The sequence below is a fragment of the Frankia umida genome (assembly GCF_023242945.1).
GTDB classification, from domain to species: domain Bacteria; phylum Actinomycetota; class Actinomycetes; order Frankiales; family Frankiaceae; genus Frankia; species Frankia umida.
Map to the genome: position 1 here is coordinate 1 of NZ_JALKFT010000035.1, position 52278 is coordinate 52278.

General features: G+C 71.4%; 45 protein-coding genes, 1 tRNA gene and 1 pseudogene. 18 read left to right on the top strand and 29 right to left on the bottom strand.

Annotated elements, in window-relative coordinates; genetic code table 11:
* The 4 genes and pseudogenes from MXD59_RS22325 to MXD59_RS22340 form a co-directional block, all read left to right on the top strand.
* A pseudogene (locus MXD59_RS22325) lies at positions 1-335 on the top strand (hypothetical protein); the annotation flags it as partial.
* Between the two features lie 61 nt (positions 336-396).
* Positions 397-1071 carry an SCO family protein gene (locus MXD59_RS22330; protein ID WP_248826568.1) on the top strand — a complete coding sequence of 225 codons (675 nt, stop codon included), beginning with the start codon at positions 397-399 and terminating at the stop codon, positions 1069-1071.
* A 217-nt stretch (positions 1072-1288) separates the two neighbouring features.
* Positions 1289-3127 carry a glycosyltransferase family 2 protein gene (locus MXD59_RS22335; protein ID WP_248826569.1) on the top strand — a complete coding sequence of 613 codons (1839 nt, stop codon included), beginning with the start codon at positions 1289-1291 and terminating at the stop codon, positions 3125-3127.
* Entirely contained in the window at positions 3124-5055 is a 1932-nt protein-coding gene (locus MXD59_RS22340; RefSeq protein WP_248826570.1) for an ArnT family glycosyltransferase, read from the top strand. Before MXD59_RS22335 ends, MXD59_RS22340 begins: the two co-directional genes overlap by 4 nt.
* Positions 5056-5160: 105 nt before the next feature.
* Here MXD59_RS22340 and MXD59_RS22345 read toward each other — a convergent pair whose 3' ends face one another.
* The 6 genes from MXD59_RS22345 to MXD59_RS22370 form a co-directional block, all read right to left on the bottom strand.
* The gene (locus MXD59_RS22345) at positions 5161-5790 is read right to left on the bottom strand and encodes an FHA domain-containing protein (RefSeq protein WP_248826600.1); all 630 of its coding nucleotides are present in this window, start codon (positions 5788-5790) and stop codon (positions 5161-5163) included.
* Positions 5791-5833: 43 nt separating this feature from the next.
* The gene (locus MXD59_RS22350; RefSeq protein WP_248812277.1) at positions 5834-6292 is read right to left on the bottom strand and encodes a Rieske (2Fe-2S) protein; all 459 of its coding nucleotides are present in this window, start codon (positions 6290-6292) and stop codon (positions 5834-5836) included.
* 63 nt (positions 6293-6355) lie between these two features.
* On the bottom strand, positions 6356-6928 hold the full coding sequence (locus MXD59_RS22355) for a DUF6529 family protein (RefSeq protein ID WP_248826571.1): 573 nt from the start codon (positions 6926-6928) through the stop codon (positions 6356-6358).
* Between the two features lie 272 nt (positions 6929-7200).
* Complete coding sequence (gene pepN / locus MXD59_RS22360) at positions 7201-9822, bottom strand: aminopeptidase N (protein ID WP_248826572.1); 2622 nt, start codon at positions 9820-9822, stop codon at positions 7201-7203.
* Between the two features lie 33 nt (positions 9823-9855).
* The gene (locus tag MXD59_RS22365) at positions 9856-10269 is read right to left on the bottom strand and encodes a hypothetical protein (RefSeq protein ID WP_163549821.1); all 414 of its coding nucleotides are present in this window, start codon (positions 10267-10269) and stop codon (positions 9856-9858) included.
* Positions 10262-10627, bottom strand: coding sequence for a hypothetical protein (locus MXD59_RS22370; RefSeq protein WP_248826573.1), 366 nt, complete (start codon positions 10625-10627; stop codon positions 10262-10264). The genes MXD59_RS22365 and MXD59_RS22370 overlap by 8 nt, the downstream gene beginning before the upstream one ends.
* Before the next feature lie 174 nt (positions 10628-10801).
* Here MXD59_RS22370 and MXD59_RS22375 point away from each other — a divergent pair, with 174 nt between their 5' ends.
* The gene (locus tag MXD59_RS22375; RefSeq protein ID WP_248826574.1) at positions 10802-11629 is read left to right on the top strand and encodes an ABC transporter permease; all 828 of its coding nucleotides are present in this window, start codon (positions 10802-10804) and stop codon (positions 11627-11629) included.
* Here MXD59_RS22375 and MXD59_RS22380 read toward each other — a convergent pair.
* From MXD59_RS22380 to MXD59_RS22405, 6 genes are all read right to left on the bottom strand, one after another.
* Complete coding sequence (locus MXD59_RS22380; RefSeq protein WP_163549823.1) at positions 11569-12009, bottom strand: nitroreductase family deazaflavin-dependent oxidoreductase; 441 nt, start codon at positions 12007-12009, stop codon at positions 11569-11571. The two genes, MXD59_RS22375 and MXD59_RS22380, sit on opposite strands and share 61 nt — an antisense overlap.
* Before the next feature lie 75 nt (positions 12010-12084).
* Positions 12085-12429: a TFIIB-type zinc ribbon-containing protein gene (locus tag MXD59_RS22385; RefSeq protein ID WP_248826575.1), complete on the bottom strand. Its 345-nt coding sequence runs from the start codon at positions 12427-12429 to the stop codon at positions 12085-12087.
* 120 nt (positions 12430-12549) lie between these two features.
* Entirely contained in the window at positions 12550-13617 is a 1068-nt protein-coding gene (locus MXD59_RS22390; RefSeq protein ID WP_248826576.1) for a phosphotransferase family protein, read from the bottom strand.
* Positions 13618-13619: 2 nt separating this feature from the next.
* Positions 13620-14534 carry a class I SAM-dependent methyltransferase gene (locus tag MXD59_RS22395; RefSeq protein WP_283097327.1) on the bottom strand — a complete coding sequence of 305 codons (915 nt, stop codon included), beginning with the start codon at positions 14532-14534 and terminating at the stop codon, positions 13620-13622.
* A gap of 155 nt (positions 14535-14689) precedes the next feature.
* Positions 14690-15190: a hypothetical protein gene (locus tag MXD59_RS22400; protein WP_248826577.1), complete on the bottom strand. Its 501-nt coding sequence runs from the start codon at positions 15188-15190 to the stop codon at positions 14690-14692.
* 445 nt (positions 15191-15635) lie between these two features.
* Positions 15636-17123 carry an NAD(P)/FAD-dependent oxidoreductase gene (locus tag MXD59_RS22405; RefSeq protein WP_248826578.1) on the bottom strand — a complete coding sequence of 496 codons (1488 nt, stop codon included), beginning with the start codon at positions 17121-17123 and terminating at the stop codon, positions 15636-15638.
* Positions 17124-18055: 932 nt separating this feature from the next.
* On the opposite strand from MXD59_RS22405, the gene MXD59_RS22410 reads away from it, so the two are divergent.
* The 3 genes from MXD59_RS22410 to MXD59_RS22420 are packed head-to-tail and all read left to right on the top strand — an operon-like array spanning position 18056 to position 21483.
* Positions 18056-18874 (top strand): SAM-dependent methyltransferase, encoded by an 819-nt coding sequence (locus tag MXD59_RS22410; protein WP_248826579.1) that lies wholly within the window; start codon positions 18056-18058, stop codon positions 18872-18874.
* Between the two features lie 11 nt (positions 18875-18885).
* The gene (locus MXD59_RS22415) at positions 18886-21036 is read left to right on the top strand and encodes a putative bifunctional diguanylate cyclase/phosphodiesterase (protein WP_248826580.1); all 2151 of its coding nucleotides are present in this window, start codon (positions 18886-18888) and stop codon (positions 21034-21036) included.
* Between the two features lie 57 nt (positions 21037-21093).
* Entirely contained in the window at positions 21094-21483 is a 390-nt protein-coding gene (locus tag MXD59_RS22420) for an FxLYD domain-containing protein (protein WP_248826581.1), read from the top strand.
* Positions 21484-21536: 53 nt separating this feature from the next.
* Here MXD59_RS22420 and MXD59_RS27085 read toward each other — a convergent pair whose 3' ends face one another.
* Both MXD59_RS27085 and MXD59_RS22430 read right to left on the bottom strand, forming a co-directional pair.
* Positions 21537-22271 (bottom strand): arsenate-mycothiol transferase ArsC, encoded by a 735-nt coding sequence (locus MXD59_RS27085; protein ID WP_308301767.1) that lies wholly within the window; start codon positions 22269-22271, stop codon positions 21537-21539.
* Positions 22272-22722: 451 nt separating this feature from the next.
* Positions 22723-23952: an acyl-CoA dehydrogenase family protein gene (locus tag MXD59_RS22430; protein ID WP_372512173.1), complete on the bottom strand. Its 1230-nt coding sequence runs from the start codon at positions 23950-23952 to the stop codon at positions 22723-22725.
* A 561-nt stretch (positions 23953-24513) separates the two neighbouring features.
* On the opposite strand from MXD59_RS22430, the gene MXD59_RS22435 reads away from it, so the two are divergent.
* Positions 24514-24936, top strand: coding sequence for a TOBE domain-containing protein (locus tag MXD59_RS22435; protein ID WP_248812262.1), 423 nt, complete (start codon positions 24514-24516; stop codon positions 24934-24936).
* 647 nt (positions 24937-25583) lie between these two features.
* On the opposite strand, the gene MXD59_RS22440 is transcribed toward MXD59_RS22435, so the two are convergent.
* From MXD59_RS22440 to MXD59_RS22455, 4 genes are all read right to left on the bottom strand, one after another.
* On the bottom strand, positions 25584-25961 hold the full coding sequence (locus MXD59_RS22440) for a hypothetical protein (RefSeq protein ID WP_248826582.1): 378 nt from the start codon (positions 25959-25961) through the stop codon (positions 25584-25586).
* Between the two features lie 584 nt (positions 25962-26545).
* Positions 26546-27334 carry an SDR family NAD(P)-dependent oxidoreductase gene (locus MXD59_RS22445; protein WP_248826583.1) on the bottom strand — a complete coding sequence of 263 codons (789 nt, stop codon included), beginning with the start codon at positions 27332-27334 and terminating at the stop codon, positions 26546-26548.
* 463 nt (positions 27335-27797) lie between these two features.
* A complete protein-coding gene (locus MXD59_RS22450; protein WP_163550492.1) occupies positions 27798-28088 on the bottom strand; it encodes a hypothetical protein in 291 nt (96 codons plus the stop codon).
* Between the two features lie 245 nt (positions 28089-28333).
* Positions 28334-29242 carry an LLM class F420-dependent oxidoreductase gene (locus MXD59_RS22455; RefSeq protein ID WP_248826584.1) on the bottom strand — a complete coding sequence of 303 codons (909 nt, stop codon included), beginning with the start codon at positions 29240-29242 and terminating at the stop codon, positions 28334-28336.
* A 272-nt stretch (positions 29243-29514) separates the two neighbouring features.
* Here MXD59_RS22455 and MXD59_RS22460 point away from each other — a divergent pair, with 272 nt between their 5' ends.
* Together MXD59_RS22460 and MXD59_RS22465 are read left to right on the top strand one after the other, a co-directional pair.
* Positions 29515-30342, top strand: a complete 828-nt coding sequence (locus MXD59_RS22460; protein ID WP_248826585.1) for a ferritin-like domain-containing protein — start codon at positions 29515-29517, stop codon at positions 30340-30342.
* A 46-nt stretch (positions 30343-30388) separates the two neighbouring features.
* Positions 30389-30655: an acyl carrier protein gene (locus MXD59_RS22465; RefSeq protein ID WP_163549325.1), complete on the top strand. Its 267-nt coding sequence runs from the start codon at positions 30389-30391 to the stop codon at positions 30653-30655.
* Positions 30656-30904: 249 nt separating this feature from the next.
* Here the strand turns inward: MXD59_RS22465 and helR are convergent, their stop codons facing one another.
* The 5 genes from helR to MXD59_RS22490 all read right to left on the bottom strand — a co-directional run bounded on the left by helR (position 30905) and on the right by MXD59_RS22490 (position 36627).
* Positions 30905-33196, bottom strand: coding sequence for an RNA polymerase recycling motor ATPase HelR (gene helR / locus MXD59_RS22470; RefSeq protein WP_248826586.1), 2292 nt, complete (start codon positions 33194-33196; stop codon positions 30905-30907).
* Positions 33197-33490: 294 nt separating this feature from the next.
* Entirely contained in the window at positions 33491-34264 is a 774-nt protein-coding gene (locus tag MXD59_RS22475) for an SDR family NAD(P)-dependent oxidoreductase (protein WP_248812255.1), read from the bottom strand.
* A gap of 24 nt (positions 34265-34288) precedes the next feature.
* Positions 34289-34720 carry a hypothetical protein gene (locus tag MXD59_RS22480; RefSeq protein WP_248826587.1) on the bottom strand — a complete coding sequence of 144 codons (432 nt, stop codon included), beginning with the start codon at positions 34718-34720 and terminating at the stop codon, positions 34289-34291.
* Positions 34717-35601, bottom strand: coding sequence for a hypothetical protein (locus tag MXD59_RS22485; protein ID WP_248826588.1), 885 nt, complete (start codon positions 35599-35601; stop codon positions 34717-34719). Before MXD59_RS22485 ends, MXD59_RS22480 begins: the two co-directional genes overlap by 4 nt.
* 9 nt (positions 35602-35610) lie before the next feature.
* Entirely contained in the window at positions 35611-36627 is a 1017-nt protein-coding gene (locus tag MXD59_RS22490; RefSeq protein ID WP_248826589.1) for a hypothetical protein, read from the bottom strand.
* Positions 36628-37304: 677 nt separating this feature from the next.
* On the opposite strand from MXD59_RS22490, the gene MXD59_RS22495 reads away from it, so the two are divergent.
* Positions 37305-37673: a hypothetical protein gene (locus tag MXD59_RS22495; protein WP_248826590.1), complete on the top strand. Its 369-nt coding sequence runs from the start codon at positions 37305-37307 to the stop codon at positions 37671-37673.
* A 392-nt stretch (positions 37674-38065) separates the two neighbouring features.
* The gene (locus MXD59_RS22500) at positions 38066-40558 is read left to right on the top strand and encodes a CLIPPER-2 domain-containing protein (protein WP_248826591.1); all 2493 of its coding nucleotides are present in this window, start codon (positions 38066-38068) and stop codon (positions 40556-40558) included.
* 257 nt (positions 40559-40815) lie between these two features.
* On the opposite strand, the gene MXD59_RS22505 is transcribed toward MXD59_RS22500, so the two are convergent.
* From MXD59_RS22505 to MXD59_RS22520, 4 genes are all read right to left on the bottom strand, one after another.
* Positions 40816-41151, bottom strand: coding sequence for a type II toxin-antitoxin system VapC family toxin (locus MXD59_RS22505; RefSeq protein ID WP_248826592.1), 336 nt, complete (start codon positions 41149-41151; stop codon positions 40816-40818).
* Entirely contained in the window at positions 41151-41486 is a 336-nt protein-coding gene (locus tag MXD59_RS22510) for a hypothetical protein (protein ID WP_248826593.1), read from the bottom strand. Before MXD59_RS22510 ends, MXD59_RS22505 begins: the two co-directional genes overlap by 1 nt.
* Positions 41487-41607: 121 nt before the next feature.
* Positions 41608-41680 (bottom strand) — tRNA-Lys (locus MXD59_RS22515).
* A gap of 784 nt (positions 41681-42464) precedes the next feature.
* Positions 42465-42746: a hypothetical protein gene (locus MXD59_RS22520; RefSeq protein WP_248826594.1), complete on the bottom strand. Its 282-nt coding sequence runs from the start codon at positions 42744-42746 to the stop codon at positions 42465-42467.
* Positions 42747-42795: 49 nt separating this feature from the next.
* Here MXD59_RS22520 and MXD59_RS22525 point away from each other — a divergent pair, with 49 nt between their 5' ends.
* Together MXD59_RS22525 and MXD59_RS22530 are read left to right on the top strand one after the other, a co-directional pair.
* Complete coding sequence (locus MXD59_RS22525) at positions 42796-46626, top strand: ABC transporter ATP-binding protein (protein ID WP_248826595.1); 3831 nt, start codon at positions 42796-42798, stop codon at positions 46624-46626.
* Complete coding sequence (locus MXD59_RS22530; RefSeq protein WP_248826596.1) at positions 46623-47000, top strand: hypothetical protein; 378 nt, start codon at positions 46623-46625, stop codon at positions 46998-47000. The genes MXD59_RS22525 and MXD59_RS22530 overlap by 4 nt, the downstream gene beginning before the upstream one ends.
* Here MXD59_RS22530 and MXD59_RS22535 read toward each other — a convergent pair.
* Positions 46896-47780 (bottom strand): DUF459 domain-containing protein, encoded by an 885-nt coding sequence (locus tag MXD59_RS22535; protein ID WP_248826597.1) that lies wholly within the window; start codon positions 47778-47780, stop codon positions 46896-46898. The two genes, MXD59_RS22530 and MXD59_RS22535, sit on opposite strands and share 105 nt — an antisense overlap.
* Complete coding sequence (locus tag MXD59_RS22540; RefSeq protein ID WP_248826598.1) at positions 47774-49396, bottom strand: phospholipase D-like domain-containing protein; 1623 nt, start codon at positions 49394-49396, stop codon at positions 47774-47776. The genes MXD59_RS22535 and MXD59_RS22540 overlap by 7 nt, the downstream gene beginning before the upstream one ends.
* Before the next feature lie 145 nt (positions 49397-49541).
* Here MXD59_RS22540 and MXD59_RS22545 point away from each other — a divergent pair, with 145 nt between their 5' ends.
* The 3 genes from MXD59_RS22545 to MXD59_RS22555 all read left to right on the top strand — a co-directional run bounded on the left by MXD59_RS22545 (position 49542) and on the right by MXD59_RS22555 (position 52186).
* Positions 49542-50288: a polysaccharide deacetylase family protein gene (locus MXD59_RS22545; RefSeq protein ID WP_248826599.1), complete on the top strand. Its 747-nt coding sequence runs from the start codon at positions 49542-49544 to the stop codon at positions 50286-50288.
* Between the two features lie 462 nt (positions 50289-50750).
* Entirely contained in the window at positions 50751-51467 is a 717-nt protein-coding gene (locus MXD59_RS22550; protein WP_163549301.1) for a response regulator, read from the top strand.
* A 215-nt stretch (positions 51468-51682) separates the two neighbouring features.
* Complete coding sequence (locus MXD59_RS22555; RefSeq protein ID WP_308301768.1) at positions 51683-52186, top strand: LON peptidase substrate-binding domain-containing protein; 504 nt, start codon at positions 51683-51685, stop codon at positions 52184-52186.
* The last annotated feature ends 92 nt before the right edge of the window (positions 52187-52278 follow it).

Genomic DNA, 52278 nt, shown 5'->3' on the forward strand with positions numbered 1-52278 from the left:
CCCCCCCCCCCCCCCCCCCCCGGGGGGGGGGGGCCCCCCGCCGCCCCCCCGGGGCCCCCCCCCGGGCCCCCCGCCCGGGGGGGGGGGGCCCACGCGGCAACGGCAGTCCGTCCCCGGTCGCGCTCGGTATCGACGGTTGCGACAACAACTACGCCGCCGCCGACACCGGCCGCCGGGTGTGCGTGCCCCGCACCCCGCCCCCCGGTCAGCGCATCGACTGCGCCTTCCTGCGGGCCCACGGCATCAACGGCGTCCGTGTCATCGGCGAGGATGTCCGCCGCCTCGCCGGCACCCTGCTCGCGGCCGTGCGAGGAGCGGTGCTCTGTGCGCGCTGACAGATCAGGTGCTGCTGACAGATCAGGTGCTGCTGACAGATCAGGCCCCGCGCGGCCGGCGGTGGCCCTGGCCGCTGCCGCCGCCACGCTTCTGGCCGCCGGTTGCGCCGGGACGCCAACCCGAAGTCCCGCGGCGGTCGGCCTCCCGGCGGCCGCCGCGGCGACGGCGAGCGCGACCTGGACCGGTGACTGGCACGGCGTCGTCGCGCCGACCGCGCCGACCGCGCAGCCCCGGCCGTCCTTCGCGCTCACCGACACCAGCGGGCGACCGTACGACTTCGCCCAGGCCACCGCCGGACGCGCCACGCTGCTGTTCTTCGGCTACACGCACTGTCCCGACGTGTGCCCGACGACGATGGCCGACCTCGCCGCCGCCCGTCAGGTGGTGGGGGCGAGGGTCGCCCGCCAGGTGACGGTCGTGTTCGTCACGACCGACCCCGACCGCGACACCCCCGCGGCGCTGCGCCGCTGGCTCGACCAGTTCGACCCCGCCTTCGTGGGTCTCACCGGCACCCCGGCGCAGCTCGCCGCGGCGCAGCGGGCCGTCGGCGTGCCACTGGCCACCGCCGACCGTGCCGACGGTGATCCCCGCGGCGGTCAGGGTTCCTACCTGGTCAGCCACGCCGCCCAGGTACTCGCGATCGGCCCCGACAACCACGTCCGCGTCCGCTATTTCGCCGCGACGACGGTCGCCGAGTACGTCGCCGACCTCCCGCGGCTCGCCGCCTCGCTGTGACCCGTCGCCTCGCTGTGACCCGTCGAGCCGCTGTGACCCGTCGAATCCCCAGCTCCGACCGCCGGCGGCCGTTCCGTCCTTCCCAGGCAGGTATCTCTTGACCGCAAACCAAGGCGCGCAGGAAGACCCCGCTGCCGCTCCCCTCGCCACCGCCGTCCCTGACCCCGCCCCACCCCGCTCGCACCGGGGGACCCGGGAACGCGGCGGCCGGGGGGGCGTGCCCACGCCGCGGCGGCTGGCCGGAGCCGGCCGCGGGGTGGCGACGCATGTCGCGCTGACCGTGCTGTGCGCCGGCCCGCTGGCCGTGGACCGGCAGATGGCCTACCTCCTCCCGATGGCGCTGGCCGTGCTCATACCACGGACGTGCGGCCGTGCCGGCCCGCGGGAGGCGGTGGCCGTCGGCCTCGACGATCATCGCGGTGCCCGGCTGCCGCGGTTCGTCCAGTTCGCCTGCGAGGCGGCCGGCTGGTACGTCTACCTGGCCGCCGGCGAGGTGGGAACGGGCCGGCTCGGCGGGTCGTCGACGGTGCCGGTGTGGGCCGGGGCCCTCGGCGGTGCGCTGGTGGCCTCGGGCGCGATCCTGGTGCTGGGCCACCTCGGTGACCTCGTGCGTGCGGCCCGCCCGGGACGTCGGCGGCTGGCCTGTGGGCTGGCCGCGACGCCCCTCGCGGCGCTGCTGGTCGTGCGCGCGGCCGAACACCACCACGCCGTGGTGCTGGCGCTGTGGACCGGCGTCTCACTGTCGATGCTGGTGGTCGCGGTCCTCACCCTCGTGCGCGGTCAGTTCAGCTGGCAGCGCCCCGAACGGGTGGACCACGTCGATCTGGCCGACACCCTCGCCCCGCGGCACCGCTTCTCGCTGATCGTCCCGGCCCGCGACGAGCCGATCCTCGGCCGCACGCTCACCCAGGTCCTGGCCGGCGACTACCCGGCGGACCTGGTGGAACTGGTGGTGATGGTGTCGCACGACGAGGTCGACCGGGAAACCCGCCAGATCGCCGAGGACATCGCCGCGCGGCACCCGAACGTCCGTGTCATCGCCCCGCGCGGCAGCCAGCGCAGCAAGCCGCTGTCCCTGGAGAACGCCCGCCAGTACTGCACCGGTGACCTCATCGGCGTGGTCGACGCCGAGTCGCTGATCGCCGAGGGGCTGCTCTCCTACGTCAACACCCTGGCCCTGCGCCAGTCCGACGTCGGTATCTTCCAGGGCGGCGTGCAGCTGATGAACGTCCGCGCCCCGGGCGGACAGCCCACCGACGGCGGTGCCCGCCCGGTGCTGCGCCGGTTGGACACCGACACGTCCTGGTGGCGGGCCCGTAACTGCCTCGAGTACTACATCTGGTTCATGTCCCGGCTGCGTTTCCAGGCGCGGGCGCGGTTCATCCCGCTGGGCGGCAACACCGTGTTCATCCGCCGGGAGGTGCTCGACGCCCTCGACGGCTGGGACGTCACCTGCCTCACCGAGGACTGCGACCTGGGGGTGCGGGCCTCGGTCGCCGGGGTGCGCACCACCGTCTTCTACCACCCGGATCTGACCACCCGGGAGGAGACGCCGGAGAGCCTGACGAAGCTCGTCATCCAACGGACCCGCTGGATGATGGGATTCATGCAGGTCCTGTTCAAGGGGGACTGGCGCCTGCTCCCCGGTACCCGGCAGCGACTGATGGCCGCCGAGATGCTGACCATGCCGTTCTTCCAGGCGATGGCCGGGATACTGCTGCCCGTCTCGCTGGTGCTGACCTGGTTCCTCGCCGCGCCGACGGGTCTGGTCATCGTCTTCTGCCTGCCGCTGGGCGCCACCGTCATGACGGTCTGCTCCGAGCAGGCGGCCTTTCGTGAGTTCGCCGACGCGTACGACCTGGACATCAGCTGGTGGGACAGCGCCCGGCTGATCCTCAGCGCCCCGTTCTACCAGCTCGTCCTGTCGATCGCCGCGGTCCGCGCCACCGCCCGCCTGCTGCGCGGCCGCGTCGACTGGGAGAAGACCTCACATTCCGGCGCCCACCACGGCGCCGGAGCCGGCACCGGCCGCGTCCCCGCAGGAGCCCCCTCATGACCAGCCCCGACCTGACCAGCCCCGACCGGATGCGGGACCCCGCATCACCGGACCTCACATCACCGGACCTCACATCACCGGTTTCGGCGCAGCCGCTCCTCACGCCGCAGGTCCTGGCACCGCCGGCGAGCGCCACCGCGTGGACCGTGACCGCGCTGCGCGGGCTCGCCGCCCGCGGCGCCGCCTGGGGGCGGGCCCACCGGCACAGCCTGGTGCTGGTCGCCGCGCTGCTGGCGGTCGTCACCGTCGTCCACGGTGTGAACTTCGATGGCTGGCCCGGCCGGGTCACCGACGACGAGGGCACCTACGCCGCGCAGGCCTACTCGATGCAGTACTGGAACCGCATCGCCCACTACACCTACTGGTACGACCATCCGTTCGGCGGATGGCTGCTGATCGCGATCTACACCAAACTGACGGACGGCTTCCACCGCGCGACCACCGCCGTCACCGCCGCCCGGGAGCTCATGTTCCTGCTGCACCTGGTCAGCTGCGTGCTGATCTACCGGTTCGGTCGACTTCTCGGCCTGCGTCGTTTCTTCTCCGCCGCCGCGGTGCTGGTCTTCTCCCTGTCACCGCTGGCGATCTGGTACCAGCGGATGGCGTTCCTGGACAACATCGGGGTGATGTGGCTGCTCGCCGCGTTCGTCGCCGCCGTCTCCCCGCGCCGCAGTCTGCTGGCCGCCGCCCTCGCCGGAACGTTCATGGCGTTCGCGTTCTGGTCCAAGGAGACGACGCTGCTGTTCCTGCCCGGTCTGTACATCCTGCTGCGCCAGCATCGCGACGACCGCAACTGGCGGTTCGTGCGCCGCAACTTCCTGGGCTGCCTGATCGGGATCTGCGGCATCTACCTGCTCTACGCCGCGGCGAAGAACGAGCTGTTCGAGGGCCCCGGCCACGTGTCACTGGAATGGGCGGTGCGCTGGCAGCTGTTCGACCGGGCGTCCAGCGGCAGTGTCCTCGACCGTGGCAGCGACACCTACAACGTGGTCAGATCCTGGCTGGACCTGGACCCGTACCTGGTGCTCGGCGGGATCGCCGCCGCCGTCCCACTGCTGGCGCTGCGTCGCCTGCGCGTCGTCGCGGTGCTGCTGCTGCTGCAGTTCGGCTTCGTCTTCCGCGACGGCTACCTGCCCAACCCCTACGTCACCGCCATGCTGCCCTTCGCCGCCCTGTGCGCCGCAGCCCTGCTCGACGCCGTCCTGCCACGGCGCCGTTCCCGGCCCGGCGGCCCGCTACGTCCCTACCCCGACGACCCCGACGTCACCTCGTCGTCCGGTATCCCCGCGCCACGCTCGTCGGCCAGCGAGCGCACCTTCGACGAGGCGACGGGACGCCCCGCCGCGGCGTACAGTGATCCGGAACCCGACACGGTGCCCACTCGCATCCTCGAGGCACCGCGGCCGCGGGCATCGTGGCTGGCCGCGGGCGGTCCGGCCGGCACACTGGCCGCCCGGGTGCTGTCGGCGCTGCGCCGCGCGGTCGTCGCCGTCACGGTGGTCGCCGCCGCGGTCGCGCTCACCTGGGCCTGGGCCCCGAAGATCCACACCGCTCTGACGGACGACGCGAGCGCCCCGAGCCGCGACGCCACCCGCTGGTTCCTCGCCCACGTGCACGACCACCGCACGGTCATCACCGACGACATCGCCTGGACCGACCTCGTCATCGCCGGCCGCCGCCCGCTTCCGGTCTGGTTCTACAAACTCGACCTGGACCCGCAGGTCCAGGCCCAGTTCCCGCACGGCTGGCGGGACGTCGGCTACCTGATGATGGGCAGGCCGCCGGACTCGGTGCTCACCGAGGTCCCCACCGTCGCCGAGGCCCTGCGCCACTCGGTCGTGCTCCAGTCCTTCGGCGACGGCGAGATCGAGATCCGCCAGGTCGTCCCACCCGGCTGCCGCGCGGGTCTGCCCGCCCTCCGCTGCTGATCCGCCCCCGGCGACCATCGCCCTGCGCCGCGCGGCCGGGGGCCCATGACCGATCATGGGCCCCCGGCCGCCAGGTGGGGCTGTGCGTCCGGACAGAACGAACGTCTAGGACAGGGCGAGCAGAGCCCCGAGGAAGAAACCGACGCAGGCCAGCCAGACCAGGGTCGGAACCAGCTTCAGCCATCCAGCCACCGACCCGGCCGATGAGCCCGACCCGGCCGAGGGCCCCGCACCTCCGGATGCCGCCGGACCACCGGCGCCCGCGCCGGCCAGCCCACCGACCCGCACCGGCTGGGCACCGGTCGGCGCGCCGACCGCGGACGCGGGCGGGCGGGGCAGCCCGCCGGTGGGCGCACCCGAGCCGGCGAGCATCGTCTCCTGGTCGGAGACGTCCGGCTCGAACGGCGCCGCCGCACCACGCACGGGAGCCGGGGGTGCCGCGGGAGCCGGGGGAGGCGGCGGGATGAGCGTCACGGCCGGGCCGTCGGCCGCACCGAGCCGCACCCGCACCTCGCCGCCGCGCAGGGGGACGACACTGGCCCGGGAACCGTCCACCCAGATGCCGCTGGAGCTGATGTCGCGGGCGAGCCAGCCGTCCGCGGTCGACTCCAGGCGCAGGTGCCGCCGGGACACCCGTCCATCGGACATGACCACGTCACAGTCCCGGCCGCGGCCGATGACATGGTCGCGCTCGGCTTCGAGCACCACCTCGCCGGACGGGGTGACGATCCGCATCACGTTCACTGCATGTCCTCTCCGGGACGCCGGCGCGGAGCCATCAGGCTGGGAAGACATCGCCGCCGCGCACGGTCACCGGGACCGGGGGCAGGGGGGTCTTCGCGGGTCCGGCGACGGGCTCGCCGGTGCGGGTGTCGAACGCGCTGCCGTGGCAGGGGCAGCTGATCCGGCCGTTGGCCACCGAACTCACCTTGCAGCCCTGATGGGTGCACACGGTCGAGAATCCCTGGACCGTGCCGGTCGCGTCCCGGGTCAGCACGACGCCGGCGCCGGCCAGGATGACCCCGCCGTCCGCCGGCACGTCGTCCACCTTGGCCAGCGGCGCGGCCGCGCCACCCGCGCCACCGCCACCGCCGCCCGCGGCGGTCGAGCCAGCCGCGGTGTCGTCGGGCTTGGCCGCGTCACTGCTGTGGGCGACGGCGTACCCGGCCGCACCGCCAGCGACGGTGACCACGATGCCGGGAACAACCAACCGCCGGCTCGGCGCTTCCTGCGTCATGACGTCGTCCTAGGGTTCGGGCGCGGGCGGTCAACGGGTATCGGCGCGACGAACTCGCCCCGCTCAGACATGCGGGATGCCGGACTGCGTGAAGAACCACAGCGAGGCGGTCAGCCAGAGCGCGACCAGACTCGAGAGCACCAGCGAACCGAGTACCGGCAGTGCCCAGGCGGGCATTCCGCGTACCCGCAGGCTCAGCATCTTCGCCGCGTACGCCCCGTAGAAGGCGCAACCGGCGATACCGTGCGCCACCACCCTGGGCTCACCGGTGGCGAATCCCAGCGACCAGATGCAGGTGAACGCGACCGGCAACGTCAGCACGAACGCCGTCGTCCCGCTCCACCGGTGCAGCGGCCCGATCCAGCCCGGCGCCGCCCCCGCTCCGGGCAGCCGCCCCCACATCCACAGCGCCGAGGTCAGCTGCACCAGCGCCAACACCACGGCCGCCGTCGTCAACCAGGCCTTCATCGGCAACGTGCCCGAGAAACCCAGGTCGAACAGCGGCTTTCCCGCCGGTTCGTGAACCTTCGCATAGACGCCCGTGGCCACCGCGACAGCGGCGCCGAGCAGCAGCACACCGGCCACCGCCGTGCCCCGAGACCCCGGTCTGGCCGACGGTTGTGCGTCGACAGTCATACCCCGTCCCCCTCACCCCCCGCGACCAGGTGTCCCCGCCTGGTCGCGGCTGCCCCCGCTCGGGGGCATATGCCGCAGATCATAGCCGTATTGATCATGGTTAAGGTGCCCCGAAGGCCGCCGTTGTCCCGCGACAATGCCCGACCGGACGATCTCCCGGTCCCGATCGTCGCTGGCGCGACAGGGTATTGACCATTTTTTGCCGTCTGGTCGTGTTTAACCCGAGCACCTGCGGCTTGTCCGTCCATTGTTCGGACGTGCGGTCGGGTGCGCTACGAGGAGCCGCCGGGGCCGCCGGGGCGGGTGAGGCCGGTGGAGCCGGTGAGGCGGGCCATGGCGAGGCGAGCGGTGAGCGCGCGGGCGTGCACGGCGCGGCGCAGGTCGTCGGTGGCGTCCACGACGACACGGTGCAGGACCCGGCCAAGGTCATGGCGGGTGAGCAGGGCGTCGGCCGCGCGCACCGTGCGCGGGGAGACGGCGAAGTGGGGGTAGGCGGCGAAGGCGATCTGACGGGCGGCGTGGGGGGTGCGGCGGGTGGCCATGGTCGGTACCTGCTCGAAGTAGCGCTCGACGTAGGACGCGGTGAGCTGCTCCTGCTCGGGCTGCCAGAAGCCGTCGGCGCTGGCGGTGACCAGACGGGCCGAGGGCTGCTCGGAGAGCATGATCAGATCCCAGGCGCGGGCCTTGGCGGTGGGATGGGCGATGGCGGCGCGGGCACGGGCGGCGTTCTCGGCGGCGCGGGCGCTGCGGTCCCGGTCGGCCTCGGCAGTGATCTCACGCTCCCCGGCCTGGCCCAGGGTGACCAGCCGGTGCAGCACCGTCCAGCGCAGTTCCGGGTCGACGACCAGTCCGGGAGGGACGTCCCGGCCGGACAGCCACGCGGCGAGTTCGGCGGTGTCCGCCGTCCCGGCGAGACCGATGGTGCCGCGGGCGGCGGACAGCTGACGTCCGCTGCCGGCCGGGGCCTCGGCGAGCACCTGCCGGCAGACGGCGTGCAGACGAGCGGCGGGGTCGCCTCGGTCGGTGGGGGCGAGGTAGCGGTTGAGGGCGATGGTGCGGGCGAACCGCAGGACGTCCTCGAACACGGCGAGCTGGGATTCGCTGGGCAGCGCGGCCTCGGTGAGGTCGAGGTGGCGCTCGGCGGGCCAGGCCGCGTCGCGGGTCGCGTCGGCGGCAGCCGCCCAGATGACGGCCCTGGTCAGCGGGTCGGTGAGGCGGGGCAGGACGTCGGGGAGGGCCTCGAGGTGCTCGGCGGTGAACCGGGTCTTGGCGTAGGTCAGATCGCCGTCGTTGACCAGCAGCAACCGTCCGGCCGGGGTGCCGACCAGCTCCGGGACGGCGGTGTCACCGTCCGGTGCGTCGGCGGCGAGATCGACCTCGACCCGCCGCAGCAACCCCAACGGCGAGCCGGCCACACCGTCCGCGCCCTCGCCGTAGACGGCGATGGCGACGCGGTGCGGGCGCAGCGTCGGATAGCGGGCCGGGGCGCTCTGGCGGACGGTGACGGCGCTGAGGCGTCCGGCGTCGTCGACGGCGATCCGCGGGGTCAGCGTGGTGACCTGCTCGCGGCGCAGCCACACCTGGGCCCAGCCGGTGAGATCCCGTCCGCTGGCCGTGGACAGGGCGGAGAGCAGATCGTCCAGGGAGGCGTTGGCGAAGGCGTGCCGGGTGAAGTAGGCGCGCAGGCCGGTGCGGAAGGCGTCCTCGCCGACCCAGGCGACGAGCTGACGCAGCACCGAGGCACCCTTGGCGTAGGAGATGCCGTCGAAGTTCAGCAGGGCGAGGGCGGTGTCGGCGACGTCGACGGGTGCGACCGGATGGGTCGAGGGCCGCTGGTCGGCGGCATAACCCCAGGCCTTGCGGCCGACGGCGAAACTCGTCCAGGCGTCGGTGAACCGGGTCGCCTCCGCGGTGACCCGGTAGCCCATGTACTCGGCGAACGACTCGTTCAGCCACAGGTCGTCCCACCAGCGCATGGTGACGAGGTCGCCGAACCACATGTGGGCCATCTCGTGGGCGATGACGACCGCGCGCAGCTGCCGCTCGGCGTCGGTCACCGCCGAGCGGTAGACGAACTCGTCGCGGAAGGTGACGCAGCCCGGGTTCTCCATCGCCCCGGCGTTGAACTCGGGGACGAACGCCTGGTCGTACTTGCCGAACGGGTACCGGTCGGCGAAAAGCTCGTGGTAGCGGTCCAGGCAGGCCCTGGTCACCTCGAGGATCTCCGCCGCGTCGGCCCGCAGATGCGGTGCCAGCGCCCGGCGGCACAGCAGCCCGAGCGCGATCCCGTCGTGGGTGTCCTCGATGACGTGGTACGGCCCGGCGACCACGGTGACGAAGTAGGTCGCCAGCGGCGGCGTCTCGGTGAACTCCCAGCGTCCGGGCGCGGTCTGGCGGCCGGCGCCGTTCGCGCGCACCACCCAGTCCGGCGGCGCCAGCACCACCAGACGCACCGGGGCCTTGAGGTCCGGCTGGTCGAAACAGGTGAAGATCCGCTGGGCGTCGTCGAGGAACGTCTGGGCGTAGAGGTAGACCTCGCCGTCCTCGGGATCGTTGAACCGGTGCAGCCCCTCGCCGGTGTTGGAGTAGCGCATCGTCGTCGTCGTGACGAGCTCGTTGGACGCGCCGAGCTCGTCGAGCATGATCCGGTTGCCGTCGAGCGCCGCCGCCCCGAGCACCCGCCCGTTGAGCCGCAGCTCATGCACCTCCACCGCCTTGAGCTCGGCGAAGCCGCCGGTGGGGTGCTGGGGGTCGCGCAGGCTGAACCGCACCCGGGTCGTCGAGCCGAACTCCGTCGACGTGCGGGCCGCCGTGAGGTCCAGCTCGATGTCGTAGCCGTCGACGCGCAGCAGCCGCGCGCGGGCGATGGCCTCGTCCCGGGTGAGCGTGTACATACCGCGAACCTACGAGATGTGGGCCGGGCCTGGTCAGCGGATGGCCGCGCGGGTGCGGCGCAGCCAGAGCAGCCCCACGATCGGCAGGATGACCGGGATGAACAGATAGCCGCTGCCGTATGTGGACCACACGGCCTGGTCGGGAAAGGCATCGCTGTCGAGCACACTGGCGGTGCCGACGGCGAGCACCCCGACCAGTTCCGTGGCACAGGCGGCCACCGCGACCTGATGCCAGCGCCGCCCGCGCCGCGTCAGCGCCACCGTCGCCACGACGTAGACCACGGCGGCGAACGCGGACAGCAGATAGGCCAGCCGGGCATGGTCGAACTCGGTGGCGATCTGGACCGCGGACCGCGAGCAGGCGGCCACCGCGAAGATCGCGTACACGGTCACCAGAATCCGCCCCGGCCCGCTCGCCGTGCCGCCGGTCACGGGAACCTCAGCCACCGGTGTTCTCCCAGACCTGACCCATCCGGACGACCACCATCGCGGCCGCGAGAAACGCGACGCCGAGCACCGCGCTACCCCAGCGCGTACGCTCACCCGCCGTCCACCAGACGCCCGCCGGGAGCACCAGGACCGAGCCGATCAGATACAGCACGAAGACAGCCGGTTCCCCCGCCTGCTCGCCGCCGATCAGCTTCACCACCGCGGCGACGGCCTGGGCGAGCAGGACGAGCTCGCATCCGCCGCTGGCCACCAGCACCCCCACCCCCACGGCCCGGTCCCGTGCTGTCTGCACCAGGCAGACCAGCGCGGCGACCAGCGTTACGCTGATCGCCGCGGCCTCAAGACCAGTGATCATCCATGCCCCCTTCGCCGTCGAGGTGCCTCCGGCCAGCTACTACCGATGGTAGGACTCGCCGAGCTGGCGACGACCCACGGCAGGTGGCGAAGCGCGGCGAGACGCGGCGCGGCGAGACACGGCGAGACACGGCGAGACACGGTGAGGTGGGCGGGGGCGGGGGCGGGGCGGCCGGTGGGCATCGATGTGCGGCTGGGCGTGAGCCTGGCACTGTTGCTCGCGGTCACCGTCGGGGTCCTCGCCTGGGCCCGGGTTCCGCGCCGCAGGGACGTGCTGACCGCCACGGCACGCGCGATCATCCAGCTCACGGTGATCGGACTCGCGTTGCGCGGTGTGTTCGCCGCGCCGCCCGCCACCATCGCGGTGCTGGCCGTGATGCTGACCGCGGCGGTCGCGACGGCGTCGCGCCGCCTGGCCGGGTTCACGGCGGCGACCCGACGGGTCGCCGTCTCCTGCCTGCTGGGCGCGGGTGTCACCCTGGGGATGGTCTTCTCCGTCGGCGCGGTGTCACCCACAGTGCGAACCCTGGTGGCGCTCGCCGGCAGCATCATCGGCGGGACGATGACCGCCTGCACCCTCACGGGTCGACGTCTCGGCGACGGGCTGCGCCGCCGCTGGGACGAGGTCGAGGCCTGGCTGGCGCTCGGCGCGTCACCGCGCCGAGCGGTCCTGGACATCGCGCGCGACAGCGTCGCCGAAGCGCTCGTCCCCGCGTTGGACCAGACCCGCACGGTCGGGCTGGTCACGCTGCCCGGGACGTTCGTCGGCGCGCTGCTCGGCGGCGCGTCGCCGGCCGGGGCGGCCCGCTTCCAGCTCGTGGTCCTCGTCGGCATGCTGTGCGCGCAGAGCGTCGCCGCGGTGTCGCTGGCCTGGCAGCTGGGCGCGCCGACCCGTCGCCCCGTCGACCCGGGCGCCGACCGGCGCGCCGACCGCGGCGCCGATCAGGACGCCGCGGGCTCCAGCACGAAGAGAGGAATCACCCGGTCGGTCCTGCGCTGGTAGTCGGCGTAGTCCGGCCAGACGGCGACGGCACGTTCCCACCAACGGACCTTCTCGTCGCCCGTGACCTCCCGGGCGACATAGTCCCGACGGTCGGCGCCGTCCTGCAGCTCGACGTGCGGATCGGCCACGAGGTTGTGGTACCAGACCGGATGCTTCGGCGCGCCGCCCTGCGAGGCGACCACCGCGTACGCACCGTCCTGCTCGACCCGCATCAGCGGCGTCTTGCGGATCTTCCCGGACTTCGCGCCCGTGGTCGTCAGAATGATGACCGGTACCCCGCGTAGTTCGTTACCGCGGGTCCCGCCGGAGCTCTCGTACTCGGCGACCTGATCGCGGACCGGAGCCGCCGGGCTGGGTTCGTACTCACCGGTGAGTGGCATTCCCCCAGTCAACCAGTCGGCCCCGTCCGCGGGAAACAACGGCGGTGGAATGACCGGGCCTGCCGGGTGACGGAGTCAGGAGCTGAACAGCATGCGGGCGAAGCCGCCGTGCTTGGAGCGGCCATGGCCCTGACCGTGGCCCCAGGCCGGCTGGCCGTAATGACCGGGCTGGGCGTAGGGCGCCGGCTGCGCGCCGTGGTGACCGGCCTGCGGGTAGCCGCCAGCCGGGGGGTAGGGCGCGGCGGGCGGCGGCGGGGCGGCCGGCTGGCTCCACTGGCCCTCGAGCCGGGTCAACGCCTCCAGCTCGCCGTAGTCGAGGAAGATGCCACGGCACCCGTCGCACTGCTCGATCTGCACGCCGTTGCGGTTGTACGTCCGCATCGCCGCGTGACACTTCGGGCACTGCAACGTGTAGCTCACGGATGCCACCTGCCGTTTCGGTAAGCGCCAGAGATCGGACCCTGACACGAGCGTACCGGCCCGATGGCGCACCGACGCCGGCGAGTCACCTTCGCGACGGTGGTCCGCGCCCGGCGTCACTCACACGTGCGCCTCGTGGATGCGGGCGCAGGCGGCGACGAACTCCCGGTCGACGTCCTCCAACGGAGCAGCCGTGCCAGCCGGGCCATGATCAGACGTGCTGTCCTGGCCAAGGCCGAGGTGGGCGGCGACGGCGGTCGCGGCGTACTCGACGGTGAGCGCGCGGGCTGGCAGGTCGAGCACCGGCCACGGGTCGTCGTCGGCCGGGACAGCCGGTCCGCCGCCAGCGCGATAGGCGTCCAGCAGGCTCGCCCAGCGTTCCAGCGAGAGCAGCCCGCAGGCGAACCACGCCGCGGGGCGGGCCAGATCCCAGGCGGGATCGCCCAGACCCAGGTCGTCCACATCGATGATGCGCCAGCCGACACCGGGCATCTCGACGAGTTGGCCGAAGTGCCAGTCACCGTGCACCACGGTCGTCGGACGTCCCGGCCGGGACGCGGTCGGGCGGCCGAGCGTGTCATGGGCGGCGAGGACGGGGGCGACCAGCGGGTGGGCGGCGTGCGGGCGGAGCCGGGTGACGCGGTCGGTGAGTCGGCGCAGCACGTTCGCCGTGGGCACGGTGGCGAGGTCGCCGAGGCCGAGGGGCTGGCGGTGGAGCCGGGCGAGCAGTGCGCCGGCCCGGGTCCAGGGGGCGGCGTCGACGTCGCGCGCGCCGAGTGCGCGCCCCGCGGGCCAGGCGCTGACCAGCTGGGAACCGACCTGCGCCACGAACGTCGCCGGCTGCCCGGCCAGGGCGAGCGGTCCGAGCAGCACCTCGCGCAGCGCCGGGCGCGCGGCGACCCGCAGCCGAGCGGCCAGCGACCGCGGGTCCGTGCCGATCGGATGCGCCTTGAGCATGATCTCGCCGCAGCGCACGATCAGCCGGTCATCGCGGCGGGACTCCACCACCGGCGTCCACGGCGCCGCCTGGGACGGGACGTCCGCGGCGGGTGCGAACAGCTCGGCGAGACGCGCCATCGCGGCAGGCAGATCCCCCGCCGACCCACGGGACGTGGGCCTGTCGGACGTGGGCCCGTCGGGCAGGGTCTCGCCGGGGGTGGTCTCGCCGGGGGTGATCTCGCCGGGCATGGTCACAGCATCGGCTTGCGCAGCCGCCAGATGCACTCGGACGGCCACCGCCGGGCCCACGCCTCGTCCTCGCGTGCACCGGAAGCCGTGTCCGCACCGTCCTGGCCGTCGAACACCGCCTGGCCATCGAACACCGCCTGGCCATCGAAGACCGCCTGACCGTCCTGGGTGGGGCGGGGAGGGCGGGGTTCGAGGAGGTCCTCGATGACGAGTCCGCTCTCGCGGAACAGTCGGATCCAGGTGCCGTAGGGCAGGTTCATGCTGACCAGGCCGTCCGCCTCGGGGACCAGGCGCAGACCGAAGTAGTCGCGGATCAGGCGGGTGCCGGGGGAGTCCCGGCCGGGGCGCACCGTGACCTCGTAGATCGGGCTGACATGGCTGAAGGCCAGCAGGCCACCGGGCCGCAGTACCCGCGCCGCCTCGGGGATCGCCCGGATCGGGTCGGCGAAGCTGAAGGCTCCGTGGTCGGCGAAGACGATGTCGAACGATGCCTCGGCGAACGGCACCGCCTCGGCGCTCGCCTGCACCAACGGGAAACCCAGCCCGGTGTCGGCGGCGAGCCGACGGCTGTGGCTGAGCTGGCGTTCCGACAGGTCAAGCCCGACGGCGCGAGCGCCCCGGCGGACCAGCGCGGTCGACCACTGCCCGCCGCCGCACCCCATTTCCAGCACATCCCGACCGTTGACCTCGCCCAGAACACCGAGGCGCGATTCGGGAATCTCCCACAGGCCCCAGGAGATATCGCCGGTGAACGCCTGGCGGCGGATCTGCGGTCCGTTCAGCCGCTGGTACTCGTCCGAGATCTCGTTCCAGCGTTCCCGGTTGGTGCGTACATGTGTGTCGACCACAGTGCCCTCGTCCTCCTCCCGGCGGACGCGGCGCAGGTCAGGCCGGAGCCGAGGGTGCCGGGTCGCCATGCGGGACATCGTCGTCCGGTCCGTCATCGTATGAGACGGGTACGGAGCACCTTTCGGTCGACCCTTCGTTCGCACACTGCCGAGGCCCGGCGAAGAAAATCGGGACACCGAATTCCTCGCCCGAGCCCCGGCAGGATCGCGCACATCCGCGCGGGTCAGTCCCGGGGTTCGGCGACGACGACCGCGGTGTGGGTCTCGCCGGTGGTGCGGGCGCGCACGGCGACGGTGTCTCCGGAGTGGATGTCGGTGACCTTCGCCGCCTTCTGGTCGACGCGGTACTTCGTGTCGCCGGTCAGGACGTAGGTCGCGGCGTACCCGTCCTCGCTGGTGACACTGAGCGAGGTCGGGCTGATCGCGGTGACCTTGCCGCGCTGGCCGTTGACGACCTGGTATCCCTTGTCGGTCCTGACGGTCGCCTCGCCGTGCAGGGCGTTCTGGCGCAGCTGGCGGGCCTCGGCGAGCTGCGGGTGGTCGCGGCCGAGTCGCCGGCCCGCCGGTGCTTCGGTGTCCGGTGCGGTGGCGGGCGCCGACGCGGCGGCGGGGGTGGGGGCGGGGGTGTCGGCGGAGGCCGCGGTGCCGGTGAGTCCCAGGCCGACGCCCAGTCCGAGGCCGAGCATGCCCACCGACGCCACGGCGACACCTCGCCGTGTGCTCATGAACCTGCGCATCGTTACCTGTCCTTCCACCCGTCCGCACGCCGTGGTGGCGGCGTGGCGCGCCGATGTGGCGCGCTGCCCCCACCACGGTGCCGTGCCGACATGTGAACCAGATGCGAACCGTGTCCGGCTCCGATGCGAACGCCGGAGCGAACGTCGGTGGGGATATCGGTGCGAACGCCGTGCGGATGTCGGCGCGGAGTGGATCAGCGTGGTCCGGACGGTGTGGTGTGCGGTCGATCCGGCCGTGGGCGCGGGGGCTGCCCGGTGGCGTGCGGCGTGCGGCCGAGCGCGCGGCGACCATGTCCGCGGGATGGCCGGGGATCACCTGATCGGGGGCCTGGCCTGCCCGGAGGTGATACGCGCGGTGGTGTTAGCACGCGCGACCGCCCGGGTCAGGGAGATCGAACCCCTGACCCGGGCGGTCGTGGTGCGGGTGCGACGCTCAGACGCGGGTGGCGGCCCGGCCGTTCGCGTCGGGGGTGGGCTGGGTGGGGACCGGCGAGCGAGCCGCTCCCGTCCAGCTGGGTGCCTCGTCGCTCTTGGGGGGCAGCGACGGGGCGAAGTTGTCCCCGAGGCGTTGCAGGGCGGCCCGGGCGAAGATCTGCTGCTCCGTGCAGGTGCGCTCCGAACGGCCGCGGCCGATGAAGCTGACCGTCCAGTGCAGCAGGGTGGTCAGGCGGTGCTTGAAACCGATGATGTAGACGAGGTGCACGGCCAGCCAGACCAGCCAGGCGAGGAAACCGCTGAACTGGACGCCACCGATCTTGGCCACCGCGCTGAACCGCGAGATGGTGGCCATGCTGCCCTTGTCGTGGTACTTGAACGGGTTGCCGGTGCGCTTGCCGGCGACCCAGCCCTGGATCTCCTTGGCGGCATGCCGGCCGCCCTGGATGGCGACCTGCGCGACGCCGGGAAGCCGGTCGAGGCTCATCATGTCGCCGATGACGAAGACCTCGGGGTGACCGGGCAGGGTGAGGTCGGGCAGCACCTCGACGCGGCCGGCCCGGTCGATGCCGGCGCCGGTCTGCTCGGCGAGCTGCTTGCCCAGCGGGCTCGCGGCGACACCGGCGGCCCAGACCTTGCAGACCGACTCGATGCGGCGGCGGGTGCCGTCGGCGTCCTCGACCTCGATGCCGGTCGCGTCGACGTTGACGACCTTCGCGCCGAGCTGCACCTCGACGCCGATCTTCTCCAGCTTGTCCTGTGCCTTCTCGCCGAGGCGCTCGCCGAAGGGCGGCAGAACGGCGGGGGCGGCGTCGAGCAGGATGACCCGGGCCCGGGTCGGGTCGATGCTGCGGAAGTCGCGGCGCAGCGTGCGGCGCGACAGCTCGGCGATCTGCCCGGCCATCTCGACGCCGGTGGGGCCCGCGCCGACCACGACGAACGTGAGCAGGCGCTCGACGTCGGACGGGTCGGTGGAGGCCTCGGCGAGCTCGAACATGCCGAAGATGCGACCGCGCAGCTCGAGGGCGTCGTCGATGCTCTTCATGCCCGGGGCATGGGTGGCGAACTGGTCGTTGCCGAAGTACGACTGCCCGGCACCGGCGGCCACGACGAGGCTGTCGTAGGGCTGCACGGTGGTACGGCCGAGCAGCTGCGACGTGACGGTGCGTGCCTTCACGTCGATCTCGGTGACCTCGCCGAGCACGACCTGGGCGTTGTCCTGCTTGCTGAGGACCTCACGGGTGGTCGGGGCGATCTCGCCTTCCGACAGGATGCCTGTCGCCACCTGGTAGAGCAGGGGCTGGAACAGGTGATGGGTGGTCTTGGCAACCAGAGTGATCTCGACGGGCGCCTTGCGGAGAGCCTGTGCAGTGAACAATCCGCCGAAGCCAGAGCCGATGATCACCACGCGGTGCGGGGAGCTCCGGCGCCCCTCGAGCCGTTCCGGTTCGCCGGCGTGCCCAGTGTGGGCGCTGTCCGTATTCACGATCCTTCTCCGCTCAACCTCTTGACTCCCAGCGGTGCCCGTTGGCGCCGCGGAGACCGTATCCCCACGAGCACACGGGTCTCCCCTGACTATTTTCCGCCCTGTGCGCGCCCTGGCATCGTGTTCATCGTCACCTCACTCCGCGACGGTGGGACTCGCCTGGACTCACATTGTGTGGTGTGGAACACATCCGATCCGGCGGGCGATTAGACCTAGCCCGGACGGCGCGCTGTGGGCGGTTGTTCTGTGGACGGTGCCCCGCTCGTGGGGCAAAGCCAGGAAATGAGCCGTGCCGCGTCCGGCGACCACCATACCGCCCCTTCCCCGCCCGGGCCGGGTGGGGCCCGGCGGGCCCGCTGGCCTGCGGCGTCAGGGTTGGCCTGGCCTGTCATGTGCCTGTCCGGGCCGCCCGGCGCACCGGTGCACCGGGCGAACGGGGGTGCATGGGCGCGGTTCTCCGCATCGGTGTATTCCGACAGTGTTTTGTTCGGTGGATGTCCGGCGCGCCCTTCCGCCGGGCCCGTCCACCCGCGCCCTCGACGCGTGCACCTTCACGAGAGAGCGAGAGGTATACGCGGGATTCCGTCGGGTGACGATGCGTGTTGGTCCTTTTCCTGCCTCCGCCTGGCCTGGGTTGTCGTCGGCGGTGGGCTGTCGCCTGCGGTGATTCCCTGTGGACGGGCGTGGGTGGGCGTGGCCACGACGGCCTGGGCCGACCGGGGGCCGGCGGGTGGTGGTGACGCTGCGTGTGACTCGCTGGCCCGGCTTCGGTCGTCCAGCGCGATCTGGCGGACCCGCGTGGTGACGAATGTGGTGAGCATGGACAATTCTTTTACCGTCCGTGGCCACGCTGGGCTGGTCGAACAGGTGCACTGCCGCGAACGGCCTGGTTGCCGCGAACGGATGGGTTGCTGCGAACGGGGAGAGTGACGATGGCTGACGTACCCGGATGGGCATCGGGAGTGGACGTCGACCGGCCGAGCGCCGCGCGCATGTACGACTACGCCCTGGGCGGCTCGCACAACTTCGCCGCCGACCGGGAGGCCTACGCGGCGGTCGTGCGGACCTTCCCCGACGCGCCGCTGGTGGCCCGCTCGAACCGGCTGTTCCTGCACCGGGCGGTGCGCCACATCCAGACCGAGTTCGGCATCAACCAGTTCCTCGACCTTGGCTCGGGCGTGCCGACCGTCGGCAACGTGCACGAGATCGCCCAGCATCTCGACCCGCGGGCGCGGGTCGTCTACGTCGACATCGACCCGGTGGCGGTCGCCCACGCCGAGATGCTGCTCGCCGACAACCCCGGCGCGGCGATACTGCGCGCCGACGTGCGCGACCCGGCGTCGGTGCTCGGCTCCGAGCAGGTCGCCGCCCTGCTCGACCTGAGCCGCCCGGTCGCCGTCCTGATGGTCACCGTGCTGCACTTCATCCGCGACGACGACGATCCCGCCGCCATCGTCGCGGCCTTCCGGGACGCGACCGCGGCGGGCAGCGCGGTGGCCGTGTCGCATCTGGTCGCCGACGACTGGGATGACGAGTCCCGCAACGTCCACGGGGTCTACGACCGGACGTCCACCGGTATCAACCCGCGCACCCGGGAGGGGATCGCCGGGCTGCTCGAGGGCTACACCCTGGTCGAACCCGGTCTGGTGCACCTGCCGAGCTGGCGTCCTGATCCGGGGTCGGCCGCCCTGGATCCACTGGTGGACGACCCGAGGCGGTCCGTGGCACTCGCCGCGGTCGGTCGCCGCTGACGAGCCACCGGATGGACCGGACACAGACGGCGACGGCGGTGCGCGCCCAGGGGGTCGACGGCTTCGCCCGGGCCTGGGCGCGCGCGATCGCCGGGGCGAGTTTCCCGGACGCACCGCGCGTCGACGTCGAGCGGTGGCTGCACGGGCTGTCCGAACGGCTCGTCGACATCGTGCTGCGCGAGCCGTTCGTCGCGCGGGACGCGGCCGACATCGCCGCCGCCCTGCTCGAGCACACCTACGGTGCCAGTGACGTGCTCGCCGCGACCATCGAGGTCTGCGGCACCCACCTGCGCACCGCGCTGGAGTCCGCGCCCGGTCCCGAGCTCACCGATCGGATCGCCGCCCTGCAGGGCGCGTTCGCCCGCGGCTACACCCACGCGCTGCGCGAGCGCATCCTCGCCGACCAGGACCTGATCCACCGGGCCGCCCGGCGGGCCACCACCGAGCGGGTCCAGCTGATCTTCTCCGCGCCGACGGTCGGCATCGTCGTGGCCGACGAGTCCGGTCGCATCCAGGACAGCAACGACGCGTTCGCGCGGATGGTCGGGGTCTCGCGGGCCCGGGTGATGGGGCGGTCGCTACCCGACTTCGTCCACCCGGACGATGCGGCCCGCCTCGGCGCGGCCCTCGCCGACCAGCGCCGCGGCCCCGCGACCCGGCCACACGGCGAGACCCGGCTGCGCAGTGAGACGCGCCTGGGTGGCCCGGACGGCGGGGTTGTGCGCGCCGAGCTGTCGACGTCGTGCCAGTTCAGCGGCGGTCGGTGTGAGGTGCAGCTGACCCTCGTCACCGATGTGACGGACCGTCACCAGCTCCAGGAGTCGCTGCGCTACCAGGCCCGGCACGACGCCCTGACCGGACTGCCGAACCGCATCGCGCTCGGGGAACGGGTCGACGAGCTCACCGCCCGGGGCCAGTCCCGCCGGATCGGACTGTGCTTCGTGGATCTCGACCGGTTCAAGGCGGTCAACGACGACCTCGGGCACGAGGTCGGCGACCGGCTGCTGGTGGCCGTGTCCGCTCGCCTGCGAGCCACGCTGACGGACGGGCAGATGCTGGTCCGGATGGGCGGGGACGAGTTCGTCCTGCTGCTCGCCGACACCACCGGGATCGAGGACGTGACCGCGGTGGCCGCCCGGGTGCTGGCCGCGCTCGCCGATCCGATCCTGGTCGGCAGCCATGTGCTGACGGTGGGGGCGAGTCTGGGGCTGGCCGAGAGCGAGGTGCTCGAGGGCGACTTCGAGGATCTGATGCAGGCCGCCGATCGGTCGCTGTACCAGGCCAAGGACGCCGGCCGCGGCCGTTGGGTCGTGTTCGACGCCGACCACGACAGCGGCCAGGCCAACCGGCATGTGCTGGCACCGATGCTGGCCAGCGCCGTGCGCGACGACGAGTTCGTCGTCCACTACCAGCCGATCGTCGCGTTGGGGCCCGGGCGGACGAGGTCGATGGTCGGCACGGAGGCGCTGGTGCGCTGGCGCCATCCTCGCTTCGGGCTGCTGCCACCGGAGATGTTCCTCGGGTCGGCCGAGAACAACGGCCAGATCGCCGCGCTTGGCCGTCGGGTGCTCGAACTGGCCTGCGCCGAGGCCGCCCGCTGGCGGATCGACCACCCTGGGTATGCCCGGTATGTCAGTGTCAATCTCAGCGTGGGGCAGGTCCGCGCGCCGGGCCTGGTGGACGAGGTGGACCGGATTCTCGTGGCCAGCGGGCTGCCGGCGGATCTGCTGCAACTGGAGTTCTCCGAGGCGATGCTGCTGGGCCCGACCGGTGATGTGACCCGGGTGCTGGGCGATCTGGCCGAGCGGGGGGTTCGCCTGGCGCTCGACGACTTCGGCACGGGCTACGCCCACCTCGCCCGGCTGCACCGGTTGCCGTTGCACACCCTCAAGCTCGCCGGCCCGCTGGTGATCCGGGACGGGGACGCGGCCGCCGATCCGGGCACCGCGACCACCCTGCACGCGCTGGTCGCGTTGGGGCACGCGCTCGGGCTCACCGTCACCGCCGAGGGAGTCGAAACCGAGGACCAGGTCGAGCGGCTGCGTCGAGCCCGTTGTGACGCCGCGCAGGGCTACCTGTTCGCCCGTCCGCTGCCGCCCGAGAAACTGCAGGCCTGGCTGTCGTCCGAGGTGTTGTTGGCGCCGGCGCAGTCAGGGAGCTGACAGTGCGGAATCTGTTACTGCCGGGCCTGGTTCGGCGTCGCCTCATAGGCTCGCGGAATGCGATCCTCGCGCGCCAGTCGCCCGTCCGTGGTCGGGGTGACGCTGGGGCTCGCCGCAATGAGCGTCGGCCTGCTGGTCGGCTGCTCGTCGGGCGGGTCCGGGGTGGCCAACGACGTCCGGGTCACCACGTGCACGCGCGACCCGGACAACCACCGGGCGGTGGTGCAGGGGACGGTGCGTAACAGCTCGTCCAAGCGGTCGAACTACGTCATCCAGATCGACGTCCGGGCGAACGACAGCAAGATCGAAAGTGGTCTGGCCTCCGTGCCGCGGGTCGCGCCGGGCGAGATCAAGACGTTCACCTCTCGCCCGGTCGGCGTGGACGTCCCGAGCGGAACCGTGCTGCGATGCACCGTCGCCCATGTCGGACGGATCGCCGCCGAGTAACCGGGCCGAGTAACCGGACCGAGTAGTCGGCTGGTGGCTACGGGCGATCCGGCTCAGCCGTGTGGCACGGGGCCGATCTGGGGCGCCCGGACAAGAGCGAGCTGGTGGTGGCGGGCCCGCGGCGGCGGGACGGGTAGCCGCTGTGGCCAGCCTCCGTAGCCGAGCGTCGCCGGCTCGCGGACGATCTGACCGGTCAGCGTCGCGGCCGTGCTCACCGACGCACCGCCGATCTGGGCGGACGGCCCGTCGCCGACGATCCGTGGGCCCGCGACCAGACCGGGACCGCCCGGGCGGTCGGGGTCGGGGCTGCCGGGGATGGCGCCACCGCGGAGCAGACCGACCCGGGCGGCGATGCCGAGGCTGTAGAGCAGGGCCCGGACCCGGGTGTCGATCTCGTCGCGGATGGAGCGGACCTCGTCCAGGGAGCACCCGGCCGGATCGTCGATCTCCCAGGCCAGGTACCGGGCGTGCGGATACTGCGGGACCGCGTCACCACAACCCATCGTGATGATCACCGAGGCGGATCGCAGCGCGTCGTCGGTGAGCGGGGTCGGCTGGTGCGCGGACAGGTCGATGCCGAGCTCGGCCATGACCGTGACGACCACGGGTGGCGTCCACGGCGCGGGGCAGGTGCCCGCCGAACGGGCCTGGATGCGACCGTGGCTGTGCTGACTGAGCAGTGCTGCCCCCATCGGCGAGCGGCCGGCGCCTCGCGTGCAGACGAACAGCACCTCGGGGGCCTCGGTCTCAGCCGGCGCCGTGGCCATGGCGGGATAGGCGCGCGTCATGTCGGCCTCCGCGCCCGCAGGGGCGCGGTTCTGTCTGAAACTGTCGAAAGGGTGACAAAAGGGTATCTGTAGTAATCGTCCACCGAATTGGCCGGATGGAGGGTGATGGCGGTCTTCACGTCGAATGCGGGCATTGTGCTCATCCTACCGGGAGATGTGAAGGCCATCCGCTGATTATTGACCCGAATCACGCTGTGTCGGGTTGATCGTCACGGTTGTACCGGAACGGTCAGTACTACTGCTCGATCTGTGGCCTGGTCGGCGCCGTCACTCGGCCGGCGCCGTCGTGCGGCCGGTGCCGTCGTGCGGATGGAGGCGGGGCCGCGCGCGGGCCGGCGCGGGGAGAGGCCGGGCCGGGACGGCGGTCGATCGGGTGTGCGTGGGTGGCGGGGACGGGGGCGACGCCGGCTGGGTAGCGTCCGCCGTCGTGCCTGTCCGCCGCGAGCCCCGGTCATCGTCGCATCATCAGCGCGTCGCCGAGCAGGTAGGCACCCACCATCTCGAAGTTCGTCGGCGCCAGTGTGATGTGCGCGACGGCGCTGTGGACGTCCCGGAAACAGCGATCCAACCGGCTGCCCTCGGCCAGTGACCGGGTGCCGGCCAGGCTGTGCAGGCTGTCGACGGCCCGGACGGTGTGCTCACCAACGGTGGCTGCGGCCAGTCTGATCAGCGCCGACAGGTCCTCGCCGCCGAGCGGACAGCGCAGTTCGGCGTGGTTGGCCGCGTCCTCGAGCATGAGCTCCGCGGCGCGCACCAGGCCGGCGGCCCGGGCGAGCCCGGCCTGCACGGTGTGGCTGGCGGCGAGGGTCTGCGTCCCCCGGGCGGGAACGGCGCCGACGGCGATGCCGGGAAAGGCACTCAGCGCGTCCTGCGCGATTCCCAGGGCGGTGGACGCGGTGGTGAACGGCCCGAAGTCGTAGTAGGCGATGGGATAGCCCCGCGAGGGCCGATCCTGCGGCGGACGGCGGAGCAGGCTCCCGTCGACGCAGAACTCGGCGGGGACGAACAGATCGTCGGCGGTGAAACTCACGCTGCCGGTGCCGCGTAGCCCCATCGACCGCCAGTCGTCGTCGAATCGCACCGCGTCGGCGGGCACGAAGAGCATGCGCGTGGCCGGCGGCCGGGCGGCGTCCTCAGCACCGGCGGCGACCTCGGTACCGCCGGCGGGGTTGGTACCGTCCGCGGCGTTGGTGAGGGTGCTGGCGCAGACCAGCCAGTCGGCGTGGGTCGATCCGCTGGCGAACGACCAGCGGCCCCGAAGCCGGTATCCGCCGGGTACCGCCTCGGCCTGTCCGGTCGGGTTGATGCCGCCGACCACGAGGCCGTCGGATTCGGCGAACAACAGCCTGGAGACCTGCTCGGGCAGGTAGTCCGACATCCGGGAGATGACGCCCTGGACGCCCATCTGCCAGGCCACCGACGCGTCCACGCGGGCGAGCGCCTGCAACACGGCGGATCCGGTGCGGACGCTGACGCCACCGCCGCCGAACGACGGGGACACCCACATGCGGTGGATGCCCTGTTCCCGCAGCGCGTCGAGGACGGCCGGGGATGTCACCCGTTCTCGTTCGGTCCGTTCACGCTCCTGGGTCAGCACCGGAGTGACGGCGTCGACACGGGCGAGCCACTGTTTCGTCTCCTCGTGCGAGTGCGCGGAACCGCTCCAGAACACGTCAGCCACCTACTCTGCTCGTCGGCTCGTATCGGCTCTGCGGGAAAGGGTCAGAACAAAGGTGCCGGCCGCCGGTGGGCCGGTCGGTTTCCGGCGTTTTTCGGGTCGGCTCAAAAATTACCAACTCTGTTGACGCCCGGCTACGAACAGAAGTCCGGACGCCCGAAGGTGCCAGCACCTGGTGGCCGCCGCGCGCCCTGGTTTCCGGGGCGCCGCGCCGCTCCGGAACAACAGTAACGACGCTGAGCTGCGGCGACATCACCTTCATCCCTTCTCGTTGCCTGGACCCACCCGCGGATCACGGACACATTGCGGGCCTCTGGCGCCGCAACTACGGGTCGATGGTAGCAATTTCGACGCAGATACGGAACAAGGTTGCGTGTGGCGCCCGTGCCGGCGGATTCATGCCCGAACGGGGTAGGGGGCCACCCCCCGAATGTGGCGTGGTCGGATGAGGGGTGGCGGCATCGTCGGCGTCGGCGGCGGTCGCGCTCCGGTATCGATCGCATCGCCAAGGTGAGTCATCGTCGCGGCAACTCCTTCGATACATCCGCCGAGTAGGATTTATTCATGGTCCTTAGTATTCGTAATCAATTCACCGGGATTGTGAGCGAAGTTGTCCACGGCTCCGTCATGGGGACCGTCGCCATGGAGATCTCCGGTGGGCACACGCTGACGGCCACCGTCACCATGGATGCGATCAAGGAGCTGGGCGTGGGCGTGGGCAGCCCCGTCGCCGCTCTGATCAAGTCAACGGACATCTCGGTGGCCATCCGCGAAACCGCTGGTCTGAGCATCCGCAACAAGCTGCGCGGGACGCTCGTCGACCTCGACTCCGGCGGCGCCATGTCGGTGGCGCGCATCGCACTGGGCGAGGGCCTGGAGATCACCGCCGCCATCACCCGGGCCGCTGCCGAGGAGCTCGGGCTTGAGCCGGGCGTCGAGGTCACAGCATTGATCAAGTCGACCGAGGTCTCGTTCGCCGCGGTCTGACGTCACCTGTTCTGGCCGGTCGGAACATCACTCCGACCGGCCAGAAAACCCTGTCCAGGGCCGCATCCAAAGCGGGTGGATTTCCGGGTCGGCGGGTCGGCGGGAATCTGTTCCGGGCCGGGACGGATAATGCTTCCCGGTCCATCGGAATGTCACCGCTGACGCCGCGCGGGGCGCCGATGTGACCCGTGGTGCAGCGGCCGACGGCGCGCGAGAACCGTCCGGTGGGGGCGGTTCGAGCCCGCCGCGGGCACCCCCGTGGGAACACCCCGGTGCACCCGGGGGGAACCGGGCCCGTGGCGCGCATCAGGCTGAATTCGCTGGCCAACGGGGTATGCCCGGATGGGCACGCCCACCGGTCGCCGCCGGCTCCTAGGTGCACCCGCCGGCCGGCCCGAACGGGCGGCGCGCGGTGCCACGAACATCCGACGGGCCACTCGCCGATGGGGTGGGGGCGGCGAGCGGCCCGTCGGGCTGAGGCGTCCCCGTCGCAGGGGCGCCTGGTCTGAACCAGCCGATGGCCGGTAGCGGTGACTGGTGGTCGGTGGCTGGTGACCGGTGGTCAAGGGGCGGGATGGCGGGATCGGGTGCGGGGACCCGACGCGGTCAGCCCTCCGCGGACCGCGCCGGGCCGTGTGTCGAACCGGCTAGTCGCCTGGCCGCCGGTCCTGGCCGTCGGTGCGTGGTCGGGTCGCAGGGCGCAGGGCGCTGCCGTGCAGGAGCAGGAAGCCGGACGGCCGATGATCATCTGGTCGGACGGGCGTCGGCGCGTCGAGGTTGTCGATGGCGTGCGCCCGCACCGCGACGAGGATCAACTCCCAGATCGTCGTGGGCAGCCGACGTTCCCGCTGCTCGTCCTGCCGTGCGCCGACCCGGATGATCACTTCGTCGGGCAGGCCGCGGGCGACCTGACCGTGGCCCAGACTCCACGACGTCCAGCCGTTCTCCCCGTCGGCGACGGCGAGCAGATCGAACCGTCCCCGCCGGACGTCGTCGACGAACCGCGACCAGAGCCCGTGGGGCATCCGCAGTTCGCATGTCCGACCGGCGTACCGGTAGCGGATGATCACAGTGCTGTCGCGGCAGGTGAACCGCAGCCCGGGAGCGCAGGCCGGCCGTCGCCAGTACGGCAACGCCCCGGCGCCGGCTCGCACCGCCGTGTGCTGGCCGCTCGTCGGCTGACCGGTCGTGTGCTGACCGGTCGTGTGCGGGTCGGATGGTGCGGGGTTGGTCGTGGGAACAGGGTCCGGGAGAGGACCTGGGATTGCGATGCGTGCGGTCCTCTCCCGGTGTGCCTCACCGCCCATACACGCCCGCGTGGCGATCCGCCCACCGCGATGGGGGATCGAATGCGAGCGGGGCAGCAACCCTCGGCGGAATCCGCAGTCCCAGGAGGAGAATCCCGTTGTACTCACCAGGAGCCCTCCTCGCCTCGGTAGCTGGGACGCGGTCTGTGCGTCCGCCGGTGAACACATCACACCGTGCTGGGCCGATCCCGCAAAGAGCGCAACCATCAGGTGCGGCCCTGCACGTCCCCCTTGCACCGTGGCAGGCCACCGCTGGGGCGGCCACCAGCCGCGGTCGTCAGGCCAGGTGTGGCCGTCGGTCGTCAGGCCAGGGGTGGCGGGGGGACGGCGCCGTGCATCGCCGTCAGGCCGCCGTCCGCGGGCAGGACGGCGCCGGTGATGTAGGCGGCGTCGGCCGACGCGAGGAACCAGATGGCCGCGGCCTGCTCCCGGGCAAGCCCCCAGCGTTGCAGCGGGACGCGCCGGCTGGACGCCTCGACCAGCCCCGGGATGTCGCGGTGGCGGGCCATCAGCGGTGTCTCGGTCAGGCCGGGGGCGATCGCGTTGACCCGGATGTCCGCGGCGGCGAGATCAAGTGCCGCCGCCCGGACCAGATTGATCACCGCGCCCTTGGACGCGTTGTAGGCCCAGTTGCCCGGGTCGGCCGCGAGCCCCGCGCTGGACGCCGTCACGACGATCGCTCCACCGCCGGCGGCCCGCAGCGCCGGCACACTCGACCGGATGCCGATCGCGACGCCGCGCACGTTGACCGCCAGGATCTCGTCGAGCCGGGCGATCGCGCCTTCGTCCTCCCAGGGCAGGGTGCCGCCGATCCCGGCGTTGAGCACCGCGACGTCGAGGCGGCCGAAGCGCTCCAGCGCCGCGCGCACCATGGCCGTGCCCGTCTCCTGCCTGGACACGTCCCCGACCAGCGTGACGAGCTCGCCCGGTCCGGCCAACCCGTCGGCTCGGGGAGCTCGGGCCAGATCCTCGAGGCGGGACCTGTCGTTGTCGACAGCCACCACGTCGCAGCCGCGCTCGGTGAACAGGTGCACGCACGCGCGTCCGATCCCCGACGCCGCGCCGGTGACGATGACCGACGACCGTGCCACGCTGCCTCCGAAGGTCCGTGGTCCCTCGGTGGCAAGCGTCCCCGGTCAAGGTGAACGCAGGGTCGCCGGACAGTGACCCCTGCGCGTCGGCTCAGATGCGCAACGGTGGGCCGGATACGGACAACATCGAGGCCAATCCGGGCTCGGACACCTGCCGGAACGGCGAAACCGCCATCACCTGTGAGTTCGTCTTCAACGAAACATCTCGGCCCGGCGTTGATAAAACCGCAATAATGTGACGCGCGTAATGACGCCGCCGGGGGCGCCCGTCAGGGGAAACCCGGCCGTGGTCGGCCGAGTCCGTCGAATGTGCTTCGACCAGGACGGTGCTGTGCTCGGCGGGTCGTTCGGGGTCGAGGCGAGCCGGAGCTTCGTTGGCCGGCTCGTCGCCTCGGGCATCGCGGTTCGGTAGCGGGCGGCCGGGATCGTCGTCCCGGTTCGGCTCAGGCGCCCCGGGTTCGGCTCAGTCGTCGATGACGGCGGTCCACCTGCGGTCCCGTGAGGTGGCGGCGCCGAGTTCCTGTAGCCGCCGTAGGGCGGCGGTGACCTCGGACGACGGAAGGTCGAGCGTGTGCGCGAGGACGCGGGCGCGCAGCGGCCCGTTCGCGCAGCGCAGAGCGGCTCGTACGCGAGCGCCCGTCCGGTCGGTGCGGCCCGCGAGCTCGGCGCGGTGCCGTAGGTCCTGACGAGGCAGCTCTATGCCTAAGCCGCCGTCCGACGGGCCGACGATGGTGACGTGGTCCACAGAATGCATTAGGTCACTCCCGCAATTAGTGCTGACATCTATAACGATGCAACAAGAAGGCGGCTTGTTTCCTGCGACCTGCATCGCTTTACTGCGGGTAGTTCCAAAAATACTGTATGTATGCAGATTTTGTGGCGGTGCTGAATTGATAGCGTCGGCTCAGCGTACGGGTCGAGGGCGCACGGTCGAGCCGTCTCGGTGGCACTGGGCGTGCCTCGGCGGGCCTGGTGCAAAACGATGCCGCCCCGGTCGGTTCAGCCGGCACCCAGCGGGACGATGACATCCGCCGCGAAGCGCCGCATTTCGTCGATCGCCTCCCGGGAGCGAGCCCACGGCTGGACGATGATCCGGGTCACTCCGGCCTTGACGTAGGGCTCGATGTCCTCGGGCCGGCGTACCTGGCCGCTGATGGTGACCTCCAGCGGGTCGGTGCGTCCCGCGCGCTCGGCGAGGGCGGCCAGGCGCTCCAGGGACGCCGGTAGCTGCTCGGCGGTGTGGTTCATCGGCATCCAGCCGGTGCCGTACGTGGCGGCTCGGCGCAGTGCCGCGGCTCCGTCTCCGCCGATGTGCAGCGCCGGTCCGCTCGGGCGCACCGGCCGCGGTTCGAACATGACCGGACCGAAGTCGAAGAACCGGCCGTGATGCTCGACGACCTCCTCGGTCCACAGCCGGCGCAGGACGTCGAGGATCTCGTCGATCCGTGCGCCGCGGGTGTCGAAGTCGAGGCCGAGCGCGTCCCACTCCGCCCGCAGCCAGCTCGCGCCGACCCCGAGGGCCAGCCGGCCACCGGAGAGGATGTCCACCGTCGTCGCCGCCCGTGCGGTGAGAAAAGGATGGCGAAGTCCAATATTAAACACATTTGTACCGATTTTTATCCTGGTGGTCTTCGCCGCGATGAAGCTCAGCATCGCCAGGGCGTCGTGCACCGGGACGTTCGGCGGGATCGGCGGATGGTCCGACCCGGCGAACGGGCTCCCGCTCGTCTCGATCGGCACGACCACGTGCTCGGGTACCCACACCGACTCGAACCCGAGCCGGTCGGCCTCGACCGCGACGTCCACCCAGGCCTTGGGGTTGACCGATCCCAGATGCACCCCGAACCCGGGTGTGCGCGGTCCGGACGCGATCCCGCTGGCCGTTGCGGGGGAAGAAGGCGAGGTCACGGGCACGATCCTCTCGACAGGTTCGGCCCTCCCGGGCAGGGGGCCCATTCCGGTTGTACCGCAGGGCGATGCCGGCAGGCGCGCGGATCGTGGGCGGGGTCGCGGGTGCGTGTCCGCCCCCGACCGGCGGCGGCTGAGAGCCCGGATGCCGCGAGATAGCAGATGTGGATTGTGCGATTGGGATATTGTGATCAATGGTTGCCGGCGGCTGGCGGGCCGAATATGGTGGCGGCGGAACGGGCTGCGAGGAAATACCCAGGAGGGATTCTCCCATGCCGACCGCCACGCCGGAAACGGCGCACAGCTTCGAGGTCTTCACGCACTACGAGCGTCTGCAGTGGAAGGTCTCCGACCTCGACCTTGACAACATCCGTCGCGATCTGGTCCAGCCCGCCTACATTCCCCTTGTCAAGGGCGTGGTGATGGGTGAGGCCACCTCTCTTCCTGGTCTGCACGGATTCCTCAGCGAGTTCGACGACGACTACGACTGCTCGGCCTTCGTCGCTGTCTGGGCCTATCAGGAGCTCCAGCACCACTACGCGTTCCGGGCGTGGCTGCGAGGGGTCGACATCCACATTGACCAGGCGAGGATCGAGGCGTTGCGGGAGCCGTACGAGGCCGGCGTCACCCCGAGCGCGACGCTGACCACGAACGTGATCTCCGAGATCATTGTCAACACGGTCTACCGGGCGTTGTCGGAATGGGTCGAGGAACCCGTTCTGGCCGATCTTTTCCTGCGGGCGAGCCGGGACGAGGCGGGGCACGCCCGCGAGTTCCTCTACTATCTGAAGCGCCGGCTGGAGCAGCACCCACATGAGCTGAAGTCGGTGCTGGAGCGCATCCACTTCTACGTGACGAGCGCCCGGCTCAATCACCCGGTGGGCGTCTACAAGCACCAGCGGGTGGAACAGATGCGGGGCTACGAGACCGTCGACGACGTCATCGACGTCTACCTCCAGATCTCCGCGCCCGACGCCCTGGACAAGCTGCAGGCGAAGCTCCGGCGCATGCTCGGGACGGCCGTGGGTCTCGATCTCAGCCGCAACTCATCCATCCGTGGCGCCATGGCCGACCTGGCCGCGGCCGAGACGCCCGCCTGACCAGCCCGGTCCGACCAGGCCATCCGACCAGGCAAGGAGTGTCAGCATGACCACCGCCGCGTCCCGAGACGAGATCCTTCGTACCGTCACCGAGATCGTGCATCGCGAGATCGGCATCCCACTGGACCGCCTCGCACCGGACTCGGACCTGCGGGGAGCCGAAGGCGCGGACTCGGTGAAGGTTCTCGTCATGATCTCGCGGGTCGAGCGCACCTACGGCATCGAGATCGACGACCAGGACGTCTTCACCCTCTCCTCGATCAACGACGTCGTCCGCGTCGTCCAGGCTGCCCTCTCCGCGCCGGCCCTCTGACCGAACCCCTGCACCGGACATTCATTTCCGTGCGATGGGATGGGCGAACGTATTCGCACCTCGCTGACCATATGGCCGTGCTGATCGATCGATCCTTCTGATCGTCGTGGCCGTCCGGGACATCCTGGCCCAGGTGGATGCTCCGGACGGCCTTCCGGATTCTGATCGCGCGGGATCGATGGCGCCAGACGTCCGGCCGGATCAGGTGCTGGCCGGATCAGGTGCCAACGAGATCAGGTGCGGACGAGATCAGACGGGGAGATCAGACGGGGAGAGCAGGACGAGGTGGCGGGTGGCGCGGGTCATCGCGACATAGCGGTCGACCGCGCCGGTGATGCCGACGCCGAAGGTCTCCGGGTCGACCAGGATCACCAGATCGAACTCGAGGCCCTTCGCGAGGGTCGGTGTCAGCACCTGAACGCGGGGAAGAGCCCGGACGCGTTCCGACGGCTGGAAATCCGCGGTGCCGATCACGCAGGCAGTGCCCTCGGACCGCCCGTCCAGCCAGTCGATCAGAATGCTCTCCAGGTCGCTCACCGCCGCCCGGGTGACGGGCAGGCCGCTGGCGCGAATGGACGTCGGCACGTTGGCGTCGGGCAGCGCGGCGCGGATCACCGGTTCGGCCTGGGCCATCACCTCCTGAGGCGTCCGGTAGTTGATGCTGAGCGAGGCGAGCCGAACCTCGTCGAAACCGACCCGGGCGAGGCGTTCCCGCCAGGTCTCGGTGAAGCCGTGGCGGGCCTGAGCGCGGTCGCCGACAATGGTGAAACTGCGTGACGGGCAGCGGGCGAGCAGCATCTGCCACTGCACGTCGGTGAGTTCCTGGGCCTCGTCGACGACGATGTGCGCGAAGGGGCCGGCGAGCAGGTCGGGGTCGGTGCGGGTGAACGCGTCCGCGTCGACCAGGGCGTCGCGCATGTCCTGGCCGACGAGCATCGTCGCAGCCCCTTCGTAGTCGTCCTCGGCCGCGAGCAGACTGTCGACGACATGGGACATCCGTTCCCGCTCGGCCGCCGCGGCGGACGCCTGCTGGCGGCGCCGACGGGCGGACCGCGGGTCGCCGAGGCGTTGGCGGGCGAGGTCGAGCAGCGGCAGGTCGGCGTTCGTCCACGCCCGGGAGTCGGCGCGGCGCAGCGCCCCGACCTCCTCGCGGCTCAGCCACGGCGCACATCTGCGCAGGTAAGCCGGCACGGACCACAGGTCGGCGACGATGTCGGGTGCGTCCAGCAGCGGCCAGGCCCGTGCGAACGCGCCGCGGAATCCCCGGTCACGCAGCAGGGCCGCGCGCAGCTGCTCGGGGGGAATCTCCTCGTAGCCGTCCCCGTCGGGATCGCCGACCAGGACGTTGGCGAACTTCTCCTCGAGGATCGTGAGCAGTTCCTCGAGGACCTGGTCGCGTGCCTCGTTGTGCGGGGTGCCGACCTGCGCCACGTCGAACGCCTGCGCCCAGTCGTCGGCGGTGAGTCGGACGTCCGACCACGGAGTCGTGATCGTCACCGTGACCGTCGGTGGCTCCTGGTAGAAGCGCACGGCCGTGTCGATCGCCTCCACCCAGCGTGCCGACGCCTTGAGCCGCTCGACCAGCGCCGCGGGCTCCTCGGCACCGTCGACCGCTCCGGGGACGCTGGCGCTTTCGGGGACGAGGTCGCGCAGGGTGCAGGTCTGCACGCCCTCCTCGCCGAGACTTGGCAGGACGTCGGCGGTGTAGACCAGGTAGGGCTGGTGGGGGCCGACGACCAGCACACCGCCGCGTCGGCGCTGGCGCAGGCGTGGGTCGGCGTAGAGCAGGTAGGCGGCGCGGTGCAGGGCGACGACGGTCTTGCCGGTGCCGGGGCCGCCGTCGACGACCAGCGCGCCACGCGAGCCCGCGCGGATGATCGCGTCCTGATCGGCCTGGATGGTGCCCAGCACGTCCCGCATCCGGGGCGAGCGGCTGCTGCCCAGGCTCGCGATGAAGGCGGACTGGTCGTCGAGCGCGGCATGCCCTTCGAGCGTGCCAGCTTCGCCGGTGCCGTCCGTGCTGAAGACCTCCTCCCAGTAGTCGGTGATCCGTCCGAGGGTCCAGCGGTAGCGGCGTCTGCTCGCCAAACCCATCGGGTTCGCGTGGGTCGCACCGAAGAACGGCTCGGCGGCGGGGGAGCGCCAGTCGAGCAGCAGCCGCCGCCCGGCCTGGTCCAGCAGGCCGAGACGACCGATGTACACCGGCCCGTCTGGCCCGTCTGGCCCGTCTGGCCCGTCTGGCCCGTCTGGGCTGTCGGCGTGGACCATCCGGCCCAGGCACAGATCCAGGCCGAAGCGGCTCAGTGTGCGCAGCCGGTCGGTGAGGCGGTGCACCTCCAGGTCGCGGTCCATCGCGGCCTGACCCTTGCCGCCTGGCCGGCGACGCGCCTGGACGAGACGTTCGGTGAGCTCGGCGATCTGCCGCTCGAGGCTGGCCGTGATGGCGGCGAAGTGCCGATCGTCGTCGCCGACCAGAGCCTCGTCGCCCTTCGCGGCGAGATGCTCGGGCAGGTCGAACGCGCTGGTGGTGAGGGAGTTCAACAGCGTCAGCTCCAGCTTTCGGTCGGAGGTCGCGGACGACCACTGCGCGCGGACCGGGCACCCGTTCCACCACGGATGCCAGCCACGGCTGGCGATTCTGCGGCATCCACCGGGTCTTGCGGCAAGCCCCCCACCGTGCTATAGCTTAGAAGTGGCAGAGAGTGGGCCCGCAACTTCTGGGGTCACGACTTCTGGGCCCACAGGTTCTGGGCCCACAGGTTCTGGGCCCACAGGTTCTGGGGTCACAGGTTCTGGGGTCACAGGTTCTGGGGTCACAGGTTCTGGGGTCACCGCTCAGGTGGCCGAGAAGCCGCCATCGACGAAGAGCGTCTGCCCGGTGATGTAGGCGGCCGACGGGCCGGCGAGGAAAACCGCGGCACCCACGAAATCCGAGAGTTCCCCGTTGCGCCCGATCATCGTACGGGCCGCGAGGGCTTCCGCTCGTCCAGGGTCCTCGAAAACGGCAGCGGTCATGGGTGTCCGAACAAATCCGGGTGCGATCGCGTTGCAGCACACCCCGTGTTTCGACCAGGCCTCGGCCTGCGATCTGGTCAGCGCGGCGATGCCCGCCTTGGACACCCCGTACGCACCGCTGTTCCCGAACGCCCGAATCGTCTGCTGCGACGCCAGATTGACGATCCGCCCCCAGCCGCGCGCCGCCATCGCCGGCCCGTACCGTCGGCCCAGCAGATAGGGCGCGTCCAGGTTCACGGCCATCGTCTGATCCCACTGCTGGTCGGTGAGGTCGCCGAACGGCGGCCGTAGGTTCACGCCTGCCGCGGTCACCAGGATGTCCGGTTCGCCGAACGGCTCGGCCGCGCGCTCCGCCACCCGACGCAGCTCCGCTCGATCCGCCAGGTCAACGCTGATGCCCTCCGCCGCGCCCCCGGCGGCGCGCAGTTCGGCCACCACCGCGGTGAGCGCGTCGGTGCGGCGGCCCAGCGCGACGACCTGGGCTCCCGCCCGGCCGAGTGCGCCCGCGATGGCCCGGCCGATCCCGGAGGTGGCCCCGGTCACCACCGCCGAACGTCCGTCCAACGAGAACAGGTCCGTCAGGAAATCTCCCACCGCGCACCTCTCATCCGCCACTGGCTAGTGGTCATGGGCGGAGAACGCCCACCGAATCATGTCAAGGTCGAACTCGTCGTCGATTTTCTCCGTCGCCTGGATCTCCGTGAACCAGTGGTATTCGGTCGTCGGCTGGGAACGCTCTGGATCGGCCAGCTGGCAGCTGTAGTACTGGTGGGATTCGCCGCCTGGGCGGTCGAAACTGTCGATCCTGTGGCCGATTCGAACAGTCAGGCCGGCGCGGACGCGGAGTATCCACCGTAGTTCGCCCGGAACGTCCTTGACGGCTGTCATGTCATAGCGGGGCAGCGTCCAGGGGCCCGGGCTGAGCAGGACGCTGCCCTGGCCGCTGAGAAGCACGGGTGAGACGAGCAGGAGAAGCGACTGCGCTCGAGGATTTCGACTGGAGTGGACATAGTCGTGGGCGCCCTTGAGGAATCCGAAGACCGACTTCACCTGTGCAGGAACAGGAAACCAAGAGTCAGGGCTGCTGTCAGTGTCGCCAGGGCTATCAGCGGAATCGCCGCGAGCAGAATCCGGCGGGCCGGGAACGGGCCTTTTGGGCCGGGCATCACCTCGGGCACCGCCGGCGCCGGCGTCGACGCCGTGGGGGCGGCCAGGGCGAGGGGGATGGCGCTGTGCGGGTCGAGGATCAGCACGTCCGGGCCGCTGCGGCTGACCAGGGCGACCAGGTCGGGTGACGGGTCGGGCCATCTGCCGAAGTCCAGCAGGTTCAGCAGGACGGCGGCCCCGGCGGCCGTGCCCGTGAGCAGTGCGGTGACCAGCGTGAGCAGGGATTCCTTCGCCTCGTCGGCGGCCAGGCTGCCCACCACGACGTCCCCAGGCCACGGCCAGGGAGCGGTGGCCTCGGCGGTCGGCGTGGCCTCGTGCGGGCCGGTGACATCCACCGCCGCGGCGACGGCGTGGGCGACCTCGTCGGGCCCGGGGCGGGTGGTGTCGGTCAGGTACCAGGCGTCGACGATGTCCTCACCGGCCCACTGGTCGAGGCGGCGGCCCAGTCTGGCGCGCTCGTCCTCGACCAGCCAGGCGGTGACGAGGGCACCGGCGAGGCCGACACCCTCGGCCTCGCCGGTGCCGCCGTCGAGAACGCAGGAGTACCGGATGCGGGTCGCCTGCGAATCCCGCCGTCTGGAGGGAATGCCGCCGGCGTACAGACGCCACGTACCTGCCTGGCCGTCCGACTCGACGAGCAGGGTCGGGTGCTCGAAGGACGTGTGGGAGCCGTAGGCGCGCCACCACGAGTCCGCCGGTGGTTCGGGGAAGAAGGTGTAGTCGTTCGCCCGGGCGCGACCCCTGGTCATCACCGTGACGCGCATGGGATCTCCTTAGAGGGTGCGAACCCGTGGGCCGAAGCTGCGGTTGCTGATCCCGGCGAGCACGTTGTCGTAGGCGTCGAGGGTACGCAGGGCCGCGGCGGCCTCGACGGTGGCGCCTTCCTTCAGCGTTTTCCGACGTTTCGTGGCGCCGTCCATCCGGTCCCGCACCTCGGTCCAGAAACCGAATCTGGAGGCGGCGTCCCAGAAGGTGAGGCCGTTGACTTCGGTGCGTCGTTCCTGTTCGGCCCGAGCGGCCTTCTCGAGGTTCTCCGCGCTCTGCCGGGCGGCGTTGACGGCCTGGTTCACCAGCGGGATGAGAACGTCCTTGGCCCCGACGACACTGCGCCGACCGGGTGGGCGGACCAGGAACTCCGGGTCGGGTTCCAGTATTTTCCCGCCGTCGATGAGCGTCCAGTGCGGATCGACGAGTTCGACGCAGCCGATGCTGTCGATCGGCGCGTAGAGCAGCTGCGCGTGGCCCGCCTCGCGGTGGATGGTGTCGACCACGTTCGCGTGCACTTCCTGCACCCTGCGGGCGAGTTCGTGGGAACGGTCGCGGCCACGGCCGCCCTGGTCGGTGAAGTAGCTTTCGCACTTCACCGGGCAGAAGATCACCGTGGCCGGTTCGCCGCGCCGGGTGTTGCGGCTTGTCGCCCAGGTCTCCGCGACTGTCCGGACGTCGCCCAGGCCCAGCAGGCGCGGTATCGCGCGGTGCTGGTCCTTGGTGCGTGCCTCCATGAGCACGACCGCGTCGATCGGGATCAGCAGGGCGGTGCTCACCCGGGTGAAGGCCAGGATCTCCGCCCATTCCGCGGCTCGGGTGGCCCGCTCGGACGGGGTGAGCAGCCGGCCGGGGAAGTCCATGAACGTCATGGCCAGGCCCTCGCCCGGAACATCGTCCGGCGTGATCTGCATGTGGTAGTAGTTGACGCTTTCCGTGCCCGACAGCGAACCCGCGCGGAACTCGCCGGCGAGCAGGTCCCCGGTGAGTTCGTCCTCGTTCTGGCGAATCCGTTTCCCGGTCACGCCGGGCGGTGATCGGCCCGCGGGCCTCGTCGAGCAGGTCGAGGTTCTGCTCGTCCTCCTCCCGCCACAGGGCCAGCCCCTGACCCGCCCGTTTCACGAGCAGGACCAGGTCGACGTCGTCGCGCAACGCCTCCATGTGGTGGATGTGCGCCTCCGCCGACACCTCGCCCAGGCCCGGCAGGTCGACGACCGCCAACCGGTCCACCCGCGCGTGCGGGAACGGGGTGTGGACGCGCAGTTCGCGGACCGCGAGGTAGGGGCGGCTCGCGCCGCCGGCGGCCTCCTGCGACGCCGGTGGGTAGGTGACGTAGCCGCGGACGTCGGAAAGCGCGATGTCCTGCTCGGTGCCGCGCAGCAGCTCCCGGTAGGACCCGAAGGAGTCCTGCATGTCCCGCAGCCGGCGCAGCAGGGCCGCCTGGCGGTGGCCACCGCGTTCCTCGTTCGCGAGGTCGGTGACCTCCGGATACCGGTAGCGGGCGAACTCCTCCGGGGACGCCGGCACCGGAAGAATGTTCAGGCCCACGTGGTATGGCCGAAGAACGTGCTGTCGAAAGCTCTCGAAGGAATGCAGCGTGAGGGTGGCCCGCTGGGCGGCCGGGGAATGAAAGACCACGATGCGCGCCGCGGTCACCCGGGAACCGGTGGATGCCGGCAGCTGCCCATCGCCGAGACCGGTGATGGACTGCAGCAGGGTGCTCTTCCCGACCCGCGCCTCACCGCTGGCGGCGATCGTCACGGTCTCCCGGGAGAACCGGCGCACGACGGCGCGAAACGACTCGACCACCTCGGCCAGTTCACGTCCGAGTGTGGGGGAGCGCAGTTCCAGCGCGGCGCGTTCGATCTCCGTGGCCGCGGCGAGCTCCGCGGGCAGCGCCGCCAGCGCGGCCGGCAGCGTGGCCAGGATCTCGCTGGCCGCCAGCCAGTTCTCCACCCGGGCGCGGGCCGCCGGCAGCCGACGCCGCCGGTCGTCGACGATGCGGGCGAGGGCCGCGGCCACGTCATCCTGGGTACGCGCGTCGGGATCGGCGGCCCGGCCAGGCTCGTAGCCCTCGGTTCTGGCGCTCATGTTCCCTGGTCTCCTGACAGGCGGACATCTCAGTGGCGCGATCCGGCAGGAAGGAGCGCCGACAGGAAGGAGCGCCGGCAGGAATGAGCTTCTCCGGGCGCTGCCCATCATTTCCCGGACGCGGTCATCGAGCCGGCGGAAGGCCGATGACTCCGATATCTGGAAGATGACGGTACAAGGGTATCGGTGTGGCGGGTCGACCTCGGGCCGGGCCGGTGAGGCGCCGCCCGGAGCACGCTTTCCAGAAGAAAAAACACCTGTTCAGGATGGTTGTCTCCGGTTGTCTCGGATCTGTGTCGCGCAGGATGGCGACACGCCGCCCGTCCAGGCGAAAAGCGAGGCGGGGAATTACTCAGTGCAATCATTCGGTGTATGTCGCGTGCTCGGGTGCTGGATACCCTGCTGGCCGTCATCGCTGTTCTGACAGTGGGAACGGTCGGCTGGGTGGGTGCCGGGACGGCCCGCGCCGAGCCGGCGGTGCCGCCCGAGCTGGTGGTGACGGCGGCGGTGGCACCGTCCACCTTCACCGGCGTCGGCCAGGAGCTCGCCTTCACCTTCCTGGTGGGCAACGGCGGCCCGGGCCCGGTGCGGGACCTGCGTGTGCAACCGGCCCGCACCGGGCTGACCCCGGTCACCTGCGCCGCCACCACACTGCCCCCGGCCACGGTCACGAGCTGCACCGCCTCGCACACCACCACCCAGGCGGACGTCGACACCCACGCGTTCGGCGTCACCGTCCTGGCGACCGCGACCCCGCTCGACGGCGGCCCGGTCGTCCTCTCGGCCCCGGCGAGCACCATCGCCCGCGACGACTCGGCGCTGGGCCTGGGCCTGCATCTCGAGGCGACGATCACCCCGCCGGTGATCAGCGGGTACGGCGAGGCCGTCACCTACACCTACCAGGTGACCAACACCGGCACCGCCACGGTCGGGGCGCTGCGCATCGCCTCGACCGCCAGCACCTCCGAGGCGACCTGCACGTCCTACCTGCTCGACCCGGGTGCGACCGCGACCTGCACCGCCACCGGTTGGGCCGGCATGTTCGAGGTCGGTCAGAGCGCGGTGAACGTCACCGCCGTCGCCGCCGGACTGTCCGCGGACGGCACCTCGGTGCTTTCCGCCGCCGCGTCCGCCAGCGCGCCGATCGCCCTCACCGGCCAGGTGGACCTGGCCTTCCTGCGGGAGGACTCGCTGTTCACGACCGTCGGGCAGGAGGTGGTCACCACCTATGTCCTGACGAACAACACCAGCCGAATCCTGGCCGGCGCCGGCCTCGATCTCGACGTGCACTCCCCGAACGAGTACGCCATCTGTGAGAACCGGCGGATCCTGATCGGGGCGTCGGTCACCTGCCAGGCGCATGTCCTAAGCTCCCAGGCCCAGATCGACGCCGGCGGGGCCGCGGCGACCGTGCGCGGCTGGGGCATCCCGGTGATCGACCTCACCGGCCGCTACCTCTACTCCTCGACGCTGGTCCACGTCACCCCGTACGCCCCCGCGCCGGCGCCACCCGCGTCGGGCAGCCCCGCGCTCACGCTCACCACCACATCCCAACCGCCGGTGATCTCCACGGTGGGCCAGGCGCGGCAGCTGCGTCACACCGTGACCAACACCGGTGACGTGCCGCTCACGGTGAGCCTGCTGCGCCGCTCGGCGTCGGCCGGCCCGATCGTCGACTGCGCGGTGCCGGAGCTTGTCCTCGCCCCGTCCGAGCAGGCCGTGTGCACGCAGGAGAGCAGCGTCTCGCAGAGCCAGATCGACGCCGGTCAGGCCGACAGCGACGTGGTCGCCGTCGGCCGGCCCGCGACCGGCGCCCCCGTGGTGTCCGACCCGTCGGTGCTGACGGTCCCGCGGAACACCCCTGGGGGCGTGTCGCTGACCGTCACCCCTTCCGCGCCGACGTTCTCCGATGTCGGTGAGTCGATCGGCCTCACCTACACCGTCACCAACAACGGCCCCACCTCGTTCCTGCTCACCTCGGTGGTGGACGGCCTGCGCCCCTGGGCGCCGATCCGCTGTGCCTTCCAGCTGGCCCCCGGCGCGTCCGTGACCTGCCAGGGCAGCTACCCGACCACGATCGTGGACGTGGCGCGCGGCCACGTCGCGACCACCGCCGTCGCCCTGGGCACCACCAACACCGGCCCGCCGGTCAGCTCACCACCGGCCGGGGCACGGCTGTTCCGGACACTGCGCACCGGTCTCACGGTGACGCCGACGTCCTACCCGACGACGTTCCAGACCACCGGCTCCGAACTGACCTTCGGCTACCAGGTCACCAACACCGGTGCCGATCAGCTGACCGACCTCGTCGCCTACGCCGCGAACCCCGGCGCAGCCCTGGCGCCGCTGACCTGCCCGACGACCGCCCTCGCCCCGGGCACGTCCGTGACCTGCACCCGCACCTACACCGCCACCGCCGCGGACACCGCCGCCGGTGCGCTGACCACCACCACCTGGGCCGGTGGCACGCCGTACACCGGCCCGCCGGTCACCTCGGCGCCGGCCACGCTGACGGTGCTGCGCCACTACCTGGCCCTGGTCGCCTGGCCGGCCCAGGGGTCGTTCACCGGTGCGGGGCAGGAACTCACCCTGCTGTTCTCGGTCACGAACGCCGGTGCGCGCCCACTGACCGGCCTCACCATCGACACCGGCCCCGGCGGACCCGCCGTCGACTGCCCCGTGACGACCATCGCCGCCAACAGCTCGCTGACCTGCTCCGCCACCCGCACCACCACCTCGGCGGACGTCAGCGCCAGGTCGATCGCCGTGACCGCCCACGCCCAGGCCACGATCACCCCCACCGACCCGCCGCTGCACTCCACCCCCGCCACCATCACCGTCCCGTACCGCTTCCCCTGGTTCTGATCGGCGGTTGGTTCCAGCCGGCGGCCCGGTAGGCGAGGCCAGCGGCGTTCGCCCGATGTCGCCCTCCTTATCCCGCCCCGCCGGCTACCCGGACCGGGTCGATCCCCGCAACCCCGGACGCTCGATCGCGCGGGCAGCCAGATCCTGCACCGCTGTGGAACCCTGCTGGGCGGCGATTTCGAGGCGAACCATACGCGAGATCCCCACGCTGTTCGTCTGTGACCCGGAAAACCTGCGTCGGGTCACGGCCTTCGTCATCAGGCCGGGAGCAGTTCGAAGCCGGGGCAGTGCCGTGGTGTCACCGCCAGGAAGTGCCGGCGGTCGATGGTGGCCAGGCGGGTGATGTCGAGGCGTTCGGCGATCGCGATGACGTAGGCGTCGGTGATGCCAAGTGGGAACCCGGCGTACTGCTCCACCAGCTCGACGGCGCGGTCGAAGTCCGACTCCGTCGGTGTGACCATCGCCAGGTCGCCGCCCTGAAAGGTCTTCAGCAACGCGATCTCGGCGCGGGCACCGAGATGCTTGGTCAGGTGGTAGCAGGTCTCGATCACGACCGGCGCTGGCACGAGGAGCGGTGGGGCTGTTCGCCGCATCAGGGCGGCGTTCGCCTCGTGATGCTTGTCCCGGCGGTCGAGCGCGGCGTACAGAGGACCGGTGCCCCAAAGGATAACCGTGTGTTACTCCCAGGGCCGTCGCTGTCGAACAGGGTCTCATCCACCCGCTCGGACAGGTCATCGTGTCCGCTGTCGAAGGCTCCGATGAAGGACGGTCCCGCCCATACCGCGCTCTGGGTCGCGGCTTCCTCGTCCAGGTGGGGGTTCGCCGCGACCAAGCGCAACAGCGCCCGCCGGGCATCCGCGGTACGTTCCGGGGCAAGCCGGTCGACGAGGGCGTGCAGTTCCGAGTAGTGGTTGTGGGCCACGCTCATATACTCCAGCGTAGCTCTAATGAAAGATCGTCTTGGAGTCCATGACGAGAGCGACAGCCCAGGACCACTAAAGACTTTCGGGATAGCAGCACCAAAGGTCAGATGACCTGGTGGGAGCGGGTGCGCCGTCAGGGACTTGAACCCCGAACCCGCGGATTAAGAGTCCGCTGCTCTGCCAATTGAGCTAACGGCGCGTTGCCTTCGCGTTCCCAGCTGGTTGCCGCGTCGACATGGAGAACTCTACCAGGCTGCGCGGGGGGTGTGACTGGGGGGTGGGTCGGACTTGGTGGACAGGTCGGTCACGGCGGGCGGCTCGGCCCGGTCGCGACGGTCGGGGCTCGGTGATCTGGGTGTGTCGGGGGTGCTGGTGGTGGGGCGGCGGTTCCGCGGAACACCCTGATCGGAACGGTGGTGACTGAAGGGATCTGGCTTGGTTCGCTACGTGATTGTTGGTGTGGTGGCTGGCCGGGGTTGGTGGTGGGGAGGAGGGGGAGGGTGTGTCCGGCGCGCCTGCCGGGTTGCGATCTTGTCGTGCCGAGGGGTGTTCGGTGCCATGCCGAGGGTTGGTCGGGGAATCAGGGGGTCGATTTCCGAACAGGCCTCGGCAAGCGGGTGGATGGGCTGGTTTGTCTGGCGGTGCGGTCGCGACGGTGGGGGCATGGCGGGAGGGGCGTCCCGGGCCAGGCGGGTCAGGGCGTGCGCGGGTAATGCGGGCGGAGGTGGGGTGGGTTGCGGCAGTCCGGAACGGGTGGAAAAGGGAGATAAGGAGCAAGGAGGGCAGGGGTCTGGGTGTGGCGGCTGGGCGGAGGGCGGAGGACAGGGGGCAGGGGCTGAGTGTGGAGGGCGGGGTGTGGTCTGGTGGCGGTGTGGTGTGGGCATCAACGGCGTTGCGGGAATGTTGCGCTGATAGACACTGACTGGGCCGTGCACGGACGCCGACGGACGTAACGTCGAAGCGGCGGTCACGGACCTCCGCCGTCAGCTGTCCATCGCGTGAGCTCCGACGGCGGCTGGTTCGGCGCGCCCGCACATCCTGGAGGTCACCGCGAGCACCGAAGCATCCGCATCCGCGTCCACGGCCGCGTCGCAGGCGACCACCGCGACGCCGCCGCATTCGACGTCGGACTCCCACGGGCGGCCCCAACCCAACGCCGACCCGTCGAGCACCGACTCGTCGAACGCTGCCCAGCCGAACGTCGAGCCCTCCAGCGCCGAGCAGCCGTCCAGCGCCGAGCAGCCGAACACCGAGCAGCCGAACACCGAGCAGCCGAATGCCGAGCCGTCCAGCGCGGAGCGGGATCGGGGGTGGGTGCGGCGGCTGCTGGGGGCGGTGCTGGTCTATCGGCGCAACGCGCTGCTGGCGTTCGGGGCGTCGCTGGTCGGGACGTTGATCACGGCGGCGGTGCCGTTGGTGGAGCGGTCGGTCATCGACAACGTGGTGGTGACGCATCGGCATGCGCTGGCGCCGTATCTGGTGGTGCTGCTCGCGTCCGGTGTGCTGATCTTCGTGTTGACGTTCGTGCGGCGGTACGCGGGCGGGAAGCTCTCGTTGGACGTGCAGTATGACCTGCGTGACCAGGTCTTCGCGACGATCGAGCGGCTCGACGGGAACCGGCAGGACCAGTTGTCCACGGGGCAGGTGGTGTCGCGGGCGATCTCCGATGTGACGGCGATCCAGGGGTTGCTGTCGTATCTGCCGATGGTCAGTGGGAACGTGCTGCTGTTCTTCGCGTCCATGGCGGCGATGGCGTGGCTGTCGCCGTTGCTGACGCTGATCGCGCTGGCGATGTGGCCGGCGCTGTACTTCTTGGGGATTCGGGCGCGGCACACCGTCTTTCCGGCGACCTGGGCAGCGCAGCAGCAGGCGGGGGAGGTCGCGGGGGCCGTCGAGGAGGCGGTCGCCGGGGTGCGGGTGGTCAAGGGGTTCGGGCAGGAGTCGCGGGAGCTTGACCGGGTCGCGGGGCACGCGCGGCTGCTGTTCGCGCTGCGGATGCGGGCGGTGCGGATCACCAGCCGGTTCGGCGCGGCGATGCAGGCGGTGCCGGCGCTGGGGCAGGTCGCGGTGCTGGCGTTCGGCGGGTGGCTGGCGCTCACGGACAGGATCACGCTCGGCACGTTCCTCGCGTTCAGCACCTACCTTGGCGCTCTGATCGGGCCGACCCGCACCCTCGCGGGGCTGCTCACCGTCGGCCAGCAGGCCAAGGCCAGCACCGTGCGGATCTTCGAGATCATCGACTCGCGGCCCACGATCAGCGACGCACCGGACGCGCGTCCGCTCGAGGGCGCCGCTCGTGGCCTCGTCGAACTCGACGATGTCACCTTCGGCTACCAGCCGGAGCGGCCGGTGTTGCAGGGGGTGAGCCTGCGCGTCGAACCGGGCGAGACCCTGGCGCTTGTCGGGACGTCCGGCTCGGGCAAGTCGACGATCGCGCAGCTGCTGGCGCGCTTCTACGATCCGCAGGGCGGAGCTGTCCGCCTCGACGGGCACGACGTGCGCACGCTGACCCTCGCGGGTCTGCGCGGGCAGCTCGGCATGGTCTTCGAGGACAGTTTCCTGTACTCCGACTCGGTCCGGGCGAACATCAGCTACGGCCGGCCGGACGCGACCGAGGAGCAGATCGTCGCGGCCGCCCGCGCCGCCCAGGCCGACGGGTTCATCCGCGAACTGCCGGACGGTTACGGCACGGTTGTCGGCGAGCAGGGGCTGACCCTGTCCGGTGGGCAGCGCCAGCGGGTCGCACTCGCCCGCGCCCTGCTCACGGACCCACGGGTGCTGGTTCTCGATGACGCCACGTCCGCTGTCGACGCCCGCATCGAGGCGGAGATCCACACCGCGCTCGCCGAGGTGATGCGCGGGCGCACCACGATTCTCATCGCGCACCGCCGCTCCACCCTGCACCTCGCCGACCGCGTCGCCGTCCTGGACGCCGGCCGGGTCGTCGACCAGGGCAGCGAGGCCGAACTCGCCGCCCGCTGCTCGCTGTTTCGCCGCCTGCTCGCCGGTCCTGGCGACCGCCTCGCCGAGGAACCCGGGCAACCGGAACCGGAGCCGGTGTCGGAGCCTGGGTCGGAGCCGGCCGCGGCGGCGTTGCCGGCACAGCCGCCGTCGATGCCAGCGGCGTTGCCCGTCCAGGCGATCTCCGCCGGGCAGCGGCGGTCCACCACCACCGCCGGCGCTGATGGTGGACGAGGTGGCTTCGCTGGCCGCGGTGCCGGGGGGATCGGCGGTGGCCAGGGGTTTCGCGGGCCGGCGGGGCGGGCGTTCGGGGGCGGGGGTGCGTTCGGGGATGTCCCGGCGACACCGGACCTGCTCGCCAAGGTCGACGCGTTGCCACCGGCGACCGAGGATCCGCACATCGACCAGGGCGCGGCCGCCGCGCCCGACCCGGGTTTCACCCTGCGACGACTGCTGGCCTGGGTGCGGATTCCGCTGGTGGTGGGCCTGCTGCTGGTCGCGTTGGACGCACTCGCCGGGCTCGCCGTGCCGGCGCTGGTGCGCCACGCCGTCGACCACGGGGTGAGCACGGGCGCGCGGAACGCGCTGTTCGCCACGGCTGGTGTCGCGCTGGCGGTGACCCTCGCCGACTGGGTGGTCCAGGTCTGGCAGACCAGGGTCACCGGGCGGATGGGGGAGCGGCTGCTCTACGTGCTGCGGGTCAAGACCTTCGCGCAGTTGCAGCGGCTCGGACTGGACTACTACGAGCGTGAGCTCGCCGGGCGGATCATGACCCGGATGACGACGGACGTCGACGCGCTGTCGACGTTCCTGCAGACGGGGCTGACCACCGCGATCGTCAGCCTGCTGTCGTTCTTCGGGGTGCTGGTCGCGCTGCTGATCCTGGACGCCCAGCTCGCCCTCGTCGTCGTGGCCGTGCTGCCGGTGCTCATCGCCGCGACCGTGGTGTTCCGGCGGCGCTCGTCCGCGGCGTACACCGAGTCGCGGGAGCGGGTCAGCGCGGTCAACGCGTCCCTGCAGGAGAACCTGACCGGGCTGCGGGTCGCGCAGGCCTTCGGCCGTGAACAGGTCAACCAGGAACGTTTCCGTGAGCTCTCCGACGCCTATCGGGTGTCCCGCGTCCGCGCCCAGCGGATGATCGCGATCTACTTCCCCGGGGTGGAGTTCCTGTCCCGGATCGCGCTCGCCCTGGTGCTCGGGGTCGGCGCGCACCTGGTCGACGACGGATCGCTGACGGCCGGTGGGCTGCTCGCGTTCATGCTGTACGTCAATCTGTTCTTCTCACCCGTCCAGCAGCTGTCGCAGGTGTTCGACGGCTACCAGCAGGCGATGGTGGGGCTGCGGCGGCTGTCCGACCTGCTGCGCACGCCGACGTCCACGCCGCCCGCCGAGCATCCGCGAGCCGTCGGCCGGTTGGCCGGCGAGATCATCCTCGATGATGTGACGTTCGCCTACACGGTGGGCGGGCAGCGGACGAAGACCCGGGCGGTGGACGCGGTGAGCCTGCGGATCGCGCCGGGGGAGACCGTCGCGTTCGTCGGGGAGACCGGGGCGGGCAAGTCGACGGTGCTCAAACTCGTCGCCCGCTTCTACGACGTCACCGGCGGGGCGATCCGCGTCGACGGGGTGGACGTGCGTGAGTTCGACCTGTCCGGCTACCGGCGGCGCCTGGGCATCGTGCCGCAGGAACCGTTCCTGTTCTCCGGGTCCGTGCGCGACGCCATCGCCTACGCCAGGCCCGACGCCTCCGACGAACAGGTACGTGCGGCGGCGCGGGCCGTCGGCGCCGAGGCGTTCATCGCATCGCTGCCCACGGGCTACGACCATCCCGTCGGCGAACGTGGCCGTGGGCTGTCCGCCGGGCAGCGCCAGCTGCTCGCGCTCGCCCGCGCCGAACTCGCCGACCCGGACATCCTGCTGTTCGACGAGGCCACCGCCGCCCTCGACCTCGCCACCGAGGCCGCCGTCACCGCCGCCGCCGAAGCTGTCACCACCCGGCGGACCACGATCGTCATCGCCCATCGGCTCACCACCGCCGCCCGCGCCGACCGGGTCGTCGTCATGGCCGGCGGACGTGTCGCCGAACAGGGCACCCATGCGGAGCTCCTCGACGCCGGCGGCGCCTACAGCCGGCTCTGGGCGGCGTTCACCGCGGGAAACGCCGACAATTCCGCGATGGCATGATTCGATCCCTGGCGGCCTGGGGACGTCCACCCCAGCGATCCAGGGAGGTCAACATGTGGACGAATGCGATGCTCGTCGTCGACGTCGCCTGGCCGGAGCTGCCCCGTGAGCTCTCCGGGCCCGACGAACTCGTCGATCAGCTCGTCGACGCCAAGCTGCGGGAACGGGCCGGGATCACCGCTGTCGACGAACACGGCCTCGCCCTGGCGCTGCGTCGACCGGAGGAGGCCGAGACGTTCGCGGCCGACCTCGCCGACCGGCTGTGCGCGCTAGGGATGCCGGACCGTACCTACCTGTCCTGGCGGGATGAGCTCGGCCTGCACCGCCGTTCCGTCACGGGACGCCGCATCGCGACCACCCGCCGGGTCGCCTGAACCGCCGTCGCGGTCGGCCCCGGCGGACAGCGTCGCCGTCGCGATCGCCGCTCCGTAGCGGGCGGCGCCCGGCGATGGCAGCGGGCAGGGGGTCATCGGCGGCACCGTCAGCGGGCAGAAGTGGGTGCCGTCCGGGCTGCGGACGGTCACGAAGCCGCTCGGCCCGCAGGTCTCGCCCCTGGTGCAGTGCAGGGTCGGCGTGAACCGGCCGTTGTCGGTCACCACCCGTCCCGCCGGTGCGACGGTGACGACCCCGCCGGGACGATGGTCGGCGGCGATCCGCTGCCACACCCGGTCCAGCGCGGTGCGGCCCGCGGCGTCCACCGGCTGGTCCGACCGCGGCGGCGCCTCCACCAGGACGACGGCGACCCCGGCGGCGGTCAGCTGATCCACGGCCTGGCCGACGTCGGCCCGGTAGGCGGCGACCAGATCCCGGCCGCGCATGCAGGGGGTGCCCTCGTTACCGGAGAACGCCAGCGCCGCCACGGTCGGACGGAACGCGCGGAGCTGGACCGCCAGATCGGGGAGCCAGTCGCAGGGGGCGGTCCCGCCCCAGGTCCGCACGAGCGCGGTGGCGTGCCGGTCGGCCTCCACGTCCCGGGTGAACACCGCCCCCGCCTCCCAGGCCAGCGAGTCGCCCCACAACACGACCCGCTGGCCCGCGACCGATCTGGTCCGCGACGCCGGATGCTGCACGACCCAGGTACCCGCGACGAGCACCAGGGCCGTCACGAACAGCCACGAGATCGGGCTGAGTCGTCTGGTCCGGCCGATCACCATCGTCCGGCGGTCCGCATCCGACGGGGCCGACCGTCCGGATCGTAGATCGCGTGGTAGAGCGATCGTGCCCAGGCCTGCTGGACCCGGCCGAGCTGATGCGGGGTGTGCGGTACCACCCGCCCCGGCGGACGATCACCGACCCGCCCGCCGGCGTGCCAGGCGGCCAGCGCCGCCGCCCGTTCGCGGAACAGGGCGAACCCCGTCTCCGGGTCGATCAGGTCGTCGTCGGGACCGTCCCAGTCCAGGTGCTCACGCCACAGGTTCAGGCGCAGGTCACGGGCGTACACCCGGGCGCCGTCGCCGAGCCCGCCCGGGTCGCGTGGCTCCCGCGGGTCGAGCTCGTCGTCGATGGTCGCCACCGCGAGCTCGCTGTCATGTGTCCAGGACCGACGGTTGAGGTTGTCCGACCCCACCGACGCCCACACGTCGTCGACCGTCACCGCCTTCGAGTGGACGTAGACGGGCGTGCCCGCGTGGTTCTCCACGTCGTACACCGCGACCCGGTCACCGCCCGCGTCGCGGCAGACCTGAAGCGCCTGCTGCCGGCCGACCAGGTTCGGCGGCAACGACAGCGCCCCGCCCTGGGTCGGATGCCGCGGCACCACGATGATCAGATGAAGCCGCGGGGAGCGGCGCAACGCCTCGGCGAACAACTCGGCGACCTCGATGGACCACATGTACTGGTCCTCCAGGTAGATCAGCCGGCTGGCCCGCCGCAGCACCTTCTGGTAGGCGCGGGCGATCGAACGCTCCCCGACCCGCGCGAACGGGTACGGCCCCCACCGCCGCCGCGGGTAGGTCCGCAGGATCTGCACGTTGTGCGAACCGGCCGGTGCCGGGTCGGCCTGCTGCGGGTCGGGTAGCGGCTCGGTGGACGTCGCCACCGGACGCAGCCGGTAGTACAGCCGCCGCACCGGGTTCGGGTTCTCCAACGACGTCGGATCATCCCAGCGTTCGCGGAACGTGTACTCGAGATCACCGACCGCCGGACCACGCACCTCGACCTGAAGATCGTGCCAGGGCGGGGCGTCGCCGTACGCCTTCGCGATCGGCTGGCTCTGCGGATCGCCGGCGTGTGCCGCGTCGTCGCGCCGGTTGTAACACAGGTCGATCCCGCCGGCGAACGCGATGCCACCGTCGGGGTCGCCGCCGCGGCGGGCGATCACGAGCTTCTGGTGGTGCGAGCCGCCGGCGCGCACCCGCTGGTCCAACGCGACCTGGGCGCCCGCTTCCGCCAGCCGTTCGGCCAGCAGCCGGTTCGGCTTCGAGCTGAACGAGAGCAACTCCAGATGCGAGCGCCAGAGCAGCCCACGCACCGTGATCCCACGGGCGGCCGCCCGGCCCAGCACCTCACCCACCTCGGAGCCGGCACCGTCCAGGCGCTGGTCGAGATCGCCGCGCCAGTCGGTGAACAGCAACAGGTCACCGGCGTCGAGGCTCTCGACGGTCGTCAGCAGCCGGCTGAAGTACTCCCGGCCATGGATGAGCGCCACGACCTGGTTGCCGGTCGTCCACAGTCGCCCGTCACCGCGCCGTCGATCCAGCGCGGTGTCCGGATTGCCCCGCTCGTCGCCCGCGAGGAACCAGGACGTGAGCATCTCCTCCTTGCTGGGCACGGGTAACGCTGTCGTGCCGTCAACGGTCACCGTCGCCTCACTTTCTGCTCCCAGTTCCAGTACGCCCCATACCGCCTCTTACCAGCCTGCGAAGCCGGGGGCGTGACCGGACTCATAGCCATCGCCCCTGTGGGACAGTCTCGGCATGCGGCCCTCCGGCGTACCACTGATGGTGACGTTCGGCCTGACGGCCGGGGTGGCCTACGGACTGCCGTCGCTGGCGACCCTGCGCCGGGCCCGCATCCGGCTCACTCCACGTCTGGCCGGGATCGGCACGCCCGACCATGTCGCGCTTACCTTCGATGACGGACCTGACCCGGCATCCACCCCATTGTTCCTTGCGGTGCTCGCCGAGCTGGAGGTAAGGGCCACCTTCTTCGTGCTGGGCAGTCAGGTCCAGCGGGCGCCGGGCCTGGCCGCGGAGATGGTCGCGGCCGGGCACGAGCTCGGCGTGCACGGCTGGGATCACCGCTCCATGCTGCTGCGCGGCCCCCGCTCGACCCACGACCAGCTGCTGCGCACCCGCGACCTGATCGCCGAGGTGACCGGCCAACCGCCGCGTCATGTTCGCCCACCCCACGGCATCCTGTCGTCCGGGGTGCTGCTGGCCGCCCGGGCCCTGGAGCTCACCCCGGTGCTCTGGTCGGCCTGGGGTCGGGACTGGACCGCCGACGCCACCCCGGCCAGTGTGCTCGCCACCCTCGCCCCCGACCTGCGCGGCGGCGCCACGGTGCTGCTGCACGACAGTGACTGCACCAGCGCCCCCGGTGCCTGGCGCAGCGCGCTGGGCGCCCTGCCCGAGCTCGCCGCCCGCTGCGACGACGCCGGGTTGCGGGTCGGCCCGCTGGCCGAGCACGGTCTGTTCGACCACGGTCTGTTCGCCCGGGTCTGACGCGGCACCGGTGATGAATGCGACATCACCGGATACCCAGCGGTATTACCACGATGCGACGCGCCTCGCCTATTTGCTGCACCGATAGATAACCTCGCTGCCCAAATGACGATTGGTCATTGGCGGCTCGTCGGGTAATCCCGACGCTTGCCGTCTGCGTCCGTTTTCGGGTGGTCTGCGCGCCTGCTGGTGTCCGGTCGGTGTCCGGGGCTGGGGTCGGCTGGCCGGAACGGCTGCCGCATCGCGGACGAACCCGCTGATACCCGCAGTTCGCCGCGCCCGATCCCCGTATTATTTCCGGCATGTCGGATGCCTTACCGGGGATCGGCGCCACCACCTCGCCGACGCCGTCACGACCACTGGTATGTCCTTCATCACGTAGAGTGGATGAGTGTCCGAACCCTCTTTCGTTCGCGTCCGCGTCATGGGCCGGACGTTTCGCCGCTGATACCCGGGTATGTGATGACGGCCAGTGTTGTGCCGCCGTCGGCCGCTGAAGCCGGCACCGTCGAGGGCTCCGCACCGATTCGAGTCCTCGTCGTAGACGACCATGAGCTTTTTCTGCAGGGCCTGCAGACCGTGCTGGAGATCGAGGACGACATCAGTGTCGTCGGTCAGGCCGGCGACGGCCAGGAGGCGCTGTCGCTGGCATCGGGCACCCTGCCGGACATCGTCCTGATGGACGTGCGCATGCCCGGCCGCGACGGCATCGCCGCCGCCAGCGCCATCCGCCGAGCGGTGCCGCGGACCAGGATCGTGATGTTGACGATGTCGGACGAGGAGTCCGACCTCTTCGACGCGATCAAGGCCGGTGCCGTCGGGTATCTGCTCAAGTCCATCCCGCCGCACGAGGTGGCCGACGCCGTCCGCGCCGTGCACAACGGCCAGAGCCTGATCAGCCCCTCGATGGCCTCGAAGCTGATGGTCGAGTTCGCCACCATGGCCCGCGGTTCGGATGATCGACCACGTGCCCCCGCCCCCCATCTGACCGCCCGTGAGCTCGAGGTCCTGCGACTGGTGGCCGAGGGCCGGGCCAACCGCGAGATCGCCCGCAAGCTGTTCATCAGCGAGAACACGGTCAAGAACCACGTGCGCAACATCCTCGACAAGCTCCAGCTGCACTCCCGGATGGAAGCGGTCATGTACGCCGTCCGCCAGGGCCTGTTCGACATCGAATGACGCCACCCGCGCGCTGAGCCCCTACCGGTGGGCCGGGTACCTGCGGGTCCCGTACCGGCGGTCTGCGCCGCCCTTGGCGCCGAGGTCTGCGCTGAGCTCTGCGCCGAGAGCGGTGGCCGAGGGCGTTCGCTGAGGGCGATCAGGCTTCGGAACATCGATGGACTGACCTGAGTTAAGCCATGGTGACTCAACTTCCTGACGTGAGGGTGGACCACATGGCACAGCACAGGGTGTTGCCCGTCCTGCCGCTGGACGACGCGGTCGTCCTGCCCGGCATGGTGGTGTCCCTCGACCTGGCCGACGACGAGACCCGTGCGGCCGTGGATGCCGCCCGTGCCGGCGGGGCTCCCGGCGCCTCCGACGCTCGGGCGCCGGGCGTCTCCAGCCGGCCCGCCGGGGGCGGCGCGCAGGTGCTGCTCGTCCCACGGATCGACGGTCAGCTCGCCCAGGTGGCCGCGGTCGGGGTGATCGAGCAGACCGGGCGGCTGCCGCGTGGCGGTTCGGCCGCCGTGGTGCGGGGAACGTCCCGCGTCAGCGTCGTCGCGCTGCGTCCGGCACCGCCCGCGCCCGACGCTGAAGCCGCCGCGGGCGACGCCGGTGCGGGCGACGCCGTCAAGGTGCGCTGGGCCGAGGTCCGTGACCTCGAAGCCGGCGCTGACGAAGGTGCGCAGGGGCTGGCGCGTGAGTACAGGGCGCTGTTGACATCCTCCCCGGTCTGAAGACCGGGGATTCCTACCCTCGCGGGCAGGTTTTCCTGTTTCACTGACAGACGCCTCCCCACTGCTAGGAGTGGGGTGGTCTCACTCCGTCT

Bases quoted from the DNA above. Each gene is read 5' to 3' on its own strand.
- MXD59_RS22340 (WP_248826570.1), top strand. From the start codon at position 3,124: ATGACCAGCCCCGACCTGACCAGCCCCGACCGGATGCGGGACCCCGCA.
- MXD59_RS22345 (WP_248826600.1), bottom strand. From the start codon at position 5,790: ATGCGGATCGTCACCCCGTCCGGCGAGGTGGTGCTCGAAGCCGAGCGC.
- MXD59_RS22350 (WP_248812277.1), bottom strand. From the start codon at position 6,292: ATGACGCAGGAAGCGCCGAGCCGGCGGTTGGTTGTTCCCGGCATCGTG.
- MXD59_RS22355 (WP_248826571.1), bottom strand. From the start codon at position 6,928: ATGACTGTCGACGCACAACCGTCGGCCAGACCGGGGTCTCGGGGCACG.
- pepN (WP_248826572.1), bottom strand. From the start codon at position 9,822: ATGTACACGCTCACCCGGGACGAGGCCATCGCCCGCGCGCGGCTGCTG.
- MXD59_RS22370 (WP_248826573.1), bottom strand. From the start codon at position 10,627: ATGATCACTGGTCTTGAGGCCGCGGCGATCAGCGTAACGCTGGTCGCC.
- MXD59_RS22380 (WP_163549823.1), bottom strand. From the start codon at position 12,009: ATGCCACTCACCGGTGAGTACGAACCCAGCCCGGCGGCTCCGGTCCGC.
- MXD59_RS22390 (WP_248826576.1), bottom strand. From the start codon at position 13,617: ATGCCCGGCGAGATCACCCCCGGCGAGACCACCCCCGGCGAGACCCTG.
- MXD59_RS22395 (WP_283097327.1), bottom strand. From the start codon at position 14,534: ATGGCGACCCGGCACCCTCGGCTCCGGCCTGACCTGCGCCGCGTCCGC.
- MXD59_RS22400 (WP_248826577.1), bottom strand. From the start codon at position 15,190: ATGAGCACACGGCGAGGTGTCGCCGTGGCGTCGGTGGGCATGCTCGGC.
- MXD59_RS22410 (WP_248826579.1), top strand. From the start codon at position 18,056: ATGGCTGACGTACCCGGATGGGCATCGGGAGTGGACGTCGACCGGCCG.
- MXD59_RS22415 (WP_248826580.1), top strand. From the start codon at position 18,886: ATGGACCGGACACAGACGGCGACGGCGGTGCGCGCCCAGGGGGTCGAC.
- MXD59_RS22420 (WP_248826581.1), top strand. From the start codon at position 21,094: ATGCGATCCTCGCGCGCCAGTCGCCCGTCCGTGGTCGGGGTGACGCTG.
- MXD59_RS27085 (WP_308301767.1), bottom strand. From the start codon at position 22,271: ATGACGCGCGCCTATCCCGCCATGGCCACGGCGCCGGCTGAGACCGAG.
- MXD59_RS22435 (WP_248812262.1), top strand. From the start codon at position 24,514: ATGGTCCTTAGTATTCGTAATCAATTCACCGGGATTGTGAGCGAAGTT.
- MXD59_RS22440 (WP_248826582.1), bottom strand. From the start codon at position 25,961: ATGCCCCACGGGCTCTGGTCGCGGTTCGTCGACGACGTCCGGCGGGGA.
- MXD59_RS22450 (WP_163550492.1), bottom strand. From the start codon at position 28,088: ATGCATTCTGTGGACCACGTCACCATCGTCGGCCCGTCGGACGGCGGC.
- MXD59_RS22460 (WP_248826585.1), top strand. From the start codon at position 29,515: ATGCCGACCGCCACGCCGGAAACGGCGCACAGCTTCGAGGTCTTCACG.
- MXD59_RS22465 (WP_163549325.1), top strand. From the start codon at position 30,389: ATGACCACCGCCGCGTCCCGAGACGAGATCCTTCGTACCGTCACCGAG.
- MXD59_RS22485 (WP_248826588.1), bottom strand. From the start codon at position 35,601: ATGCGCGTCACGGTGATGACCAGGGGTCGCGCCCGGGCGAACGACTAC.
- MXD59_RS22495 (WP_248826590.1), top strand. From the start codon at position 37,305: ATGGACTGCAGCAGGGTGCTCTTCCCGACCCGCGCCTCACCGCTGGCG.
- MXD59_RS22500 (WP_248826591.1), top strand. From the start codon at position 38,066: ATGTCGCGTGCTCGGGTGCTGGATACCCTGCTGGCCGTCATCGCTGTT.
- MXD59_RS22505 (WP_248826592.1), bottom strand. From the start codon at position 41,151: ATGCGGCGAACAGCCCCACCGCTCCTCGTGCCAGCGCCGGTCGTGATC.
- MXD59_RS22510 (WP_248826593.1), bottom strand. From the start codon at position 41,486: ATGAGCGTGGCCCACAACCACTACTCGGAACTGCACGCCCTCGTCGAC.
- MXD59_RS22530 (WP_248826596.1), top strand. From the start codon at position 46,623: ATGATTCGATCCCTGGCGGCCTGGGGACGTCCACCCCAGCGATCCAGG.
- MXD59_RS22535 (WP_248826597.1), bottom strand. From the start codon at position 47,780: ATGGTGATCGGCCGGACCAGACGACTCAGCCCGATCTCGTGGCTGTTC.
- MXD59_RS22545 (WP_248826599.1), top strand. From the start codon at position 49,542: ATGCGGCCCTCCGGCGTACCACTGATGGTGACGTTCGGCCTGACGGCC.
- MXD59_RS22550 (WP_163549301.1), top strand. From the start codon at position 50,751: ATGACGGCCAGTGTTGTGCCGCCGTCGGCCGCTGAAGCCGGCACCGTC.
- MXD59_RS22555 (WP_308301768.1), top strand. From the start codon at position 51,683: ATGGCACAGCACAGGGTGTTGCCCGTCCTGCCGCTGGACGACGCGGTC.